The organism is Acetobacter okinawensis, from assembly GCF_002153655.1.
GTDB classification, from domain to species: Bacteria; Pseudomonadota; Alphaproteobacteria; order Acetobacterales; family Acetobacteraceae; genus Acetobacter; species Acetobacter okinawensis_A.
In genome coordinates, this window is the sequence record NZ_JOPJ01000004.1 from 1 (window position 1) to 56,286 (window position 56,286).

General features: G+C 59.4%; 60 protein-coding genes (1 of these 60 only partly in view). 17 read left to right on the plus strand and 43 right to left on the minus strand.

Features of this window, described 5'->3' with window-relative positions:
• Together HK26_RS02195 and HK26_RS02200 are read left to right on the plus strand one after the other, a co-directional pair.
• Window positions 1–720: SDR family NAD(P)-dependent oxidoreductase (locus tag HK26_RS02195; protein WP_143296274.1), on the plus strand; the 720-nt coding region annotated here is incomplete at its 5' end.
• 26 nt (window positions 721–746) lie between these two features.
• Window positions 747–2,093, plus strand: coding sequence for a purine-cytosine permease family protein (locus HK26_RS02200; protein ID WP_086638300.1), 1,347 nt, complete (start codon window positions 747–749; stop codon window positions 2,091–2,093).
• On the opposite strand, the gene rlmB is transcribed toward HK26_RS02200, so the two are convergent.
• Window positions 2,057–2,881: a 23S rRNA (guanosine(2251)-2'-O)-methyltransferase RlmB gene (rlmB, locus tag HK26_RS02205; protein WP_086638301.1), complete on the minus strand. Its 825-nt coding sequence runs from the start codon at window positions 2,879–2,881 to the stop codon at window positions 2,057–2,059. The genes HK26_RS02200 and rlmB overlap by 37 nt on opposite strands.
• Before the next feature lie 204 nt (window positions 2,882–3,085).
• On the opposite strand from rlmB, the gene HK26_RS02210 reads away from it, so the two are divergent.
• The 5 genes from HK26_RS02210 to lptB are packed head-to-tail and all read left to right on the plus strand — an operon-like array spanning window position 3,086 to window position 7,467.
• Entirely contained in the window at window positions 3,086–3,745 is a 660-nt protein-coding gene (locus tag HK26_RS02210; protein ID WP_086638302.1) for a ribonuclease D, read from the plus strand.
• A 46-nt stretch (window positions 3,746–3,791) separates the two neighbouring features.
• Window positions 3,792–4,805 (plus strand): KpsF/GutQ family sugar-phosphate isomerase, encoded by a 1,014-nt coding sequence (locus tag HK26_RS02215; RefSeq protein WP_086638303.1) that lies wholly within the window; start codon window positions 3,792–3,794, stop codon window positions 4,803–4,805.
• Window positions 4,802–5,539: an LPS export ABC transporter periplasmic protein LptC gene (gene lptC, locus HK26_RS02220; RefSeq protein WP_086638304.1), complete on the plus strand. Its 738-nt coding sequence runs from the start codon at window positions 4,802–4,804 to the stop codon at window positions 5,537–5,539. The genes HK26_RS02215 and lptC overlap by 4 nt, the downstream gene beginning before the upstream one ends.
• 3 nt (window positions 5,540–5,542) lie before the next feature.
• Entirely contained in the window at window positions 5,543–6,643 is a 1,101-nt protein-coding gene (locus HK26_RS02225) for an LptA/OstA family protein (protein WP_257640821.1), read from the plus strand.
• A gap of 2 nt (window positions 6,644–6,645) precedes the next feature.
• Entirely contained in the window at window positions 6,646–7,467 is an 822-nt protein-coding gene (gene lptB / locus HK26_RS02230) for an LPS export ABC transporter ATP-binding protein (RefSeq protein WP_143296275.1), read from the plus strand.
• Between the two features lie 92 nt (window positions 7,468–7,559).
• Here lptB and HK26_RS02235 read toward each other — a convergent pair whose 3' ends face one another.
• Both HK26_RS02235 and HK26_RS02240 read right to left on the minus strand, forming a co-directional pair.
• Entirely contained in the window at window positions 7,560–8,429 is an 870-nt protein-coding gene (locus HK26_RS02235) for an MOSC domain-containing protein (RefSeq protein ID WP_086638305.1), read from the minus strand.
• 23 nt (window positions 8,430–8,452) lie between these two features.
• On the minus strand, window positions 8,453–8,746 hold the full coding sequence (locus tag HK26_RS02240; protein ID WP_086638306.1) for a hypothetical protein: 294 nt from the start codon (window positions 8,744–8,746) through the stop codon (window positions 8,453–8,455).
• Between the two features lie 165 nt (window positions 8,747–8,911).
• On the opposite strand from HK26_RS02240, the gene HK26_RS13835 reads away from it, so the two are divergent.
• Together HK26_RS13835 and hpf are read left to right on the plus strand one after the other, a co-directional pair.
• Window positions 8,912–9,034, plus strand: a complete 123-nt coding sequence (locus tag HK26_RS13835) for a hypothetical protein (protein ID WP_257640822.1) — start codon at window positions 8,912–8,914, stop codon at window positions 9,032–9,034.
• A gap of 35 nt (window positions 9,035–9,069) precedes the next feature.
• Window positions 9,070–9,687, plus strand: a complete 618-nt coding sequence (hpf, locus tag HK26_RS02245; RefSeq protein ID WP_086638307.1) for a ribosome hibernation-promoting factor, HPF/YfiA family — start codon at window positions 9,070–9,072, stop codon at window positions 9,685–9,687.
• A 93-nt stretch (window positions 9,688–9,780) separates the two neighbouring features.
• Here hpf and HK26_RS02250 read toward each other — a convergent pair whose 3' ends face one another.
• Together HK26_RS02250 and HK26_RS02255 are read right to left on the minus strand one after the other, a co-directional pair.
• Window positions 9,781–10,047 (minus strand): hypothetical protein, encoded by a 267-nt coding sequence (locus HK26_RS02250; protein ID WP_025826326.1) that lies wholly within the window; start codon window positions 10,045–10,047, stop codon window positions 9,781–9,783.
• A 19-nt stretch (window positions 10,048–10,066) separates the two neighbouring features.
• Complete coding sequence (locus HK26_RS02255) at window positions 10,067–10,567, minus strand: Hsp20 family protein (protein ID WP_025826324.1); 501 nt, start codon at window positions 10,565–10,567, stop codon at window positions 10,067–10,069.
• Window positions 10,568–10,816: 249 nt separating this feature from the next.
• On the opposite strand from HK26_RS02255, the gene def reads away from it, so the two are divergent.
• The 3 genes from def to truA are packed head-to-tail and all read left to right on the plus strand — an operon-like array spanning window position 10,817 to window position 13,197.
• Window positions 10,817–11,377 (plus strand): peptide deformylase, encoded by a 561-nt coding sequence (gene def / locus HK26_RS02260; RefSeq protein WP_086638369.1) that lies wholly within the window; start codon window positions 10,817–10,819, stop codon window positions 11,375–11,377.
• Window positions 11,378–11,395: 18 nt separating this feature from the next.
• Window positions 11,396–12,403, plus strand: coding sequence for a methionyl-tRNA formyltransferase (gene fmt, locus HK26_RS02265; RefSeq protein WP_086638308.1), 1,008 nt, complete (start codon window positions 11,396–11,398; stop codon window positions 12,401–12,403).
• Window positions 12,400–13,197, plus strand: coding sequence for a tRNA pseudouridine(38-40) synthase TruA (gene truA / locus HK26_RS02270; RefSeq protein ID WP_086638309.1), 798 nt, complete (start codon window positions 12,400–12,402; stop codon window positions 13,195–13,197). The genes fmt and truA overlap by 4 nt, the downstream gene beginning before the upstream one ends.
• Window positions 13,198–13,254: 57 nt before the next feature.
• Here truA and HK26_RS02275 read toward each other — a convergent pair whose 3' ends face one another.
• The 8 genes from HK26_RS02275 to rpmH all read right to left on the minus strand — a co-directional run bounded on the left by HK26_RS02275 (window position 13,255) and on the right by rpmH (window position 20,125).
• Window positions 13,255–13,878, minus strand: a complete 624-nt coding sequence (locus HK26_RS02275) for a hypothetical protein (RefSeq protein ID WP_086638310.1) — start codon at window positions 13,876–13,878, stop codon at window positions 13,255–13,257.
• Window positions 13,875–15,050 carry a succinyl-diaminopimelate desuccinylase gene (gene dapE / locus HK26_RS02280; protein ID WP_086638311.1) on the minus strand — a complete coding sequence of 392 codons (1,176 nt, stop codon included), beginning with the start codon at window positions 15,048–15,050 and terminating at the stop codon, window positions 13,875–13,877. The genes HK26_RS02275 and dapE overlap by 4 nt, the downstream gene beginning before the upstream one ends.
• Window positions 15,051–15,082: 32 nt before the next feature.
• On the minus strand, window positions 15,083–15,931 hold the full coding sequence (gene dapD / locus HK26_RS02285) for a 2,3,4,5-tetrahydropyridine-2,6-dicarboxylate N-succinyltransferase (RefSeq protein ID WP_086638312.1): 849 nt from the start codon (window positions 15,929–15,931) through the stop codon (window positions 15,083–15,085).
• A gap of 131 nt (window positions 15,932–16,062) precedes the next feature.
• The gene (gene argB, locus HK26_RS02290; RefSeq protein WP_086638313.1) at window positions 16,063–16,980 is read right to left on the minus strand and encodes an acetylglutamate kinase; all 918 of its coding nucleotides are present in this window, start codon (window positions 16,978–16,980) and stop codon (window positions 16,063–16,065) included.
• A 39-nt stretch (window positions 16,981–17,019) separates the two neighbouring features.
• Window positions 17,020–17,688, minus strand: coding sequence for a ribosome biogenesis GTP-binding protein YihA/YsxC (gene yihA, locus HK26_RS02295; protein WP_456304394.1), 669 nt, complete (start codon window positions 17,686–17,688; stop codon window positions 17,020–17,022).
• Window positions 17,688–19,457: a membrane protein insertase YidC gene (gene yidC / locus HK26_RS02300; RefSeq protein ID WP_086638315.1), complete on the minus strand. Its 1,770-nt coding sequence runs from the start codon at window positions 19,455–19,457 to the stop codon at window positions 17,688–17,690. The genes yihA and yidC overlap by 1 nt, the downstream gene beginning before the upstream one ends.
• A 131-nt stretch (window positions 19,458–19,588) precedes the next feature.
• Window positions 19,589–19,966, minus strand: coding sequence for a ribonuclease P protein component (rnpA, locus tag HK26_RS02305; RefSeq protein WP_025826311.1), 378 nt, complete (start codon window positions 19,964–19,966; stop codon window positions 19,589–19,591).
• 24 nt (window positions 19,967–19,990) lie between these two features.
• A complete protein-coding gene (gene rpmH / locus HK26_RS02310; protein WP_081774758.1) occupies window positions 19,991–20,125 on the minus strand; it encodes a 50S ribosomal protein L34 in 135 nt (44 codons plus the stop codon).
• A gap of 100 nt (window positions 20,126–20,225) precedes the next feature.
• Here rpmH and HK26_RS02315 point away from each other — a divergent pair, with 100 nt between their 5' ends.
• Complete coding sequence (locus HK26_RS02315; protein ID WP_086638316.1) at window positions 20,226–20,669, plus strand: hypothetical protein; 444 nt, start codon at window positions 20,226–20,228, stop codon at window positions 20,667–20,669.
• Window positions 20,670–20,675: 6 nt separating this feature from the next.
• Here HK26_RS02315 and gloA read toward each other — a convergent pair whose 3' ends face one another.
• The 20 genes from gloA to folK form a co-directional block, all read right to left on the minus strand.
• Complete coding sequence (gene gloA, locus HK26_RS02320; RefSeq protein ID WP_086638317.1) at window positions 20,676–21,065, minus strand: lactoylglutathione lyase; 390 nt, start codon at window positions 21,063–21,065, stop codon at window positions 20,676–20,678.
• Window positions 21,066–21,104: 39 nt separating this feature from the next.
• Complete coding sequence (locus tag HK26_RS02325; RefSeq protein ID WP_086638318.1) at window positions 21,105–21,956, minus strand: LpxI family protein; 852 nt, start codon at window positions 21,954–21,956, stop codon at window positions 21,105–21,107.
• The gene (gene lpxA, locus HK26_RS02330) at window positions 21,953–22,810 is read right to left on the minus strand and encodes an acyl-ACP--UDP-N-acetylglucosamine O-acyltransferase (RefSeq protein ID WP_086638370.1); all 858 of its coding nucleotides are present in this window, start codon (window positions 22,808–22,810) and stop codon (window positions 21,953–21,955) included. Before lpxA ends, HK26_RS02325 begins: the two co-directional genes overlap by 4 nt.
• A 129-nt stretch (window positions 22,811–22,939) precedes the next feature.
• Window positions 22,940–23,377, minus strand: a complete 438-nt coding sequence (fabZ, locus tag HK26_RS02335; RefSeq protein ID WP_307772203.1) for a 3-hydroxyacyl-ACP dehydratase FabZ — start codon at window positions 23,375–23,377, stop codon at window positions 22,940–22,942.
• Between the two features lie 79 nt (window positions 23,378–23,456).
• A complete protein-coding gene (gene lpxD / locus HK26_RS02340) occupies window positions 23,457–24,542 on the minus strand; it encodes a UDP-3-O-(3-hydroxymyristoyl)glucosamine N-acyltransferase (RefSeq protein WP_086638320.1) in 1,086 nt (361 codons plus the stop codon).
• A gap of 2 nt (window positions 24,543–24,544) precedes the next feature.
• A complete protein-coding gene (locus HK26_RS02345) occupies window positions 24,545–25,417 on the minus strand; it encodes an OmpH/Skp family outer membrane protein (RefSeq protein ID WP_086638371.1) in 873 nt (290 codons plus the stop codon).
• 4 nt (window positions 25,418–25,421) lie between these two features.
• Window positions 25,422–27,878 (minus strand): outer membrane protein assembly factor BamA, encoded by a 2,457-nt coding sequence (gene bamA, locus HK26_RS02350; RefSeq protein ID WP_086638321.1) that lies wholly within the window; start codon window positions 27,876–27,878, stop codon window positions 25,422–25,424.
• Window positions 27,879–28,005: 127 nt separating this feature from the next.
• The gene (gene rseP, locus HK26_RS02355) at window positions 28,006–29,121 is read right to left on the minus strand and encodes an RIP metalloprotease RseP (RefSeq protein ID WP_086638372.1); all 1,116 of its coding nucleotides are present in this window, start codon (window positions 29,119–29,121) and stop codon (window positions 28,006–28,008) included.
• A 34-nt stretch (window positions 29,122–29,155) separates the two neighbouring features.
• Window positions 29,156–30,313, minus strand: a complete 1,158-nt coding sequence (gene dxr, locus HK26_RS02360) for a 1-deoxy-D-xylulose-5-phosphate reductoisomerase (RefSeq protein ID WP_086638322.1) — start codon at window positions 30,311–30,313, stop codon at window positions 29,156–29,158.
• 66 nt (window positions 30,314–30,379) lie between these two features.
• A complete protein-coding gene (locus tag HK26_RS02365; RefSeq protein ID WP_180539273.1) occupies window positions 30,380–31,210 on the minus strand; it encodes a phosphatidate cytidylyltransferase in 831 nt (276 codons plus the stop codon).
• Window positions 31,207–31,947 (minus strand): polyprenyl diphosphate synthase, encoded by a 741-nt coding sequence (gene uppS / locus HK26_RS02370; RefSeq protein ID WP_086638323.1) that lies wholly within the window; start codon window positions 31,945–31,947, stop codon window positions 31,207–31,209. The genes HK26_RS02365 and uppS overlap by 4 nt, the downstream gene beginning before the upstream one ends.
• Window positions 31,948–32,010: 63 nt before the next feature.
• Window positions 32,011–32,532, minus strand: coding sequence for a ribosome recycling factor (gene frr, locus HK26_RS02375; protein WP_219337078.1), 522 nt, complete (start codon window positions 32,530–32,532; stop codon window positions 32,011–32,013).
• 78 nt (window positions 32,533–32,610) lie between these two features.
• Window positions 32,611–33,348, minus strand: a complete 738-nt coding sequence (gene pyrH, locus HK26_RS02380) for a UMP kinase (RefSeq protein WP_025826290.1) — start codon at window positions 33,346–33,348, stop codon at window positions 32,611–32,613.
• Between the two features lie 119 nt (window positions 33,349–33,467).
• Complete coding sequence (gene era / locus HK26_RS02385) at window positions 33,468–34,367, minus strand: GTPase Era (protein WP_086638374.1); 900 nt, start codon at window positions 34,365–34,367, stop codon at window positions 33,468–33,470.
• Window positions 34,368–34,377: 10 nt separating this feature from the next.
• Window positions 34,378–35,118, minus strand: coding sequence for a ribonuclease III (gene rnc, locus HK26_RS02390; protein WP_025826286.1), 741 nt, complete (start codon window positions 35,116–35,118; stop codon window positions 34,378–34,380).
• A complete protein-coding gene (lepB, locus tag HK26_RS02395; RefSeq protein ID WP_086638375.1) occupies window positions 35,118–35,921 on the minus strand; it encodes a signal peptidase I in 804 nt (267 codons plus the stop codon). The genes rnc and lepB overlap by 1 nt, the downstream gene beginning before the upstream one ends.
• Window positions 35,922–35,996: 75 nt before the next feature.
• A complete protein-coding gene (acpS, locus tag HK26_RS02400) occupies window positions 35,997–36,404 on the minus strand; it encodes a holo-ACP synthase (protein WP_086638325.1) in 408 nt (135 codons plus the stop codon).
• Window positions 36,401–38,734, minus strand: coding sequence for a RelA/SpoT family protein (locus HK26_RS02405; RefSeq protein ID WP_374188204.1), 2,334 nt, complete (start codon window positions 38,732–38,734; stop codon window positions 36,401–36,403). The genes acpS and HK26_RS02405 overlap by 4 nt, the downstream gene beginning before the upstream one ends.
• 7 nt (window positions 38,735–38,741) lie before the next feature.
• Window positions 38,742–39,113, minus strand: coding sequence for a DNA-directed RNA polymerase subunit omega (gene rpoZ, locus HK26_RS02410; RefSeq protein WP_025826282.1), 372 nt, complete (start codon window positions 39,111–39,113; stop codon window positions 38,742–38,744).
• A gap of 90 nt (window positions 39,114–39,203) precedes the next feature.
• Entirely contained in the window at window positions 39,204–39,722 is a 519-nt protein-coding gene (gene folK, locus HK26_RS02415; RefSeq protein WP_086638326.1) for a 2-amino-4-hydroxy-6-hydroxymethyldihydropteridine diphosphokinase, read from the minus strand.
• Between the two features lie 184 nt (window positions 39,723–39,906).
• Here folK and HK26_RS02420 point away from each other — a divergent pair, with 184 nt between their 5' ends.
• From HK26_RS02420 to HK26_RS02430, 3 genes are all read left to right on the plus strand, one after another.
• Window positions 39,907–40,524: a LabA-like NYN domain-containing protein gene (locus HK26_RS02420; protein ID WP_086638327.1), complete on the plus strand. Its 618-nt coding sequence runs from the start codon at window positions 39,907–39,909 to the stop codon at window positions 40,522–40,524.
• A gap of 135 nt (window positions 40,525–40,659) precedes the next feature.
• A complete protein-coding gene (locus HK26_RS02425; protein ID WP_086638328.1) occupies window positions 40,660–41,358 on the plus strand; it encodes a carbonic anhydrase in 699 nt (232 codons plus the stop codon).
• 133 nt (window positions 41,359–41,491) lie between these two features.
• Window positions 41,492–42,274, plus strand: a complete 783-nt coding sequence (locus HK26_RS02430; protein WP_086638377.1) for an endonuclease/exonuclease/phosphatase family protein — start codon at window positions 41,492–41,494, stop codon at window positions 42,272–42,274.
• Between the two features lie 52 nt (window positions 42,275–42,326).
• On the opposite strand, the gene HK26_RS02435 is transcribed toward HK26_RS02430, so the two are convergent.
• The 10 genes from HK26_RS02435 to HK26_RS02480 all read right to left on the minus strand — a co-directional run bounded on the left by HK26_RS02435 (window position 42,327) and on the right by HK26_RS02480 (window position 55,648).
• A complete protein-coding gene (locus HK26_RS02435; protein WP_086638329.1) occupies window positions 42,327–43,625 on the minus strand; it encodes a DEAD/DEAH box helicase in 1,299 nt (432 codons plus the stop codon).
• Between the two features lie 495 nt (window positions 43,626–44,120).
• The gene (gene metW / locus HK26_RS02440; protein ID WP_086638330.1) at window positions 44,121–44,720 is read right to left on the minus strand and encodes a methionine biosynthesis protein MetW; all 600 of its coding nucleotides are present in this window, start codon (window positions 44,718–44,720) and stop codon (window positions 44,121–44,123) included.
• A complete protein-coding gene (gene metX / locus HK26_RS02445; RefSeq protein ID WP_086638331.1) occupies window positions 44,720–45,895 on the minus strand; it encodes a homoserine O-acetyltransferase MetX in 1,176 nt (391 codons plus the stop codon). Before metX ends, metW begins: the two co-directional genes overlap by 1 nt.
• 122 nt (window positions 45,896–46,017) lie before the next feature.
• Window positions 46,018–47,823, minus strand: coding sequence for a translation elongation factor 4 (gene lepA, locus HK26_RS02450; RefSeq protein WP_025826271.1), 1,806 nt, complete (start codon window positions 47,821–47,823; stop codon window positions 46,018–46,020).
• A gap of 75 nt (window positions 47,824–47,898) precedes the next feature.
• Window positions 47,899–49,995 (minus strand): putative bifunctional diguanylate cyclase/phosphodiesterase, encoded by a 2,097-nt coding sequence (locus HK26_RS02455; protein ID WP_086638332.1) that lies wholly within the window; start codon window positions 49,993–49,995, stop codon window positions 47,899–47,901.
• A gap of 175 nt (window positions 49,996–50,170) precedes the next feature.
• On the minus strand, window positions 50,171–50,827 hold the full coding sequence (locus HK26_RS02460) for a helix-turn-helix transcriptional regulator (protein WP_086638333.1): 657 nt from the start codon (window positions 50,825–50,827) through the stop codon (window positions 50,171–50,173).
• The gene (locus HK26_RS02465) at window positions 50,824–51,072 is read right to left on the minus strand and encodes a hypothetical protein (RefSeq protein WP_086638334.1); all 249 of its coding nucleotides are present in this window, start codon (window positions 51,070–51,072) and stop codon (window positions 50,824–50,826) included. Before HK26_RS02465 ends, HK26_RS02460 begins: the two co-directional genes overlap by 4 nt.
• Before the next feature lie 63 nt (window positions 51,073–51,135).
• Complete coding sequence (locus HK26_RS02470; RefSeq protein WP_374188205.1) at window positions 51,136–53,547, minus strand: glucose/quinate/shikimate family membrane-bound PQQ-dependent dehydrogenase; 2,412 nt, start codon at window positions 53,545–53,547, stop codon at window positions 51,136–51,138.
• A 214-nt stretch (window positions 53,548–53,761) separates the two neighbouring features.
• Entirely contained in the window at window positions 53,762–55,207 is a 1,446-nt protein-coding gene (gene glnA / locus HK26_RS02475; protein ID WP_086638378.1) for a type I glutamate--ammonia ligase, read from the minus strand.
• A 102-nt stretch (window positions 55,208–55,309) separates the two neighbouring features.
• The gene (locus tag HK26_RS02480) at window positions 55,310–55,648 is read right to left on the minus strand and encodes a P-II family nitrogen regulator (protein WP_025826259.1); all 339 of its coding nucleotides are present in this window, start codon (window positions 55,646–55,648) and stop codon (window positions 55,310–55,312) included.
• 241 nt (window positions 55,649–55,889) lie between these two features.
• On the opposite strand from HK26_RS02480, the gene HK26_RS02485 reads away from it, so the two are divergent.
• On the plus strand, window positions 55,890–56,286 hold the start of the coding sequence (locus HK26_RS02485; RefSeq protein WP_086638336.1) for an aminotransferase. It continues 764 nt past the right edge of the window; 397 of the gene's 1,161 nt are visible here — the first part of the coding sequence; the start codon lies at window positions 55,890–55,892; its stop codon lies off the right edge, out of view.

A 56,286-nucleotide genomic window follows, 5' to 3' on the forward strand; every position in this document is an offset into this window, starting at 1 on the left:
GGGCGCAATGCCGCCGGGGGGGAGAAACCCGCCCGCCACTGCATTAGCCAAGGAGCAGCGGTGGAACTCAAGCTCTGTGATGTCACGCACACTGCCGCCATGGCAGAATGGGTGCAGGGCACGGGTGGTCTGGACATGGTTCTGGCCTGTGCAGGCATTACCGGCGGCACCCGCAAACCCCTGCACCCCGACCACCCTGCTGCTGAGCCAGAACTCCAGATACGCCGGATTTTTGCAACAGACCTGCACGGTGTGCTCAACACCGTGCTCCCCGCACTGGAGTTGATGGAACGCCAGCCCCGCGCCGCAGATGGCATGCGGGGGCGGATTTGCGCCATTTCCTCCGTAGCGGGGCTTGTCTCCTTCCCCGGCACTCCCTCCTACAGTGCGGCCAAGGCGGCTGTGGACCGCTTTATGGTGGCAACCGGGGGCAACGCTAAAAAAGCGGGTATTCTGCTCAGTTCGGTTGTTTGCGGTTTTATTGATACGCCCATGGTGGCGCGCAACGCCTTCCCCATGCCCGGCCTGACAGACGTGCAGAGCGCCAGCCGCAGGATCCTGCGCGGACTGGCCCGTAATGAGCGGCGCATTACGTTTCCGCTCTGGCTGGCGGCTGGCTCGCGGCTGATGGACATGTTGCCCATCAGACTGGCCGAAGCCTATTATACCCACCAACCCGCCGGAGCTGCTGGCAGTATGCCCGAACCAGACCTGACTTAACCCCCCATTTGCAGAAAGCCCCCGACATGACGCAGGCCCCCGCCCCCCGCGCGCATGCCATGATGGAAGACATGTCCGCCGCAGCCGTACGCGAGCCCGTACCCGCACGGCTGAAAACCATGAAAATGGACCGCGTATTCTGGAGCCATTTTGCCCCCAATCTGGGGCCGGGAGGCTGGGTCACGGGGGCACTTCTGGCCAGCATGGGGCTGGATTTTAAAACAGGGGTCGCGGCTGTTATTCTGGGCAACCTGATTGGAGCACTGCCCGTAGCCCTTGCAGCAGCCATTGGCCCGGCCACCGGGTTGACGCAAATGGAGGCATCGCGCCGCGCGCTGGGGCAAAAGGGACTGCGCCTGCCTGCATTCCTGAACTGGATTTATTGCGTGGGGTGGGATGCGGTGAACAACGTACCCGCTGCCACCGCCCTGATTGCCCTGCTGTTTGCAGGTGGCATACACACCCCGTTCTGGGCGGCACTGGGTGTGCTGGCTGGTGTGCAGATGCTGGCCTCTATCTACGGCCACCATGTGGTGCAGGCCTTGCAGAAATATCTTGGAGCGTTCCTGCTGCTGGCCTTTGCGCTGATCGGCATTGTTTTTGCCATACGCGGTCAGGCCCCCCTTGCCACGCACCACCCCGTGGGGGTGAGCACCTTCTTGCTTGCTGTGGGGGTTCTGGTCAGCTTCAACCTCTCATGGGCGTCGTATTCATCGGATTACACGCGTTACCTGCCTGCCAGTTCCAGCCCCACAAAAGTGGTGCTGCTTGCGCTGGCGGGCCTGCTGGCCTCGGCCATTCCCTTCCAGATTCTGGGGCTGATTTCCGCCGGAAGTGTGGTGGACGCCTCCCCCACAGCGGTTATTGCATCGCTCCAGCAGACACTGGGGCCACTGGGTACATTTGCCCTTGGGGCTATTGCGCTGTCGTCCATTACCGGCAACTCGTTCAATGACAACACGGCAAGCTACAGCCTGATTTCCGCCGGGTTCCATATACCCCGCGTGGCCGCCGCAATCCTGACCGCAACACTTGGCTACGGGCTGGCCGTTGCCGGGGCGGGGCAGTACACCACCTTTTACACAGACTACCTGATGCTCACCATGTACTGGATTGCGCCGTGGACAGGCATTGTGCTGGCGGACTGGTACTGCACCGCGCATACCCCACGCCCCACACCTGCGGGGTGGACACGCGGTGCAAGCATATTCACCATAACCACCGCGCTGACCATTGGCCTGTTCTCCACCAGCAGCGTGTACACCGGCCCCATTGCCCGCTGGCTGGGGGGAGCCGACATTGGCTATTATGTTGGCTTTTTTGTTGCCGCAGGCTGTTACGCTGCGGGCATGCCGCGCCGCACCAGTTCATAAAGCCCCAGAGCCGCCGCTACAGACACATTCAGGCTTTCCATCTCTCCGGGCATGTAAAGACCTGCAATTTCATCACAGCTTTCCCGCGTCAGGCGGCGCAGGCCGCGCCCCTCCGCCCCCAGCACAAGCGCAACACGCCGCCCGTCAAAGCCAGCACCGTTCAGGATTGTCCCCCCGGCATCCAGCCCTACGGTCCAGCACCCGGCCTTCTGAAGCATTTCTATGGCGCGGGAGAGATTGACCTCGCGCACAAAAGGCACTGTCTCCAATGCTCCGGATGCAGCCTTGGCCAGCACGGCGGTTTCTTCCGGCGCGTTGCGGTCCTGCACCACAATGCAGGCCGCCCCAAAGGCTGCGGCAGAACGCAGAATGGCCCCAACATTGCGTGGGTCTGTCACCTGATCCAGCACCAGCACAGGGCCGGGGCGCTCCAGCGCCTCCTCCAGCGAGAGGGAGGGCAGAATATGTGCCAGCATGGCCACGCCCTGATGCACGGCATCCGGGCCAAGCAGGTCATCCAGCCGCGCACGCTGCACCAGCTCGGGGGCAACCCGCAGGCTCTTCCCCCCCGCACGGGCGGCTTCCTCCAGCGCGGGGTGTTCTGCCTCGGTCACCAGCAGGCGTTCATACACGCGGCGTGGGTTGGCCAGCGCCGCCGCCACAGCATGCGTGCCAAACAGCCAGCATTTGCCCGCAGCCGCTGCTGGCGCGCCCTCCCTGCCCGCGCCACCATGGCCGGAGGAGCGGGAACGGCGTGCGGGACGCGCGGCTTTACGGGGATTCTGCATGGACAAACGGTTCCGGGTTGGGGTCTCTCTGCCTCTCCCCTAGCGCAAGAGCGGGGTCCTCGCCTATCCCCAGCATGGTCAGGCTCTTTACTTTAAGCGGCAGAAAGGTGCCTGAGCACGCTGGGGAATGGACATTCCCCCCATGCGGCTGTAATCCGTCTGATGCAAAGCAGCCTAGACGCAACAGCAGAACAGGAGCGCCTCATGTCCGCAGCTCAGGGCCCATGTGCTGGCGCCATTACCCTGTACAGAAATGACCTGCCCGACGGCCTGCGCTTTACCGGCTCCGTTGCTGTAGATACCGAGACCATGGGCCTTAACCCCCACCGGGACCGGCTATGCCTTGTCCAGCTTTCCAGCGGGGATGGCACGGCCCATCTGGTCCAGCTTATCCCCCCCTCGCTTGGCGGCACGGGCTATGCATGCCCCAACCTCAAGCGGGTGCTGGCGGACCCGACGCTTACCAAAATCATGCATTACGCCCGTTTTGACGTGCGCATTTTGCAGCATGCGCTGGGCATTACGGTCAGCCCTGTCGTGTGCACCAAAATTGCTGCCCGCCTTGTCCGGACTTTTACTGACCGCCACGGTCTAGCCGCCCTGTGCCGCGACCTGCTGGGCGTGGACCTGAGCAAGCAGCAACAGAGCTCGGACTGGGGAACGCCAGAACTCAAGCCCGAACAACTGGCCTACGCCGCATCGGACGTGCTTTACCTGCACGCACTCTGGCACCGGCTCTCTGCTCTGCTAGAGCGTGAAAACAGGCGCGATCTGGCACAGGCGTGCTATGAGTTTCTGCCCACACGGGCACGGCTGGACATGATGGGTTACGAAGACCCGGACATTTTCTCCCACCGCGCCTGAGCAACGGCACATCTGGCACGCCTTCGCCATCGGACCTATCTGACGCATGACATCCTCCGCCCTACCCGGCCCAGACGCCCCGACCACCCCCGGCATGGATGCCGCAGCAACCGTGCGCGTGGAACAGGCCGGGCTGGACGCACTGGCCCGCGCGCTGGAAGACCCCGCAGGCCTTGGTGGTGCGTTTGAGCAGGCTGTGGCCATGCTGCTGGGTATTTCCGGTCGGGTAGTTATTACCGGCATTGGCAAGTCCGGCCATGTGGCGCGCAAAATACAGTCCACGCTGGCCTCTACCGGCACACCCTCCCTTTACGTCCACCCTGCCGAGGCCTCTCACGGGGATCTGGGCATGATACTACCCGGAGATGCCATTCTGGCATTTTCCAACTCGGGGGAAACCACGGAACTGGGCGATATTGCAGCCCACGCCCTGCGCACCGGCCAGCCCCTGCTGGCTGTAACCAGCAAAGCCTCCTCCACACTGGCCAGCACGGCAACACTCGCCCTGACCCTGCCTGCCATGCCCGAGGCCTGCCCCATGGGGCTGGCCCCCACCACCAGCACACTCATGCAACTGGCTTTTGGTGATGCACTGGCCGTAGCCCTGCTGCGCCAAAGAGGGTTTACCGCCACGGAGTTTGGTATCTTCCACCCCGGTGGCAGGCTTGGCGCACGCCTGCGCACGGTGGGCGAACTCATGCACACGGGGGCCGCCATGCCCCTGACCCAACCCGACACGCCCATGCGTGACGTGATTATGGAAATGACGCACAAGGCGCTAGGCTGCGTAGGCATTGTGGGGCAGAATGGGGCGCTGGCAGGGCTGATCACCGATGGTGACCTACGGCGCGCGCTGGACCAAGACCTGACAACCACACTGGCTAAAGACATCATGAACCCACGGCCGCTGACCATAAACCCGGACGCGCTTGCCGCCGAGGCGTTGCAGGTCATGAATGCGCGCAAGCGGCCTGTTACGGCTCTTTTTGTGCTTGATCGTGCAGGCATACCCATTGGTGTTGTGCATCTGCATGACCTGATCCGGGCAGGCGTGGGATGACCGACACCTCCGACAAACGCCCCCAGCGCGAAGATTACGCCCGCTCCGGAGTGGATATAAAACAGCAGCGCGAGCGCCTTGTTGCGCCATCCATCAAACGCAAGCTCCCCAACCCCGCCAATCTGGCACGCAGGCGAGCACTCTTGCGCTGGGCCAAATGGCTGCTCCCTGCCACGGCCCTGCTGTTGCTGGCCGCCATAGCCATATGGCCGGAAATGGAACACCTGATCAGTGCCAGCCAGACCACCATACGCGCGCTCAGCAAGGTCAAGATAGAAAGCGGGAACTTGATTGGCGCCACCTATCGCGGCGTGGATGAGCACAACCGCCCGTTCACAATCACGGCGGACACGGTACATCAGGCAACTGACAGCAGGCTGGACCTGAGCCACCCCATAGCCGATATTCTGACACAGGGCGGAGAGTGGCTTATGGTCCGCTCGGAAAAAGGCGTTTACATGCAACACGCACAGATTCTTGACCTGACGGGAGAAGTCACCCTGTACCGTGATGATGGCCTGATGATGCATACGCCCGTTGCCGATATTGATGTCAGAACCAGCATTGTCGCCTCCGACTCATGGGTACGGGCGGAAGGTCCGTTTGGCGTGCTGGATGCACAGGGTTTTGTGCTCAGCCAGCATGACGGCATAACCCAGTTCCGTGGTCCCGGCCGACTGATCCTTAATGATGACCGCCACAGCGATGCCGCAGCCGGCAAAAAGGCGTCCTGAAGCATGATGACACCCTCCCCCACCCTTTCTACACGCATGCGTTCTTTTGTGCGGCGGGCCTGCGCGCTGGCCTGCCTGCCTGCGGCCAGCCTGGCATGGCACCACGCGGCACAGGCGCAGGCCATTGATCTGTCCCATGGCGGGCAGATTACGGTGACAGCTCTGGGCGGGTTTGACTGGGACCAGAACCAGAAAAAGGTGACCGCCTACAATCAGGCCAAAGCCGTGCGCAACAATGTTACGGTCACCGCCGACAAGCTGATTGCCTACTACCGCAAAAAACTGCCGGTCGGTGCCACCACCCCGGCTGCAACACAGCCCGGACAGGCTCCACCTGCTGTCCAACCTGACCAACCACCCGCCGAACCGGCCCTGACCACCGCCTCCCCACCGCACGCCAGCACGGCAGCACCGGGTAGCCCTGCGCCCACCACAACAGAGACCAAGGCAGGCGATGAGCAGGATTCTGGTGCGAACGAAATTTACCGGCTGGAAGCCATAGGCCACGTCCACATCTATACCCAGACCGATCAGGCCTGGGGGGACAAGGCCGTGTACGATATGGATCAGGCCGTTCTGGTCATGACCGGCAAGGCCCTGCGGCTGACCACGCCACAGGATGTGCTGACTGCGCGTGATTCCATGGAATATTATTCGCAGCAGCATATTTCCATCGGGCGGGGCAATGCGACCGTCACCACCAACGACCACCGGCAGATTCGGGCCGATGTTCTTGTGGGCTACAGCGCTCCAACAGCCCCTCCCCCGCAAACCGGAACACCCGCCACCGCCAAAGCGGACGACACGGCAGGCGACCCCTTGACCTCGGGGGGGAACAAGCTGGAAAAGGTCAATGCCTTTGGCCATGTCTGGGTCCGCACCCAGACGGAAATTGTAACAGGCGAACGCGGGGTGTATGTGCCTGATACAGGAATCGCCCGCGTTGTTGGCAATGTGCACATCACACGTGGGCCAAACCAGATTCAGGGGGCTGCGGCCATTATCAACATGCACACAGGTATTGCCACCATGACCGAACGCCCCGGCAGCAGGGTCAGTGGGCTGGTAGTGCCCGGCAATGGCGATACATCGGACAGGAAGTAACAATGAACCGGGAAGTAAACTGGACGTCCGAGGAAATCGTGCAAGAAGAGGTCATTGGTCTTGGCCCGGAACCTGTTGACCTGAACGCCCCGCACCAGCCGGGTCATGGGCTGATCGCCCATAATATTGGCAAAAGCTATAAAAAGCGTCAGGTCGTCAAGGATGTCTCGATCGAGGTGCACCGGGGCGAGGCCGTGGGGCTCCTCGGGCCCAATGGCGCAGGCAAGACCACCAGTTTTTACATGATTGTCGGGCTGGTCCAGCCTGATACCGGCACCATTACGCTTGATGGCGCGGACATTACACAACTCCCCATGTACCGGCGCGCACGCCTTGGCATTGGCTACCTGCCGCAGGAAGCCAGTATTTTTCGGGGCCTGAACGTGGAGCAGAACATTATGGCAGCGCTGGAGGTGGTCGAACCCGACCCCGACCAGCGTCAGGTCATGCTGGATGGACTGCTGAACGAGTTTGGCATTACCCGCCTGCGCCACTCACCCTCGCTCGCCCTGTCCGGCGGGGAGCGCAGACGGCTGGAAATTGCACGCGCACTGGCCAGCCAGCCACACTACGTCCTGCTTGATGAACCACTGGCCGGGATTGACCCCATTGCGGTGGGTGAAATCCGCGACCTTGTTTCCCACCTCAAGGACCGCGGGATCGGGGTGCTGATTACCGACCACAATGTGCGCGAAACGCTTGAAGTGATTGACCGCGCCTACATCATGCACAGTGGGCAGGTGCTGATGCAGGGCGTACCCGAGGAAATTGTGGCGCATGAGGACGTACGCCGCGTTTATCTGGGGGACAGCTTCTCGCTCTGACCCACGCCTGACTGGCGCAGGGCACGGGGGTACGGTGGGGGTAAACAGGCCCGGCACTTCCGCCCCCTTCCGGCAATTGCCCTCCGGGCAACTCAGGCCAGTTTGCCCGGCACCTCCAGCAGGTTGGAAGCTCCTTCTTCCAGCACACTCACCCGGTCGCCCACGCTAATCAGCCCGGCTTTTTCCACAACCGCGTTCTGCGCAAACATCACCCCACCCTGAGCGCGCCGAAAACTGGCCAGCGTGGCCAGAGGCTCCTTGGGGAAAGGCACCTGCGCGCTCTCCTGATCAATGGATGTGACCACGCAGCGCGAGCACGGGGCAAGCACGCGCACAATGGCACCGCCCCCGTTGGCCCCATCGCCAATAGCCAGACGCCGCCACCCATCCTCCGCCCAAGGTATATGCCCACCCAGCACGATATTGGGCCGGAACCGGCTCATGGGAACAGACTGCCCCGTAGGCAGGCGGGCATTCAGATCATCCAGAGAGGCCGTGTTGGCCAGAAGCAGCGGGTATCCATCTGCAAAAGAGACGGGGCGTTCCTGCTCTCCCAGATGGCGGATACGGGCAAACTCCGGCCGGTGCATCCACACCAGACGGCACGGTTGCCCAAGCGCCTGCTCCAGCCAGACCGCCGCCAGATCGCCTGCATCGCGCGCCTGCACCTGATCCTTCCAGACCGTGGTCAGAAGCACAGGGGCCTCCTGATCGGGAAAGCGCACCGGACAGGGCCGCATGCCTGCACGGGTCAGGGTCAGCCCTTCCGCCGTGGGGATGGGGGTTATCAGGGCCATGGAACGGCAGGTGCGCTGGGTTATAAACCGCCCTGTGGTGTCCACCACCATCCACCGGCGGTCTCCCTCCAGCCCCCACGGGCTGACCATGGCTGTGGGAGGGGAGAGAGCATGCAACCCCTTGACCGGGTAAATATGCAGGCTGGTGACACACAGTGCGCTCACGCCATACCTCTGTTCTGTAATTTTCAGGGCCGGTGCCCGGTATTCCCCCGCAATGCAGGAGGAGCAGGCGCAACCAGCGGGGGCGCAGGCTCCATGGCAATGGGGGGAGCTGGCGGCGCAGGTGGCTTGGGGGGCGCGACAACAGTGACGGGAATATCCACCCGCTCCATAACGGGGCGTATCTTCTGGTGGGTCACATGCCACATAAAGCCGCCATACACCCCGGCAAGAGCGAGCAGGCACCCCAGCTTGATCTGCCAACCCCAGCCATTGGGCATTTTAGGCATATCCTTGGGGGGTGCTGAACGTAAAAGCATGGTGGCCGGGTATCCAGATTATAACACGTAGAGGTTTACCGTCCTGTGTAGGCATAGGGTGGGGCGGGCGACAAGCCTGCCATGCGCTTTATATTTCCGTCGTCCTTACTGGCCATGCAACCTCGGGGTAAAGCTCTGCATTATATCTGTAACAAAGGCGTGGACATGAACACCTCACCCATGCCCAAATACACAAAGCGCGTTGCAGGCCTGGCCTGCAACGTAACAAAGGCAAACCCGTTAACCCGCAATGCCGTCCGGACAGGCACGAACGCCATTCGGGTTTGACAGGCCCGCCTGCCAGTCGCAAGGAACGCTGTCCTATGCATATTCAGGTTTCCGGTAAACAGATTGATCTTTCCGACGCCTTGAAACATCGGGTCAACACCCATCTGGGCAATCTTGCAGAACGATATTTTGATACAGGGCTACAGGCACAGGTGACCTTTGGCAAAGCCCGCTCGTTTTTTACGTGCGACATCAACGTCAAGGCTGCCCGTGGCCTGATCCTGCGTGGGGAAGGCGAAGCCGCAGACGCCAACGCCGCCTTTGATGACGCCGCCGAGCATATTGCCAAGCGCCTGCGCCGTTACCACAAACGCGTCACCACCCACGCCCGCTCCACCACAAGGCAGGAGCAGCCAGAACGCGCCCGTTCCTATGTTTTGCAACCCGTAGACGACCACGAACCGGGTGATGCCAGCCCCACTCTCCCCCCCAAAACGGAGGAGGAGGAAACCTTTGCCACCATTATTGCCGAGCAACCCGCTGACATTCCCGTCCTGTCCGTGGGCGAGGCGGTAATGCGGCTGGACCTTGCAGGCCAGAATTTTCTGTTATTCCGCAACACGGCCAGCCGCCACATCAGCCTTGTGTACCGGCGTGATGATGGCAACATCGACTGGCTGGACACCGCCCCGCTGGATACGCCAACCCCATAAGCACCCCGCCCGGCACAGCCCGCAACGGCATGCCCCAACAAAAAAAGGACCGGCACAAACCGGTCCTTTTTCTTTGAGTCAGCAGAACTGCCCCTACTGGAGAGAGGCAGGCACCATGTCATTTTGCACAATGGCACCCCATGCCGTTTCCATATCATCCACTACGGCCAGCAAAGACCCATCGGCGGCGTAAATGGCGCAGCCTTCCTCCCCGTCATCCATGGTGGCGGGGCGGGTGTAGGCAACCTTGCTCAGCCCAAGGGAGCGGAACTGCATATCGGAAAGTTGCCGCACATCTGCCACACGTTCGGCCTGCGGCAGACCAGCTGGCATGTAACCACCCTGCATGCTGCTTTTCATTGCGTCCTCCTTCCGGGTTTTAACGACCATCCACATCCATAACCGGATGCAGCATTCGTGGCGTGGGGCGGGGCTTAACGCCCGATGCCGGGGCAACCTGCCCCTTTTGCCCACCTTGCATGATCTCGATCTGTTTGACCCGAACCTCCGGCTGCGGGCGAAAGAGGTCTATGTGCAAAAGCCCGTTATCCAGCCAGGCTCCGCCTATCTCTATCCCTTCGGCCAGCACAAACGCTTTTTGGAACTGGCGGGAGGCAATGCCACGGTGCAGGTAAACCCGCTCCTCCCCCTCTTCCACCTGACGACCACGGATAACAAGCTGGTTGTCCTCCTGCGTGATCTGGAGGTCTTCCATCCTGAAACCGGCAACGGCAAGAGTAATGCGCAGGCCGTTAGGGGCTATCTGCTCAATGTTGTAGGGTGGGTAACCATCGCCCGAACCCTTGCTGGCACGTTCCAACATCTGTTCCAGATGATCAAAACCCAAAAACATGGGCGAGCCAAAAAGCCTGCCTGACATTGTTCAAGCCTCCTCCTTCCTGAGCGAGACATAAAAACCGGACCCGCCACGGCATCCGGTCTCTTCACGATATGGGATAGAGGCAGGCACACGCAACCCTGTGTCCCGCTTCATTCTGGTCTGGAGGGTGGCTCAGTGTGGTTTGCATGCCATATTGTGGCCCTCGGGAGACAGATTTTTTACGTCACAAACACTTTTCATGCTGTTTTCTTCTGGCATCCGCTACAGCGGGACGCTAAATCGGGCTGTATGACACACCCAGCCCTGACAGACGCCGCATTTTCCGCTGCCTCGGACACTGCCGCCCCCCTTAACATCCTGACGCCACCGCACCCCGTGCTGCGCCAGAAGGCAAGACTGGTCAAACCTGAAGACATGGCCGAAATCCAAAAGATTCTGCCCGGCATGTTTGCCGCCATGTATCAGGCCCCCGGCATTGGGCTTGCCGCCCCGCAGGTTGGTCTGAGCCAGCGCTTTGTCCTGATTGATCTGGGTGAAAAAGACACGCGCGACCCCATGATCCTGATTAACCCCGAGATTGTGGCCGAAACAGAGGAAATGAGCACGCGCGAGGAAGGCTGCCTGTCCCTGCCCAGCCAGTATGCCGAGGTTGTCCGCCCCGAAAAAGTGCGCGTACGCTGGCAGAACATGAGCGGACAGGTGCAGGAGCGTGATGTGGACGGCCTGCTGGCCACCTGCGTACAGCACGAGCTTGACCACCTTGATGGCGTTTTGTTCGTGGACCACCTTTCCGCCCTGCGCCGCAACATGATCCTGCGCCGTCTGGCCAAGGACCTGAAGCGCAACTAAGTGGAAAAACCTCGCCCGATGCGTCTTGTGTTCATGGGTACGCCAGATTTTGCCGTACCGGCCCTTAAGGCCCTCCATGCCGCTGGGCATGAGATTGTTGCCGTATACTCCCAGCCTCCCCGTCCGGCCGGGCGGGGCAAGGCCCTGCGTGCCTCCCCCGTGCAGCAGGCGGCACAGGAACTTGGCCTGCCGGTCCACCACCCGCTGAGCCTGCGCAACAACCCCGAGGCATGGCAGGCGTTTGCCGCGCTCAAGGCCGATGCCGCCATTGTTGCCGCTTACGGGCTGATCCTGCCGCAGGTCATGCTGGATGCACCCCGTCTGGGCTGCCTGAACATCCATGCCAGCCTGCTGCCACGCTGGCGGGGTGCATCGCCCATCCAGAGTGCCATTCTGGCAGGCGATACGCAAAGCGGGGTGACCATTATGCAGATGGAGGCCGGGCTGGACACAGGCCCCATGCTGCTGCGTGAAGCTGTACCCATTACCGCACAGACAACCGCCACCACCCTGCATGATGCCCTGAGTGCGCTGGGCGGGAGTATGGTGCTGCGTGTACTTGCCGACTTCCCCCCCCAAACGCCCGACACGGCAGACCATGAGGCCCGCCTGAATGCCGGACGCCCCGCACGCCAGACCCAGCCAGAGGACGGCGTAACCTACGCGCCACGCCTAACGCGCGAGGATGGGCGGATCGACTGGACGCATGACGCCACCGCCATAGACCGCCAGATCCGCGCCCTAACACCGTGGCCGGGTACATTTACCACGCTGGCAGACGGCACGGTTATCAAGATCGGGGCGGGTGTGATTGCGGCAGATACTCCTCCCTGCCCCCCCAACACTGCCCCCGGCACGGTGCTGGATGAACGCCTGAGTGTCGCGTGTGGCCAAGGGGTTATTCGCCTGACAAGCCTGCAACGCCCTGGTCGTGGCATGATGGAGGCAGACGCCTTCCTGCGCGGGCAGGCCCTGCCCGCAGGCACATGCCTTGGCACCCAGCCCCCCGGCAGCAACACCCCATGACCGAGCCCGCCATTCAGCGCTGGGCCGTTCAACTCGAATATGATGGGCGCGGGCTTGTCGGCTGGCAAAAGCAGGCCTCCGGCCTGTCCGTACAGGCTTTGTTGGAAGAGGCGGCTTTTCGCCTTGCCGGTGGCAGGCCCGTATCCAGCATTACAGCGGGGCGTACGGATTCGGGCGTACATGCTCTGGCACAGGTCGCCCATCTGGACTTCCCCGCAGATGTCCGCTTTTCCAGCTACTCCGTGCGTGAGGGGCTCAGCTACCACCTTAAACCCCACGCTGTCGTGGTGCTGGATGCAGCGCCAGTCAGTCTGGACTGGAGTGCGCGGTTTTCCGCCACATGGCGCTCGTACCGCTACCGCATTCTCAACCGGCGCACGCGGCCTGCTCTGGCCGAAGGCCATGTCTGGCACGTCAAATCTCCGTTGGACGTGCTGCGTATGCAAGAGGCAGCAACGTGCCTGCTTGGTCAGCATGACTTTACATCGTTCCGCGCCGTAGCCTGTCAGGCCAACAGCCCCATTCGTACGCTGGACCAGTTGGACATTACACGTGTGGGGGATGAGGTGCATGTTGTTGCCAAGGCGCGGTCTTTTCTGCACCATCAGGTCCGCAACATGGTCGGCACGCTCAAAAAAGTTGGCACCGGCGCATGGGAGCCAGAACGGGTTGCCCATGCCCTTGCTGCATGTGACCGCAGTGCCGCAGGCCCCACAGCCCCGCCTGACGGATTGTACCTGACCGGGGTCGGGTATGAACCCGATCCGTTTGGCACGCCCACCAGCCTGCCATAACGCCTGAGTGCAAGGGGCCCCCTCTGCCACGGACTGGCATATTCGGGGCTGCTGCGTTCAGTTGCTTTTCACGTTCACCATAGGCTGAAGCAAATCCGTGATAACCATGTAATGCGGGGGCAACAGTGCGGCCAGCCCGTAGAGGGTAATGGACGCAAGCAGAATGGATACATAAAGCAGCGCTGCCCGACCGCCGGACACACCCAGCCCTACCTTGGCCACAAACCACTGCAACCATAGCTCATACGCCGCAGCACACAGGGCCAGAGCCCCAATAAAAGCCTGCTGACGAGCAATGTCTGGCGTAAACACAGCAGCAATAAGCGCACAGGCCAGCGAGATCAGCACCACAACCCAGCCGCACCACGTCGCGGCCGTGATATAGCGCAGCCAGAGCGCGCCACGCCCCCAGCGCTGGGCATAAAAATGGGAGACTACAGCAGGCAGAAACAGCACACACAGGGAAAGCAGTAGCTTTGTGGCGGACATAATCTTGTCCGGCAGCAGAAAAATCTGCATGCCACCCACCAGTATGCAGGCCATCTGCGGGGCAAGTGCCGCACCAAAGGCATCGGGCGTGCCTTCAAAATAAGCCAGCCCTTCCCGCTTACCACCCGCGAGCAGCAGCATACCCTGTATTATGCGCCGCACTGCGCCAAACTTGCCTGTTTGTGGAATCACACCCCTACCCCTTTAAAGAAGGCCTCATAAATCCGGGTCAGTTTTTCCATGTCAGCAACGGCTGCATGTTCATCCACCTTATGAATACTCGCCCCGACCAGACCAAACTCCGCAACCGGGCAGTAACGGGCAATAAAGCGCGCATCCGATGTGCCACCCCCCGTATCCAGTTTGGGGGTCAGCCCCGTTACATCCGTAATGGCCTGTTGCAGCACCGCCATCTCCTGACCCGGAGGGGCAAAAAACGACTCACCGCTAATCCTGCTCTCAACACGCGCGCGCGGCGCATGCTGGGCGCACACAGTCTCGATCCAGCCTTTAAGGGCTGCACCTGTATGTAGGTCGTTAAAACGAATGTTCAGCCGCGCTTCGGCCCGGGCGGGAATAAGATTGGAGGCGGTATTGCCCACATCCAGACTGGTCACCTGCAGGCTGGAAGATTCAAAATATTCCGACCCATGATCCAGCGGTATCGCGCGCAGGGCATCAAGCACGGCAAGCAGACGATGCACCGGATTGTCCGCACGGTGCGGGTAGGCCACATGCCCCTGCGTGCCTTCAACAACAATACGGGCGTTCAGGCTGCCACGGCGGCCGACCTTGACCATCTCGCCCAGTGTCTGGGGGTTTGTTGGCTCCCCTACCAGACAGTAGTCGGGTATCTGGCCCTGCACAGCCATCCACTCCAGCACTTTTTGGGTGCCATAGGTGGCCGGGCCTTCCTCATCACCAGTAATCAGCAGGCTGATGGAGCCATGGCCCAGACCGGTATTCACCCGGCGGGCAATGGCCGCCACACAGGCGGCTATGCCGCCTTTCATATCGCACGCACCCCGACCGTAGAGCACACCATCCACAATCTCGGCGGCAAAGGGTGGGTATGTCCAGTCGGCCTCATGACCAACCGGAACCACATCCGTATGCCCAGCGTAGCAGATATGAGGCCCCCCTGTGCCCAGACGGGCAAACAGGTTGGGCGTACGCTCCGCACCCTCGCCAAAAGGCAGGTGCGTGACCGTAAACCCCATACGCTCCAGCATGGCTCCAAGCAGAAGCTGGGACGCGCCGGGGTCGGGGGTGACCGAAGGCTGACGAATGAGCAACCGGGCCACGGCCACCGGGTCTGTCAGCGCCAGATCAGCGGGGAGTGCTCCGGTGGTGCCTGTTGTCATGCGTCCGCCTCGTCCTTTAACAACCGCTCTGATCAGTCACGCAGCAGTTCGTTGATGGATGTTTTGGAGCGGGTCCGCTCATCCACACGCTTGACGATAACCGCGCAGGCCAGAGCGGGGTTGGGGCGGCCATCGGGGCCAACCGGGTTGGAGGAGGGCATGGTACCCGGCACAACCACGGAATAGGCGGGCACGCGGCCCATGTAGATTTCGCCGGTTGCGCGGTCCACAATCTTGGTGGACGCACCAAGGAACACACCCATGGACAGGACCGAGCCCCGCTCCACAATCACGCCCTCGGCCACTTCCGAGCGGGCACCGATAAAGCAGTTGTCCTCGATAATAACCGGGGCAGCCTGCAACGGCTCCAGCACGCCACCAATACCTGCGCCACCGCTAATGTGGCAGTTTTTGCCAATCTGCGCACAGCTCCCAATGGTGGACCATGTATCCACCATGGTGCCGCTATCAACGCGGGCACCAACATTGACAAAGCTCGGCATCAGCACAGCACCGGGCGCAATAAAGGCCGAACGGCGGACCACAGCACCTGGCACAACCCGGAACCCGGCCTGATCAAACCGTGCCTGATCCCAGCCAGCAAACTTGAGGGGCACCTTGTCATAAGCCGGAGCGCCCGCTGCACCACCGGGAATGACAATGCTGTCATTGAGGCGGAAAGACAGCAGCACCGCTTTTTTCAGCCATTCATGAACAACCCATCCATCTTCCTGCGGGGCGGCCACGCGCAGGCGACCAGAATCCAGCGCTTCGAGCGCGGTCTCAATGGCGTCACGGTCTTTGCCCACGGTTGCGGAAGAAATGCGGTCGCGTTCTTCCCACAGGTTTTCAATATGAGCGCGGAGGGTTTCGTCTGTCATGGCACACCAATCAGCAACAATGATAATACAGACCGGACGACAGGCCCGCCCGGCAACAAAAGAGGAAAAAGACCATGCGGACAGGGGCCTATCCTGTCAACGTGGGTCATTACTCCAGCACGCGCGCGGGGTTATTCCGCGCGGATAAGCGTACCCGACCCGGAGGCCGTAAACAGTTCCAGCAGACAGGCGTGGGGCATGCGGCCATCAATAATAACCGCCCCTCTGGCCCCGCCCTGCACAGCCTCAATGCAGGTTTCCACCTTGGGGATCATACCGCCAGTAATCACACCGTCCTCAATAGCCTGCCGGGCCTGCGCCGCAGTCAGTTCGGGGATGAGCTGCCCCTGCTTATCCAGCACACCAGGTACATCCGTCAGCATCAGCAGGCGGGTGGCGTGTACGGCACCGGCAACGGCACCAGCGGCTGTATCGGCGTTGATGTTATAGGTCTCACCGTCCTCACCAAGGCCCACGGGCGCTATAACCGGAATCAGCCCAGAGCCGGACAGCGCATAGATCACCCGCGGGTCAACCTTGACAGGCTCACCGACAAAACCAAGGTCCAGCACCCGCTCGATCTGGCTGTCCATGTCCCGCACGGTCCGGCGCAGCTTGCGGGCCGTGATCAGCTTGCCATCCTTGCCCGAAATACCAACGGCCAGCGCCCCGGCCTCGCAGATCAGTTCCGCCACCTGCTTGTTGACCGAACCGGCCAGCACCATCTCGATCACATCGACCACATTGGCGTCTGTTACGCGCAGCCCGTCAATGAAGTGGGAGGGGATGTCCAGCCGCTTGAGCATCTGGTTGATCTGCGGCCCCCCGCCATGCACCACAACTGGGTTGATACCAACCTGCTTGAGCAGGGCAATATCGCGCCCGAAGGTTTTGGCCAGACCAGCATCGCCCATGGCGTGTCCGCCATATTTGACCACGATGGTGTCCCCCGCGTAGCGCCGCAGGTATGGCAGGGCGTTCGCCAGCACGGCGGCCTCATGCACGGCGTCATGCGGAGCGCTGGAAGGGGGGAGTCTGGGTTCAGTCATGCTCTGAAAATCCTGCCGTCTTCTGTCCATGTTCCCCGATCACGTCAGGGCAAATTCTGCCAGTTCCGCCCGCAATGCCTCAATGCCCTGCCCGGTCTGGCTACTGGTGAGAGAGAGATGCGGAAAAGCCGCAGCATGGCGTGCGATCTCGGCCTCCACATCGGCCTGTTTGCGTGCCAGTGCCGTGGGTTTGACGTCATCACACTTGGTCAGCACGACCTGAAAGCTGACAGCCGCGCGGTCAAGCAGCTTCATGACCTCCTGATCATGCGCTTTCATTTCCACCCGTGCATCCAGCAGCAGAACAACCCGGCGCAGGCAGGGGCGCCCGCGCAGATAGTCGAACATCATCTCCTGCCAGTCTTCCTTTACGGATTTGGCGGCGCGGGCAAACCCGTAACCGGGCATGTCCACCAGCATCAGGCGCTGGGCGAGATCAAAAAAGTTGAGCTGCTTGGTGCGCCCCGGTTCGGACGAGGCACGCGCCAGCGTCTTGCGCCCCGTCAGCGCGTTAATCAGGCTGGACTTACCCACATTGGAGCGTCCCGCAAAAGCAATTTCGGGCAGCGTCTGGGGGGGGAGCTGGCCCAGCTTCTGGGCACCAAACACAAACTCGCATGAACCGGCAAAAAGCCGCCGCCCTTCCTCCAGAGCGGCGGCAATGTCTGCCTTGTCCTTCAGTTCACGGAAAGAAGGCGCTTGATCCATCATTTTTTAGCAACCAGTTGGGGCTTGGCGTCAGCAGCCTTGAGACGCCCCATAATGATAATCTGCTGGATGGCGGTCAGTACGTTACTCCAGCAATAGTAGATGACCAGACCAACCGGCTGATGCGCCATGAAGAAGGTGAACAGCAGCGGAATGAACATCATCACCTTCTGCTGTGCGGGATCAATGCTGGTGGAGCTTGCACTGATTTTCTGCATGATAAACATGCTGGCACCATACAGGATGGGCCATGCCCCCAGCGTAAGCACCGGCAGGATATGCGTCGGGTCAAAGGGAATAAGGCCGAACAGGTTGAAGATGTTGGTCGGGTCCTGTGCCGACAGATCCTTTACCCAGCCCACAAAAGGCGCATGCCGCATTTCAATTGTGACATACAGGTCCTTGTACAGGCACCAGAAAACCGGGGCCTGAATGAACAGGGGCAGGAAGCCGCCAAACAGACTGACCTTTTCCTTACGGTACAGCATCATGATCTGCTGCTGCATAACCACCGGGTCATCCTTGTGGCGCGCACGGATCAGGTCCACCTGCGGCTTCAGGCGCGATGTCTTCCATGTCATGCGCATCTGTTTGATGGTCAGCGGCAGGAACGCAACCTTGACGATAACCGTAAAGGTCAGCAGAGCCATGCCAAAGCTGCCCAGATGGCTGTTCAGCCAGTCCAGCACAAAAAACACAGGACGGGTCAGGAAGGAAAGCCACCCGAAGTCCACGGCCTTCCAGAACATGGGAATGTGCAGGTCGTGCTCATACTGCTCTAACAGCCGCACTTCCTTGGCACCAGCAAACACATGGGCCTGCGTGGAGGCACTCTGCCCTGCACCAACCTGCACCGGAGCGGTGGCGGTAAAGCCTACCTGATACTGCCCCTGAGCGGCCTGCCACGCATAAGTACCCACAACACTGGCGGTCTGGTCAGGCACAATGGCCATCAGCCAGTATTTATCGGTAATGCCGGCCCAGCCACCTGTACCCTGATGGCTCCATGCCACGTTTTCAGGCGGAACCCCATCATTACGGACAGATTTGTAGGACCCTTCGTTCAGGCGGTCATCAATGACCGCAATCGGGCCTTCATGCACCAGCATGCCGCCGGTTTCTTCCGGCGTGTAACCACGGTTCACACGGTAATAGGGGTAAAGGGCCACACTCTGCCCCGTGGCGTTATGCACGCGCTGGGTCACGGTGAACATGTAGTCCTTGTCCACCCCGAGTGCGACTTCAAACGTCAGCCCCTGACCGTTATCCCAGCTCAGTGTCAGCGGGTGGTCCGCATCCAGTACCGTGCCGGAGGCTTTCCACAATGTACGGGCGTTAGGAAGGGCAAGCGGCACATCCGAGGTTGCAGCGCGCCAGCCAAAGTCCACAAAATCAGCCCGCTTGGTGTCCACGGGGCTGAGCACCCGCACATCCGGGCTGTCAGGCTTTACGGTCTCACGGTACTGCTTGAGCACCAGATCATCCAGCCGTGCGCCGCGCAGGTTGATGCTCCCCTGCACAGAAGGGGCGTTAATGGCAATGCGGGTATCTGGCCCATCAGACGTATCTGCCGGAGTTGCGGACGCGGAATCCCGTGGGACGACCGCCTGCCCTGCACCTGTAGCAGAAGCCGGAGCGCTCTGGCTGGCCGCAGTCTGCGCCACCTGCTGAGAGGGCTGGTGTGCCGGAGCCTGGGGAAAGAAATAATCAAACCCGATAAGAACCAGAGCTGACAGCAATGTTGCCAGTATGAGACGTTTTGAATCCATGAGCTCTGGCCTGCTGGCCCCCTGCACTTAACAAAAATGGAAAACTCAACGACCGCATAAAACGGTGGTCTTGAGCGGCACAACCGTGTTCCAGCGCAGGATCGGCAGAACTACAGAAATCAGGGCATGCCCTAATCCCGTAAACAGAGTTTCAACGCTTTCCGAAAATCGGCCACCAGTGCGTCAAAGGCGCGCTCCCGCGTGGAGCCACGTCCTATAAGCACCAGATCCAGCCCATTCAGCGGTGTATCGGCTTCCACTCTGCGCACAACCTCACGCAGTCTGCGGCGCACCCGGTTACGCACCACGGCATTACCGACTTTTTTGGTCACCGTGAAGCCAACACGCGCGGGGTCCGAATCGGGCCGCCTGAAAAGCTGAAGGACAAGACCAGACACCGGAGCTTTACGCCCCTTGGCTGCCATGAAGAGAAATTCTTTTCTCTTTTTGAGCCGCATGGACGTACCCGCCCCTGCTGCTGGCTGCTCCTGACCTTCAGACCAGTCCATCAAAACCGGACTGCCGGACAACACTTACGCGGAAAGGCGCTTGCGGCCCTTGGAGCGACGGTTTGCCAGGATACGACGGCCGCCAACAGTAGCCGAACGGGTGCGGAACCCGTGACGACGCTTGCGGACCAGCCGGGACGGTTGATAAGTGCGCTTCATGGCTGCACTCCCTTCAGTTTGAATATGCTTCGCCAGTGGCCACGTACGAGCCACTCTCTCTTGAAGTCGCGGCTTATAAAGTTCAGATAGAAGAACGTCAATGTGCAGTGCAGAGTCGCATGACTATTCGCGCACGATCACCCACCTGATGGAAAGCCGCATGCCCTCCTCATTCTCCCGGCTTCGCACCATTCTGGCCGTCACCTGCATGCCTGTTCTGAGCTATCTTCTGGGTATAGGCATTGGAGCATCACACCTGCTTACGGCCCTGCTCATCGGCCTTGGCGCGGCATCTGCGGCGTGGGTCTGTACCCTTAATACCCCGCAGCCCGCCACAGTAGCCCCCCCTGCCAGCCCGACAGCGCCAGCAGCAGACAGTGACCAGAAACTGCGGCATGACATACGGGGCATTGTCTCCCCCGCCATGCTGGCTGCAGAGCAGCTCTCGCTCCACAAGGACCCGGCCATTGAAAAAGCCGCAGCGACAATTAATGATTCGCTCGACAGGCTGACTGCCCGCCTTAAACAGCGCAAGACTGGTTAGCGGGCCTTACGCCTGCTCAATCAACTCGACCCGATAACCATCCGGGTCTTCCACAAAAGCAATAACTGTGGTGCCAAATTTGACTGGCCCAGCCTCGCGCACAATTTTGCCACCACCCGCACGAATACGCTCTACAGCCGCAGCCACATCAGGCACGCCAATGGCAAAATGCCCAAAGCCGGACCCCAGATCGTACCCATTGTCCTGCCCCCAGTTGTAGGTCAGCTCAATTTCCGCCTGCCCGGCAGCGTTGTCCGCAAACCCGATAAAAACAAGCGTGTATTCACCTTCGGGCACATCCTTGCGGCGCAACTCATGCATGCCAAGCAGGGTGTAAAACGCCAGACTGCGCTCAAGATCACGGACGCGGACCATGGTGTGCAAAAAACTGGACACGGCATATTCTCCCTTAAACCAGATGGATGTGGCCTGTTCTTACGGTGTAGAGCCTAGGCAGACCTCTGGGTCTATAGCGATCAGGAACAGGCCCAACCGCTCGGCCTCAGCCTCGCAGGCATCTCTGTCGGTCAGGAGCGTATTCCCCGCCTCAAACGCAATTCCACGCAGGCCTGCGGCATGGGCGTTATGGAGTGTTTGCGGGCCAATGGTTGGCATATCCGCTCTTTTTTCCTGACCGGGCTTGAGCAGCTTGACCAGCACTCCGCCCTCGCCCGGCTGCTGGCAGGTACCTGCACGGGCAAGCATGGCATCCGTGCCCTCCATGGCCTCTACAGCCAGAACAACACCGTTTTGCACCACGCAGCCCTGCCCTATGTCCAGCCTGCCAAGTGCCTGCACAACACGGACACCGTGCCGTATGTCCGCCATGGCCTGCGCATCAGGCGTAAACCGCCCCAGAACCCCGGGCTGTGCAATGGAATGGGACAGAAATTCATGCGCGCCACGCACGCAAAAGCCTTCCTCACCCAGAATACGAACAAGGGCGGCCAGCAGCCCGTCATCCCCGGCAAACAAAGCCTTGCCAAGGCGCGCCAGAATACGCGCTCCCTCAGCATCTGGGCACAGACTGCGCAGGGATGGGCGGCGGATAGGCCCGATCAGCACCAGTTCGGTGCAGCGGTGCTCACGCAGCAGCGCCAGCATGCGCCCGGCGGCACCCAGACGTACATATTCATGCGGCCATGGTGCCAGCACGTCAGGCTCGGCAAAACCTTCAAACCCGATGATAAAAACCGCCAACCCGGCAGCATGTGCTGCTTCGGCCACTCTGGCTGGCAGGGGGCCTCCCCCTGCCAGAATACCAACTGCGGCTGGCGCGGCTGTCACGCGCCGTCTGTTTCTGCCTGATCGGCAGCACCAGCGCGGGCAGGACGTACCAGCCCCCGGTGGCTGGGCGCGTCAATAAAGGTCAGAATTTCCTGAATGCGATCATTCCCGGAAAAGTCCTTGCGCACCTGCTCAAGACGGGCCTGAAAAGACACATCGCCACACACTTTGGGGTAGAGGGTGAGAAAGGCTTTGCGCATCCGGTGAATTTCAGCCGACTGCACACCATTACGGCGCAGCCATATCCAGTGCAGGCCAATCAACCGGGCACGATTACCCAGCACACTACCATAGGGGATAACATCAGCCTCAACCCCGGCCACCCCGCCCACAAGGGCAGCATGACCAATCCTGACAAACTGATGAATGGCAGCCGAGCCCATGACACGCGCATCGTTACCGATGGTCACGTGGCCACCCATGACCACATTATTAACAATGATCACCCGGTCGCCCAAAACGCAGTCATGCGCAACATGGGCATTGGCCATGATCAGCACATCCTGACCAACCTGCGTCAGGCCCGAACCTGTGGCTGTTCCCCTGTGAATGGTTACATGCTCGCGCACAACCGTACGGGCACCGACCTCGCACCGGGTTGGCTCGCCTTTATATTTCAGGTCCTGTGGCGCCATACCCACCGTACAGAACGGAAAATAACGCGAATGCGCCCCCAGATGCGTATGCCCATCCACAACAACGTGGGAGATCAGCTCCACCCCGTCATCAAGAACGACATTCGGCCCCACAGTGCACCATGGGCCAATCACCACGCCACGCCCCAGCACAGCCCCCGGAGCAACCAAAGCCGTTGGGTGAACACGGGTCTGCCCGGCTTCCTCTACTGCGTGCACCACTTCAGTTCCTTATATTCCGCCTGCCTGTAACACAGAGCATGGGCTCCTGCTTCAACGGCATCTGCCAGAAAAAGCAAAGAGAATTGAAGCATATATTGACCCGACCTACGCACCAAGCGCCAAAAATCAGCCCATGATCATGGCGCTAAAGGTCGCTTCCGCCACCACAACGCCATCAACACGCGCCTCACCGCGGAATTTCCACACATTGGAGCGGTGCCGTTCCTTGACAACATGAATACGCAACTGGTCGCCCGGCTCAACCGGACGGCGGAATTTTGCGCCTTCTATGGTCATGAAATAGACAAGCTTGCCTTCAAATGCTTCGCCGAGCGACAGCACAACAAGCGTGGCCGCAGTCTGGGCCATGGCTTCCACAATAAGAACACCGGGCATAACGGGCCGCCCCGGGAAATGACCCGGAAAAAACGGTTCGTTGACCGAGACATTCTTGATACCAGTCGCCTCTTCCCCCAGGACAATATTTTCCATCCTGTCGATAAGAAGGAAAGGATACCTGTGAGGAATCGCCTGCATGATACGGTTGACATCAATACTTGCGATTGTCTGTCCGTCCTGCCGGGATTCTTGTTTTGTCTCCACGTCCCCTAAACCACCCTTTATACCGGACCATAGCCCGCGTTCATACTTTGCCTGAATCGTCCTTGGCCGACCCAGACGCTTTTTTAGCCAGTTTGCGCAGCACCGCCACGTTACGGAAAAACTCCCGGAACGGCATGGCAGGACTACCTATGACATCTGCTCCACGCTCAACATCCGACATAACACCACACTGCGCACCAATGCGCGCCTTGGCGCCAATACGAATATGACCGATCAACCCGGCCTGCGCCGCAACCGTTACATAGTCTTCCAGCACGGTTGAGCCCGAAATCCCGGCCTGAGACACCACAATACAGCAGCGCCCCAGCTGGGCATTATGCCCGATCTGCACCAGATTATCGAGCCGCGAACCCGCACCAATAACCGTATCATTGACCGAACCGCGATCAATGGTCGAGTTGGCACCAATTTCCACGTCATGCTCGATAATGACACGACCAAGCTGTGGTACAGTCTCAAACCCTTCTGGCCCCACGGCAAAACCAAAACCATCCTGCCCGATGCGCGCACCCGGCAGAATAGTCACCCGGTCCCCCACAAGAGCATGGGAGAGTGTGACCATGGCACCAATACGGCAATCCGCCCCAAGGCGCACACCGTCCGCCACAACGGCATGGGAACCGACAATACAGCCCGGCCCCACTTCCACCGCAGCACCAATCACAACAAATGGCCCCACCTCAGCTGTAGGGTCAACCACGGCGGACGGGTCCACCACGGCAGACGGGTGGATACCAGCCTTGCTACGGGATTGTGGGTGAAACAGCCGCGCAATCCGCGACCATGCCAGGTAGGGGGTAGCCGTCACCAGAGCTGCGGAATGAGGAGGCACTTTTTCGGCAAATGCCGGGGCCACAATCACCAGCCCTGCCTCTGTATGCTCCAGCAGATGCGCATACCGGCGGTTATCGAGAAAGCTGACATCGCGCGCACGGGCGGCCTGCAAGGGGGCTATGCCTGCATAGCCCTCCTGCGGGAAGCTCCCCTGCCGGGGAGGACGCAGATCAGCACCGGCGGCTTCGGCCAATGCTGCGGCATCAAATGGCCCGACACGCGCAAAAAAACGCGGATCAGCCGGGCCGGAAGAAGCCCTGCACTCCACCATTCTTATTTTTTCCCGGCGGGAGCCGGAGTAACCGCAGGAGCAGGCCCGGAAGCAACCACGGACTGATCACCATCAGCCGTTGTGGGCATCTTGCCAGACTTGGCAAGTTCTTCAGGGTCCACATTCGCGTCAGGAATAAAGACACTGGGCAGAACCTTGTTCAGGTTTGTCGCCACTTCGTTGGTGATGTCCTGACCATCCACATGCAGGGCCACCTGCTCGCTGTGCAGCACAAGGTTCATACCATGTGCGGAGGCCACTTTCTGGATCACCTGCACCAGTTCACGCTCGATCTGCCCCAGAGAGACCTGCGCGGCTTCCTGAATAATACGGTTGCGGTTACGGAAATCCCGCTGCGCTTTCATCACCTTGGCCTGCAAGCTCCGCTCGCGGGTCTGGATCTGGTCTGATGTCAGGGATTTTGCCTGAGCCTGCAAGGTCTGCTGCTCATCACGCCAGCCAGCCTGTTCGCGCTGCAGGTCCTGAGCCAGAGCATCGCGGCGGCCACCCAGCACACGCTCCACCTGCATGGCAGCGGACGTCTGGCGCATAACGCCCGGCACGCTGATAACACCGATAATGGTTGTCGGCGGAGGCGCTTCCTTGGCAATTTCAGGAGCATTGGGAATGGGGGGGAGCGGCAGAACAGGGGGAGCCTGCTCAGCGGCTTCCTGACTATCCGCCGCAGGAGCAGGGAGCGCTACCGGGGCAGGTGCCGCGTTACGTGCAGCAGGATGCGGAGCCTGTGCCGCAGGCTGGCTTTTGGGCACAAACCAGCCACTCCCGCCTTCTGCCTGAGCAGCAGGAACAAGAGCCACAGAAAAAGAAAGGCAAACAGCCCCAAGAAGGGCGGCTTTGGAACAGAAACGCATCATTACCTCAGAATTGCTGGCCGAAGCCGAAGCGAAGGAGCTGTGTGCGGTCATTATAGCTGCGTCTGATCGGCACACCAAGGTCAATATTCAACAACCCAAACGGACTTTTCCACGAAAAGCCTGCGCCCGCACTAACGCGTGGGCTGACCATATCACCCGAGATTGCCGTGTAGTTCGCGCCATCGGTTGCTGGGTTGGTGTACAAGTGTTTGACACGTACGCCAGCCACACTCCCCATATCCACGAATGTACGACCACCCACCCCCATATCCGTCAGGAAAGGAATGGGGAAGTTCAACTGGGCGGAGGCATTATACATAAACCGCCCACCGATCAGATCTTCGGACTGATGGGCTGCATTCCCAACACTTCGTGGGCCAGCGCCCCCATCAAGGAAGCCGCGCAGACTTGTGCCACCCAGATAGAAGTTATCAATCACGTCACGGCGGCCATGGTTGCCCCAGTCGGCCAGATACCCGGCACCACCACGGAAAGCCAGCGTCCAGTTATGGCTGTTGGTCAGATCATCAAGAGGGATGTAATACCCGCCGTTGATCTTACCACGAACGTAGTTTTCATCCCCGCCGATACCGGCAAAATCCCCACCTACGGACACGAAGTAACCACTATGCGGCTGCATGCGGTTGTCGCGCCTGTCATACATGATGGTTGTCCCGATCTGGGACAGCAGGGACTTGCCAATCTGGTCCTGAATATAGGGCGAGGATTCACTCCACGCGTTGCTCACCCAGCGGCGGATCAGGCTGTAATTCCAGGACTGGGAAAGATAACGGTTATACGAATACCCCATACGCAGGGTAATCCCGTAACGCCCTTCCGAGTAGTTCTGGTACGTCTGATAGTTATTTTCGATGAAGAAAATATCTGCCCCGACAACCATGTTCCGCCCGAGGAAGACCGGATCTGTCACGGAGAGGTCTGCCTGCTTCTGGTAATACGAAACAGTACCCGAGAACCCGGCGTCAATCCCCGTACCCAGCAGGTTGTGCTGCTTGAGCCCGACGTTACCGATAATACCAACGTCGGTTGAGTACCCGCCGCCGAGGGAGAATTCACCCGTTGGTTTTTCTACAACATTGACAGACACGTTTGCGCGGTCAGGGGAGGAGCCGGGCGCATCCTTGACGTCCACCGTTTTGAAGTAGCCCAGATCCTGGACCCCTTCCTTGGCGTATTTTTTGTAGCTGCTCGTATAGGGATCACCCTCTGCAAATGGCAGCTGACGACGGATGACATTGTCCTGCGTAATGGTGTTGCCGTTAATATCGATCCGCTCAATGTAACGGCGCGGGCCTTCACTAACGTCAAAGAGCAGATTGACAATGCGCTTTTCAGGGTTACGCGCAATGGTCGGGCGCACCACCGCAAACGGATGGCCCTGCGACTGGAGCAGTTCCTCTATATCCGTCGCATTATCCTGCACGGCCTTGCCATCATACCACTGGTGCGGAAACAGCTCGACGTATTTACGCAGGGATTTGGCAGGCACGTGCCGCAGGCTGGAGCGGATATCCACCTTACCCAGACGGTAGCGTATGCCCTCGTCCATGGTGATGGTGATGTAGAAGGATTTGCGATCCGGCGACAGCTCACCCTTTACGTCCTTGATCTGGAAATCCACATAACCGTTGTGCAGATAAAAACGCCGCAGCAGTTCCCCGTCATATTTTACGCGTTCGGGATTATATTCATCTGACGAACCGAGAAAGTGATACCAGGCCGTCTCCTTGGAGGACACAACACCAGCAAGTTCGGCTTCGCTGTACGCTTTGTTCCCGACAAACGCGATTTTACGAATTTTTGTGTTCGGGCCTTCATTGATCTGGAAGATCACGTCCACACGGTTGTGGGCCAGACGGACAATCTGAGGCGTGACCACAGCCGCAAAGCGCGACTTCTGGGCATAAACCTCCAGAATATGCTGCCGGTCATCCGCCGTTGTTTCTGCCGAGAACACCGCACGTGGGCGCAGGGAGAGCACCTTGCGCAGGTCCTCATCCTTGGCGGCGTGGTTACCCTCAAACACGATCCGGTTGACGATCGGGTTTTCCTTCAGCTTCACGAGCAGCGTACTGCCCTCGCGCCGCAAGGTCACGTCTTTGAACAGCCCTGTTGCGTACAGGGTCTTCAAAGACCGGTCGAGGTCATCCTGCGTGAAGGGGTCCCCCGGACGGACAACCATGTAGGACAGAACCGTATTGGTCTCGATACGGGTATTGCCTGAGACACGGATCTCATCAATCACGCCAACTGGGGCTGGCTGTGCGGGTGCGGCATCGGGTTGTGGCCCGGCACCTTCGGAATCGCCCTGAGGCGATGCAACAACAGCTGCTGGTGCCTGTGTGTCCGGGTTCTGGGCGGCCATAGCCCCCCGTCCCTCGATCAGGAAAAAAGGCAACATGCAGACAGAAACGAACAGGGCCGAACGTTTACCCGCCAAGATCTGCCTCCCTCCATCCGGGTCGGTTCAGCACGGAAGCCCATCCCCCGTTTCTGTCGCGCCCGCAAGGGACGTATCCGAATTTACCCTTGTCACGCAAGCCTTACCCTTCCAGTCCAGTTCACTATCAACCCGCGAGCGATGCAACCCACCTGAACAGCCCGAAGCTGGACAGATCATTGAACGTCGAAAACAGAAACAGACCCGCCAGCAAGGCAAACCCGGTCTGGAAACTAACCTCTTGCACCCGCTTGGAAACTGGGCGTCCTCTTATTGCCTCTATGGCATAAAAAACCAGACGTCCACCATCAAGAAGTGGAACGGGAAAGAGATTGATAAGACCCAGATTAACCGACAGCAACGCCATGAAGGACAACAGGCTGGCAAAGCCATATTGCGCGACCTGACCCGAGAGCTGGGCGATCTTGAGTGGACCACCCAAATCCCGCGCCGTGTGCTGGCCGCTAAAGATTTGCCACACCCCATTCAGGGTTTGCGTAACCGTCTTCCACGTGGCCTGTGCGCCTGCGCCAATGGCCTGCGGCAAAGGCAGCGCCTTACCCGGCTCCACCGCAAACACCACCCCAAGCAGGCCACGGGCAGCACCACCTGCGTGCGAATCCTGCGTGGTGCCAATGGTAATGGGAATATCCATCTGCTGGCCATTACGCTGCACCAGCAGTGTTGTCTTCTGCCCCGGCTCCTGCGCTACAGTGGCCTGCGCATCCTCCACACTGGAGACATCATGCGTGCCAATGCGCAGGATTACATCGCCCTTCTGCAAGGCCGCACTCTGCGCCGCGCTACCGGGCATGACGGAAGAAACCTCGTTACGCACATGGGGCTGACCGGCTGTCGCAAACAGCAGCACAAACAGCGCAAAAGCCAGAATGAAATTGAAAACAGGCCCAGCCAGAATAACAATGGCCCGTGACCAGACCGACTTATCATGGAAAGTCCGGCCCGGAATCCATGCGGCTTTCTGCTCCGGTGTTGCGTCCTCGGGGTCATCAAACCCGTGCGGGCGCACGTAGCCGCCCAGAGGAATCGGGCAGATGCGCCATTCTGTCCCGCTTCTGTCCTGCCATTTGAACAGGGCGGGGCCGAACCCGAGAGAGAATACCTCCACATGCACACCGCGCCAGCGTGCAGCAAGGTAGTGCCCGAGTTCGTGGAAGGTGACCAGAACGCCCAGCACAAAAACGAAGGAAATCAGGGTGCGTAGATAATCGTGTATCATCATCATTCCTCCGATATCGGGAGTGAAGGCCGCTTTCTCAAGCGACTGCGGGGGAAATCAGGTGCAGGGCAACCCGGCGGGCCTCCGCATCCCAGTGCAGGACCGCATCCAACGTATCGGCCGGAGGAGCGCCCAGAGTGTCCATGGTCTCTTCCACCACACGTGCGATGTCCAGAAAACCGATCCGTTCCGCAAGGAATGCCTCAACCGCAATCTCATTAGCAGCAGACAGGATGGCCGGAACCGCCTTGCCCGCCCGCAAAGCCTGCCGCGCAAGACGGAGAGCAGGAAAGCGCACCTCATCCGGTGCAATAAACTCCAGCGTTCCAAAAGCGGCAAGGTCCAGACGGGAGGATGTGGTGGGCATGCGCTGGGGCCAGGCCAATGCATGAGCAATAGGGATGCGCATATCGGCCGAGCCCATCTGGGCGATCAGGCTGCCATCGGTGTACTGCACCATGCCGTGCACAACAGACTGGGGGTGCACCAGCACGTCAATCCGGTCTTCCGTCAGGTCAAAAATACGGGCAGCCTCAATCACTTCCAGCCCCTTGTTGAACATGGTGGCGGAATCGATGCTGATTTTGGCCCCCATGCTCCATGTCGGGTGTTTGAGCGCCTGAGCAGGTGTTGCAGCCCGCATGACATCAAGCGAAGCATTGCGGAAGGGCCCACCTGAGGCCGTAAGGATGATTTTTTCTACCTGATCAGCCTGCCGGTCCGCCATAGACTGGTAAACGGCGTTATGCTCGGAATCGACCGGGAGCAGCGTGGCCCCGGCATCGCGCACCGCACGGAGCATCACGTCCCCTGCGCAGACCAGCGCCTCCTTGTTAGCCAGCGCTATGCTGTTGCCGTTCTTAACCGCAGCAAGGGTGGGTTCCAGACCGGCTGCCCCCGTAATGGCGGCCATGGTCCAGTCCGCAGGCAGGGCGGCGGCCTCAATAACCGCCTTGCGGCCACAGGCGATCTCCACACCACTCCCGGCCAGAAGGGCCTTGAGTTCGGGGTATGCGCTCTCATCCGCCAGAACTGCCAGTTCCGCCTTCAGACTCCGTGCCTGCTCGGCCAGTTTGGCGGCATTTTTGCCCCCCACAAGCGCACGCACCCGGAACTGCTCCCGCGCCTGCTCCAGCAGATCCACGGTGGAGCAGCCAATGCTGCCGGTAGTCCCCAGAACGGTTACGGTTCTCATGCTTTGTCTTCCACACCCAAAAATAACAGATGCCCTGACAGCCTAGGCCACAGAGCCATAACGCGACTAACCCGGCATGCCAGCAACAAGGGCATGGACAAGGTCATGCAGACCAGCGCTCCAGAATGGTGCTCCCGGCACAGCAAGGGAGATGGCCGCGGCAACAGGTGCTGCAATGACCAGACCATCAAACCGGTCAAGCAGACCACCATGCCCGGGCAGCAGCTTACCGGAGTCCTTGACCCCCAGAGCCCGCTTCATCGCACTTTCCACCAGATCACCGGTCTGGGCGGACAGACCCAGAAGCCCCCCCCAGACCAAGGCGGAGCCAGCCCCACCAAACCCGGACAGGAGCGCAACCGCCCCCCCCATAAGCACGGCCCCCACAAGGCCGCCAAGCGCACCAGATCGGGTTTTGCCGGGGGAGATGCGCGGCGCAAGCTTTGGTCCACCAATCATCCGCCCGGCCATATAGGCCGAGGTATCGCTCGCCACCACAACGGCCACAACAAACAGGACAGGCCACACGCTGTCCTGCCGGAGCCAGAGCAGAGCCGTACCTGCCATGATGATCACACTCATGACCGCGCAAAGCGGTGCGCCAAACACGCAGGCGCTGATACAGAACAGGATAAAATAACCCCAGTGCCCCGCCGCAGCAGACAGGCCGGCACAAACCGCCCACAGCACATACAGCCCGCCACGCAGGCTTTGAACCCGTAGCCTGAAAAGACCCGCAGCTTCTGCCGCCATCCCCCCCATGGCCAGCAGAACCATGAGTGTATAGGCAATGCCACCAAGGCCAATACAGCCCCCGGCGACCACCACCATGACCAGAGCAGAAAGAACACGCGGCCGCAGGTCACGCCATGCGCTGGATTGCCCGCCCCCCGTCATGCGGATGCCGATGGCCGGGCGCCAAAACGCCGCTCGCGGCGCGCATAAAGGTCAAGCACCGTTGCAAAATGCCCTTCGTTAAAATCAGGCCAGAACACGTCAAGAAAAACAAGTTCGGCATATGCACTCTGCCAGAGCAGAAAATTGGAAAGCCGATATTCACCACTCGTGCGCACCATCACATCGGGGTCGGGCACGCCTGCGGTCCACAGGTGGTTGGTAAAAAGGTCTTCGTTAATCTGGTCTGGGGTCAGCCAGCCGTCGCGCACTTCCTGCGCAACACGCCGCACCGCCTGCATAATATCCCCCCGTCCACCGTAGGAAAGGGCGAGCAGCAGAACCAGCCGTTTGTTATTGCGGGTCATGGCCTCAGCCCGCGACAGTTCATCACGCAAGGCAGGCTCAAACCGGCTCAGGTCACCAATAAAGCGCAGACACACGCCTTCTGTATGCAGTTCCTTCACCTTATGGCGCAGGTAGTAGCGCAGGAGGCCGGTCAGGTCCGATACCTCCTTGGGGCCACGCGACCAGTTTTCGGATGAAAACGCATACAGGGTCAGGTAGGGAACACCCCGCTGAATAGCCGCCCTGATGCACCGCCCCACAGCCTCTGCCCCGGCACGGTGCCCCGCCAGACGCGGCAACCCCCGCTCGCACGCCCAGCGGCCATTGCCATCCATGATAATGGCGACATGCGAAGGTACCGACGGCTTTTTGTCGGCTAACTGGAGAGACATAGCAGGAAAAAATCCACCGTTTCAGTTCAGCGGGGCAAGGGGCAGCCCAAGCCGGGCAGGCCCTTAGACCTGTTTAATTTCCTTCTCTTTTTCAGCCAGCATGTCATCCACTTTTTTCACATACTGATCTGTCGTTTTCTGTATGGCGTCAGACCATGCCTTGACGTCATCCTGGCTGATGTCGCCCTTTTTTTCAAAACCCTTGGCTTTGTCCATGCCATCACGGCGCACACCGCGCACGGCAATTTTGGCACCTTCGGCATAGCGGGCTGCGGCTTTTGCCAGCTCGTTACGGCGCTCTTCCGTCAACTGCGGGATCGGCACGCGGATGGTCTGCCCCTCACCCGCCGGGTTCAGCCCCAGACCGGCATCCCGAATGGCACGTTCTACCGCACCCGCCAGAACACGGTCCCAGACCTGCACGGTAATCATCCGCGCTTCCGGCACTGCAATGGAGGCAACCTGCGTTAGCGGCACTTCACCACCATAGGCTTCCACCCGCACGGGTTCGAGCAGCGCGGGGCTAGCGCGCCCAGAGCGCAGGCCCGAAAAATCCCGGCGCAGGCTTTCCAGTGCGCCATCCATGCGGCGCTTGAGGTCATCAAGCAGGTCATTCAAGTCAGACACGGTGGTTTCTCCCGTTTTTTTCTCAGAGGCTGTGCGTCAGGTTGCTTCGATAATGCGCGTAAAAGCGCCCTCGCCACGCATAACGCGGCCGAACGAACCTTCCTCGCCGATATTGAACACAATGATCGGCAACCGATTTTCCCGCGCAAGGCTGATGGCTGCTGCGTCCATAACACTCAACTGGTTGGAAAGAACTGTCATATATGTCAGCTCATCATACCGTGTAGCGCTGGGGTCCTGCTTGGGGTCAGCGGAATAGACACCATCAACCTGTGTGCCTTTAAGCAGAATATCGCATTCCATTTCCGCAGCACGCAGGGCGGCCGCCGTATCCGTGGTAAAGAAGGGGTTGCCGGTCCCGGCGGCAAAAATAACCACCCGCCCCTTTTCCATATGCCGCACGGCCCGCCGCCGGATGTAGGGCTCAGCTACGGATGACATATGGATAGCGGACATAACCCGCGTTGTTATAAGCTCACGCTCAAGCGCGTTCTGGAGCAGCAGCGCGTTAATCACGGTTGCCAGCATGCCCGCGTAGTCACCCTGCGCGCGGTCCATGCCCTTGGCGGCAGCCGCCACCCCACGAAAAATGTTGCCACCGCCCACAACAAGGCACACTTCCGTGCCGCTGCGAACGACCTCGGCAACATCCTTGGCAATACGCTCGACCGTCTTCTGCTCCACTCCAAAGGCGCCATCGCCCATCAGGGCTTCGCCTGACACCTTGAGCAAAACACGTTTACGGTTTGGCGTTTCAGCGACAGAAGCAGTCATAGGCCCTCAATCATGCAAAGTCCGACAAAAAACAGACCTGCGCCACGCAGGTGTCGTGGCGTCTCAGATCGCTCTCTCTTATCCTCCAAGGCGGATGGCCACAAGCGCCAAGCCGTGCTTTATGGCACGTCATCCAACCCGATCGCACGCAGGCGGGCCCGCTCCTCGTCCCACCCGGAACGCTCCTTGACGTTCAAAAACAGGTGGCAGGGCCGTTCCAGCAGACTGGCAAGCTGCTTGCGTGCGCGCTCGCCAATCTGTTTGATTTTCTGCCCGCCATTCCCGATAAGAATGGCTTTATGCCCGGTGCGCCCGACGTAAATGGTCACCTCAATCCGCACGGACCCATCGGGGCGTTCCTGAAAACTCTCCGTTTCCGCCGTGGTGCCATAGGGCACTTCCTCATGCGTCTGCATAAAAATCTGCTCGCGCACCAGCTCTGCGGCCAGCAGGCGGTCAGGCAGGTCGGTCAGGTCATCCTCGGGATACAGATACGGCCCTTCGGGCAGGCTGGAGGCCAGCTTGTCCAGCAGATCCTCTACCCCGCCACCTGTGCGCGCGCTGACCATAAACACATGCTCAACCGGCAGTTTTTCCGTAATTGCTGCGGTCAGGGGCAGTAGTGCGGAGGCAGGCACAAGGTCTGTCTTGTTCAGCACAAGCCATGTGGTGCGGCCAGTCTGGGCCAGACGATCGATGATCTCCTGCACCGCTTCAGTCAGGCCCGAGCGGGAGTCGACCAGCAGCAGGGTAACATCCGCATCATCCGAACCATTCCATGCGGCCGCGACCATGGCCCGGTCCAGCTTGCGCCGGGGTTTGAAAATTCCCGGCGTGTCCACCAGCAGAATCTGGCTGGCCCCGCGCATGAGAATACCCAGCACCCGGAACCGCGTTGTCTGCGCCTTGGGAGAAACAATGGAAAGTTTTGCACCCGCCATACGATTAAGCAGTGTGGACTTGCCAGCGTTTGGTGCACCCACCAGTGCCGCAAAGCCACAGCGTGTTATTTGTGTCATGCCTGTTGCCTCAGCCCTGATGGCTGCCTCCAAGTTTTTCCAGCAGGGTTGCTGCGGCAGAACTTTCTGCTGCCCGCTTGCTACCTGCGCATCCTTGCGCCGAATCCCCACCCGCGCTGACCTGCACCACAAACTGCGGCGCATGCGAGGGGCCGTCGGCTCCTATTGTTTCATAATACGGCAGCCCCTGCCCGCGCCCTAGAACCCACTCCTGCAAGGCCGTTTTGGGGTCTTTGGGGGGGAGCGCCTGCGCGTCCAGTATGCGCTTCCAGCATGCGCGCACAATTTTGCGCGCCGGAGCCAGCCCACCATCCAGAAAGACTGCACCCAACACGGCCTCCAGCCCATCGGCCACCACATTGGCTGCGGTCTGCACGCCTGCGCGGGCCTCATGCTCGGCAACGGACAGGGCATCGGCCAGACCAAGCTGATCGGCAATGTCGGCCAGTGTTGCACGTGAAACCAGATGGGCAAGTCTGGAGCCCAAAGCCCCTTCCTGCTCCCCGGGGAACCGCTCCAGCAGCAGTTCGGCCATAAGCAGCCCCAGAACTCGGTCCCCGATAAACTCCAGCCGCTCGTTGGAGCCTGCCCCCTTGGCCTTGTTCCGCCTGCGCCCACCCGCCTTCTGATGTGCTGCAGAACGGTGAGTCAGCGCCTCCTGCAACAAGGAGGGGTTGGCAAAGCGGTAGCCCAGACGCTCCTGCAACGCCATGGATGCCTGATACTGGGGCGTGGAGGGGTCTGCACTCATTACATCACGCCCTTGAGCAGACGCGCCCAGCGGATTTCCGCCGGCCAGTACCAGACCTGCCAGATGGGGTGTGCCGCTTCCACGGAGAAGAAGATGCGCTGCGCCTTGCCCACAAGGTTTTCCATGGGCACAAATCCCAGATCCTTTGGTCCATCGCCCATAAAGCGGCTGTCTGCGCTGTCATCACGGTTGTCACCCATGGCAAAAAAGTAGCCTGGCGGCACCACATATTCGGGCGTATCATTCTGCGGGCCATCATTGGTCAGCTTGAGAATGTCATGCCGGACCACGCCTTTGTCATCGCGCAATGGCAGCTCTTCCGTGCAGGCCTCGCCCTCCATGGGCATGCGCGTTTCATCCTGAGCCACATACGGGTGCGGCTGCACACAGGGTACCCGCGCGCCGTTAAGGTACAACTGCCCCCCAATGACCTGAATATGGTCCCCCGGCAGGCCGATCACCCGTTTGATGTAATCAATGGACGTGTCCTTGGTAAAGCGGAACACAACCACATCGCCCCGATGCGGCTGCCCCGCCCAGACGCGGCCATTGAACAGGTCAGGCGAGAACGGCAGCGAAAACCGTGAATAGCCGTAACTGTATTTGGAAACCCATATGTAATCCCCCACCTGCAAGGTCGGAATCATGGACCCCGAGGGAATGACAAAGGATTCAAACAGGAACGTACGCACAAAAACAACGACGATCACCACCGTCAGAATTGTGCGCACATACTCCACCACAGCATGTCTGAGAGTAACAGCGTGCTGCGCTCCAGTAGGAGAAGTCTCCGGTTTACTCATGCGCTGCCCATCTGCTCCCATACTCATGTCAGAAAAATAAAATCTGCCGGATCAAGCCGTGCGCTTGGTGTGATGTCAACCCGCGCGGGCCGAGATAAACACCTGTGCAAACGCATAAGGTGGCTCATCGGTCATGCTCAGCATCAGTTCCGGCTCATAGCCCGCAGGCACCAGCTCCGCCAGTCTTTGGGCCGCAGCGCCACTGAGCACCAGCACAGGCTGGCCTGATGGCAGGTTTTCCACCCCGATCTGGCTTTGCGCAACCCCGTGGGCAAAACCCGTACCCAGCGCCTTGGCGCAGGCCTCCTTTGCGGCCCAGCGCTTGGCGTAGGTGCCTATTCTGGCAGCGCCAACCCGGCGCTCCGCCTTGGCACGCTCATAAGGGGTAAACACACGGTCCAGAAAACGCTCACCAAAACGGGCTATGGTCCGTTCAATCCGCCGCATGTCGCACAGGTCCACACCCGTTGCCAGCAGGGTCATGACTTGGCCCGATCTGCCTGCATAATGCCCGAGACGGCGCGCAGGCCCGCAATAACAGAGGAGAGGTGGCGCAGGTCCCGCACCTCCACATCCAGCAGGATTTCCGTAAAGTCGAGCTGGCGATGCACGATCTTGAGGTTGACCATGGCCGCATCACATTTGGAAATCGTGTTGGTAATGGACGCCAGAACCGAGCCTTCGTTCCCCGCCACAATGGTAATCCGGCCAACCCGCATCTGCCCGGCACCACCCGTACGGGCCATGGCATCGTAGTCCCAGTCCACATCCAAAAAGCGCTCGGGCGTTGCGGCAAAGCTCTCCAGCGTCTGGCAGTTGCGCGTATGCACGGTCACGCCCTTGCCGGTTGCCACGACACCCACAATGCGGTCCCCCGGCAGGGGGTGGCAGCAGGCGGCATAATGCACGGCAACACCTGCCCCAAGCCCGACCAGCGGCACAGCCCCGCCTGACGGGCGGCGTGTTGCAGGCGCACCCCGGGGGCGTGGCCCCGCCGTGCCCAGAACACCCGGCAGACCGGCCAGCATACGGGGCACACGCTGCACACGCCGCAGTTCCGGGTAAGCCGCGTGCACCACGTCACGCGCATTCAGGTTGCTGGTGCCAACAGCCACATACAGGTCTGACAAGGAACTCTGCTTGAGCGCCTTGAGTGTGGTCTCCATGATTTTTTCGGAGCCATCCACACCTTCCTGACGGAAAGCCTTGGCCAAAGCCGCACGCCCGTTATCCAACGAGACCTGACGCTGCTGCTGCGCCACATAACGGCGAATACGCGCGCGTGCCTTGCCCGTAACAACAAACCGCTCCCACGAGGGTGAGGGCGCGCCGCCACGGGCAGTCATGATTTCGACCTGATCGCCGTTTTCCAGCTCATGCCTGAGCGGCATAAGGCGACCATTTACCTTGGCCCCTACGCAGGTATCCCCGATCTGGCTATGCACCGCATAGGCAAAATCCACCGGCGTGGCTCCACGCGGGAGCGAGATAAGCTGCCCCTTGGGCGAAAAACAGAAAACCTGATCCTGATAAAGCTCAAGCTTGGTGTTTTCCAAAAACTCATCCGGCGCGGATGACGCTTCCAGAATTTCCAGCAGGTCCTGCACCCAGCGCGGACGGCGCACGCCACCGTAACCGCCTTCTTCGGGGCTGGTGCCCCCTTCCTTGTAAACCCAGTGCGCGGCCACACCGTTTTCGGCCACGTCATGCATGGCCTGCGTGCGGATCTGCACTTCTATCTTCTGGTTACGCGGGGAGCGCAGTGTCACACCCGTATGCAGGCTCTGGTAACCGTTGGCTTTGGGGGTGGAAATATAGTCCTTGAACCGCCCCGCAATCATGGGATAGGCGGCATGCACGGCCCCCAACGCCATGTAGCAGTCCTCGCGCGTGTCCACGATCATCCTGAACGCCATGATGTCGGACAACTGCTCGAACGCCACATTCCGGCGTTGCATTTTTTCCCATATGGAATAGGGCGATTTTTCCCGCCCCGAGACCTGGGCATCCTTCAGCCCGGCTTCATGGCACAGACGCAGCAGTTCACGCCGCACATCCTCGATCACATCCGCCCCCTGACCGCGCAGGTAGTTCAGGCGTGTGCGGATGGTGGTATCAGCCTCAGGCTCAAGCTGGGCAAACGACAGGTTCTGGAGCTCGGTCTTAACCCGGTCCATACCAATACGCTCAGCCAGTGGCGCGTAAATATCGAGGGTCTCACGCGCAATGCGCTGCCTGCGGTCCTGCCGCTCCACAAAATGCAGCGTACGCATGTTGTGCAGGCGATCCGCCAGCTTGACCAGAAGAACACGAATATCCTTGGACATGGCCAGCACAAGCTTGCGAAAATTCTCAGCCTGCTTGGTACGGTCGGACTGGAGTTCCAGCCGTGTCAGCTTGGTAACCCCGTCCACCAGATCGGCCACAACGGGGCCAAAGCCAGCCTTCAGCGTGTCATACGTCACGCCGGTATCTTCAATAGTATCGTGGAGCAGAGCGGTGCAGATGGACTGCACATCCAGCCTGAAGCGCGCCAGAATCATGGCGACAGCCAGAGGGTGGGTTATGTAGGGATCGCCATTATCGCGCATCTGGGTCTGATGGGCCTTGTAGGCCACATCAAACGCCCGACGAATGGCTTGTACATCGGCCTGCGGTGCGTAGCTGAGCACTTTGGCAACCAGCCGCTCGCAGCCAATTTCCCCCATCCGGTCCATGGTGGACACGGGGGTGGCAGATACCTCAACCGGGGCACCCCCCTCTCCTTGCGAGGAGGAGGTGTGAACGGGAATATCGCCGCCCGGTTGGTCCACGCGCGCTTTACCGCCGTGCGCGACCGGTCAGGGCCGCCTCGATGGCGCGCACGTCGTCCGCTGCTTCTTCCTCGGCGGAGACTTCCTGCAGACCGAAAATATTCTGTTCGGTCGGCACCAGATCCTGCACTTCCTCTTCCACGGGCTCGGGCTCGGGCTCGCGGGCCTGCGAGCGGATCAGGTCGCTCCGCAGCGCAGGAAGTTGCACGGTTTCATCCGCAATTTCACGCAATGCAACGACGGGGTTCTTGTCGTTGTCGCGGTCAATGGTCAGCTCCTCGCCACGGGAGATGTTGCGGGCGCGCTGCGCGGCGTACACCACCAGTTCAAAGCGGTTTGGAACCTTTTCAACGCAGTCTTCGACGGTGACGCGGGCCATTACGAAGAGCCTCCAGACAGTTCAGCACAGAAATACAATAAATAAAGACAGAAAGGTCTTATTACCGCATCCACCCACAACAGGAAAGGTTTATTCCCCAATCACCCTGATTTCCTGCCCCTGCACGGCCCTGAGCATCTGCTCCATGGTGTGGTGGGTCAGCGGGTGCACCCAGTCTGGGCACACATCGTGCAAAGGCCGCAGCACAAAAGCGCGCTCATGCGCACGGGGGTGCGGCAGGCTCAGGCGCTGCGTATTAAGATGAACACCCTCCATGGCAATGATATCCAGATCAAGCGTGCGCGCAGCATTAGGCACGGAACGCACACGCCCCTGATGCGTTTCTATGGCCTGAAGCTGATCCAGCAGAGCCAGAGGAGGCAGACTCGTCACACCGCGCACAACACCATTCACATAGACCGGCTGCCCGGAAGGCGGGACAGGTGCGCTCTCATACCAGCGGGAGACAGCCTTTAGTTCCAGCCCCGGCACACAGCGCAGAGCCTGCACGGCCTGCTCGCAGCTTTTTAGGGCGCTGCGCTCCCCCAGAGGCAGATTTGCACCTATTGCTATCAGGACTGTTCTGGTATGATTTTGCTCTTCCGCCATGTGTTGCCTCACACCTGAGTGGACTATCTTGTTTTAGACACAATTGGGGCTTTTCTTATAAGAACGCTCCGCAAACAAACAGTCAGAGGGGCCTTAATATTCCGAACCGTATGAAAAAAATTTCATTCCAAGATAATCGAAACCCAAAAGAAACAACTTTGAATTTATTTAGAGGACTAAATCCATGAACCTTAAAAAAGACGAAAAAACCTGTCTTTTTATTGACGGATCAAGCCTGTATTCAACCTCCCGCAGCTTGGGGTTTGATGTCGATTATAAAAAATTACTCGAATTTTTTGCCGCCAAAACCCATGTGATCCGCGCCTATTACTATGCCGCCATTCTGGATACCGAGGACTACTCCCCCCTCAAGCCCCTGACTGACTGGCTATCGTACAACGGTTATTTTCTGGTGACCAAACCCGCGCGTGAATTTACGGATTCGACAGGAAAACGCCGTGTCAAAGGCAATATGGACATAGAGATTGCCGTGGACATGATGGAAATGGCCCCCCACATCGACCACGCCATCCTGTTCAGTGGTGATTCGGATTTCCGCCGGGTGGTGGAAGCCGTGCAGCGGCAGGGTACGCGCGTATCCGTTGCGTCTTCCATGCGCTCCTCCCCACCGCTGATCGGAGATGACCTGCGCAGGCAGGCCGACCAGTTCCTTGAACTGGCATCCCTTGGCGCCAACTTTACCCGCCGGCAGACCGAACCAAGCCGCCCACGCGCCAACCCGGCCCCTGTCCGCCACCCGGCAGACCAGATGAGCGAACCCGAGGATGACCCGCTAAACTGAGCAAAATGTGACAAAACAGAATTTTGCTCTTTTGCCCCGAACGTATCTGTTCCTCACGCGTTTGGCATAGCACAATCCCCTTGCAGCCCTGGGGTTAGCCTTAGGTCAAACGTCAAGGTTTTCCGGAGTTAACTGATGCCGACATGTTCCGAAGCCAGAAGCAACCTGCTTTCTCTCCTGCGCGGTGTTGAGCACTTCAACACCGAAGTATTCCCCGCAAAGGAAGCCCTGTTTGCCAGTCTGGCCAAAGGGCAGGCTCCCGGCGCGCTGTTCATTGCCTGTGCCGACAGCCGCATCAACCCCAACCTGATTACCCAGACAGAACCGGGTGATCTGTTCATTCTGCGTAACATTGGCAATCTGGTTCCCGCTTATGGGGAAATGCTTGGTGGTGTTTCCTCAGCCATTGAATATGCGGTCATGGGGCTTGGGGTGTCTTCCATTATTGTCTGCGGCCATTCCGACTGCGGCGCCATGAAGGCCCTGCTCGACCCGGAAAAAGCCGGACTGGACAAAATGCCCACAGTGCGTAGCTGGCTGCGTAATGCAGAAGCCGCACGCGCAGCAACACTGAACACATTCCGCTCTGACGATGCAGGACCGGCAACGGTGCGGTGTCTGGCCGAACAGAATGTGCTGCTCCAGCTGGCCCACCTGCGCACCCACCCTGCCGTTGCCGCAGGGCTGGCACGTAATACGCTGTTCCTGCAAGGATGGTTTTACGATATTGGCACGGGTGAAGTCTCTGTGCTGGATGAGCAGACCCGGACCAGTGTTCCAATCAACAGCATTATTGAACAGATGCAAAAGCAGACCGAGCAGGAAACTGCATAACACACTCCGTGTCTGCTTAACGGCGCGCCATCTTGGCCTTGTGGCTATGATGGGCGCCGTTTTTTTTGTGGTTGGCAGCCCCCCATCCCATGCTCTCCCACCTGTGCAGACTTTTAAAATCAGCACATGGAACATGGATTGGCTGCTCAGCAGCCCGGCACAGAATGCACCCGATGTTCCGCCTGACATTCCACACAGATCAGCCAGTGACCTGACCACTCTGGCCACCTATGCCCAACGCCTGCACCCGGACCTGATCGGCTTGCAGGAGGTGGGGGACAGCACAACACTGGGCCGCCTGTTTGCCCCACAGGACTACCAGCTACTCCTCTCCAATGATGCGATTGCCCAGCATACAGCCCTTGCCGTGCGGCGCGGCCTAACCGTGCAACGCAACCCCGATGTTAGCGCACTCGCTACAAACACAGCCGCTGCGCACCACCTGCTACGCAGTGGGCTGGACATTAATGTGCTCATCGGCCGCATGACCCTGCGCGTTTTAGTCGTTCATCTTAAAACTGGCTGCTGGGATAACCCGGTATCGGAAACCCGCTACGCCTGCCCAATTTTGTTCCAGCAGTTCCACGCCCTGCGCGACTGGCTGGCAGAGAGAACAAAAAACGGGGAAGCTTTTGCCATTATAGGCGACTTTAACCGCCGCATGACGCAAACGGACCCTTTGTTCGTTAGCCTGAATCAGGTTACGCCACTGCTCCTGACCACTGCCGGGCGGGCCAGCCCATGCCTGAATGGCAGTTACTTTATTGACCATATTCTACTCGGAGGTGCCGCCCAGAAGTGGGCAGACCCAAACTCCCTGCGGGTAATGACCATTCCACAAAACAGCACACGGGTTCTCAGCGACCACTGCCCCGTATCCATCACACTGCGTGTGCCACAGGACGCACCGCCATAAAAAAAGGACCGCTACGTAACCGCAGCGGCCCTTTTTACCATACTCTGCCCGATCAGGCGTGTGCGCCAGACCTGTGCGAGGCCCCGGAACGCCCACCACCAGAACGGCGCGGCGGGCCACCACGGCCACCACCATTACGCGGCGGACCACCACGGCCCCGACCACCACCGCCACCCAGAACAGGCGGACGCTGGGTCGAAAACTCGGCCTCTTCCGAATGCCAGGGATGATCGCGCACAACCGGAATGGATTTTCCGATTGTTTTTTCAATATCTTTCAGCCACGCCCGCTGTTCCGCATCGCAGAAAGACACAGCCCAGCCATCACGCCCGGCACGGGCGGTACGGCCAATACGGTGCACATAGCTTTCTGGCACATTCGGCAGGTCGTAGTTGAACACGTGGCTGACTTCATCCACGTCAATACCACGCGCGGCAATATCGGTCGCCACCAGAACCTTGACCGATCCGGCACGGAAGCCCTTCATCGCCCGCTCACGCGCGCCCTGAGACTTGTTGCCGTGAATGGCCTCGGCTGTCACGCTGTTCTTGTTAAGGAACTCAGCCACTTTATTGGCTTCATGCTTCATCAGCGTAAACACGACGGCACGGGCCACCTTGTCGGATTCCACCATGGTCAGCAGGGCGTCGCGCTTGTCGCTCGTCCCATTCACAAACATGATGGCCTGCTGAATACGGTCAACCGTGCTGGAGGGCGGAGCCACTTCCACGCGTGCGGGGTTGCTCAACAGGGATGCAGCAAGGTCTTCAATGCTTTTGGGCATTGTCGCCGAGAACAGCAGAGTTTGCCGCTGCGCTGGAACATAGCTCATAATCCGGCGGATATCGCGCACAAACCCCATGTCCAGCATGCGGTCGGCTTCATCAAGCACCAGAACTTCAAGCCCGGACAAGTCAATATAGCCCTGACCAATCAGGTCCAGCAGGCGGCCTGGAGCTGCCACAAGCACGTCCACACCACGGCGCATGGCGTCCACCTGCCTGCCCTGCCCGACACCGCCGAACACAACAGCCTGCGAAAATTTCATGTATTTTGCGTAGGCTTTAAAGCTGTCGCTAATCTGGGCAACCAGCTCACGCGTGGGGGCCAGCACCAGAACGCGCGGCTGCTTGGGGGCCGTGGCCTTGGGGGTGTTGTGCAGGTGCTGCAAAATCGGCAGAGCAAAAGACGCGGTCTTGCCTGTTCCGGTTTGTGCCAGACCCAGCAGGTCCCGCCCTTCCAGCAGATGCGGAATAGACCCCGCCTGAATGGGAGTAGGTATTTCGTACCCTTGGTCGGCCAGTGCCTGCAACAGAGGTGCAGCGAGTTTCAGATCCGAAAAAGTAGTCATTTAGGGGCAACCTCTCCATGCACCTGAAAATGAGTCACATCCACCTTATTTTCAGTCACGCACTACCAAACCTATTATTGAGGACAGAGCAAAACCGTCTCTAAGCCAGACCAGACGGGCAGGTCAGCATGAATTTTATTACATTACAGACAGAATAAGATGTTTTCGGAATCATGCATTCCGCGCATACTGTCTTGGAAGAATTATATAAAAGCAGTCTGAGTGCCCTGCAAGGGTTCCGTACCATATTGGTCCGAAAATAAGCGGCTCGCAGAACTGATGCGACATCTGCAAATCACGATCATCAGACAGGTGATATATACAGGTTTTTTATCATATAACTAGTATTTTTAATATATTTTTTGCACAGGGCCTGTATGCATCCCGCTCTGCCCATACCCAAATGTAGCTTTGAAACCTAACTTATTTTTTAGGCCGCTGTTAATAATCGCCCATAATTCCAGCTGTTTGCACAACGCCCATTCCTCGACTTACCTAGCGCCTGCGTAACAAAAACAGGGCCTGCTCGCCAAACAGATTGGCCAGACGAATGGAGCGCCGCCACGGTGCACGCTCGCCCTCCTCATCCACCGCCATCCATTTTTCCACGATATATCCATCCTGGCGACAGAGTTCGAGAAAGTCCCGAATCGTACAGGGGTGAATATTCGGCGTCTCGTACCACGGTGTGTGCCACACGGCGGTCATGGGCATGCGTCCCCCCAGCAACAGGCGCAACCGAAGCTGCCAGTGGCCGAAGTTGGGAAAAGAGACAATGGCATACCGCCCGATGCGCAACATCTGCCGCAGCACCTCCTGCGGGCGCTCCACAGCCTGCAAGGTGCGCTGGAGCACCACATAATCGAATGAATGATCGGGGTAATAAGCCAGATCGTGGTCCGCATCCCCATGCACCACGGGCAGACCGTGGGCTACGGAGCGGGTCACCAGTTCCATATTCAGTTCAATACCACGGGCATCGCACCCACGCTCGCGGTATAAATGCCCGATCAGCGTGCCATCACCGCTGCCAATATCCAGCACGCGGGTCCGGGGTTCGATCATGTCGGCAATCAGGTGCTGGTCAAGGCGCATCAGGACAATCCCGCATGTTCGGCAACACCGCACAAAAAGCCCCGTACGGTCCGGTCAAAATCCGGCTCGTCGAGCAAAAAGGCATCATGGCCCTTGTCTGTTTCAATCTCAACAAACGAGACATTGGCTGCGGCCCGATTAAGTGCCCGCGCAAGCGTGCGTGCAGCAGACGTGGGGAAAAGCCAGTCCGAGGAAAAAGAAACAACGCAGAACCTGACCGCAGTGTCCGCAAAGGCGGGCGTCAGGTCTCCGTCATGGTCTGCGGCAATATCAAACCAGTCCATGGCCCGCGTAATGCTCAGGTAGGAATTGGCGTCAAACCGTCGGACAAAGCTGGAACCCTGATACCGCAGGTAGGATTCCACCTCAAAAATATCTCCAAAGGTGGAGACCGGCCCTTCCGGCCCCTGCCCGCCCACTGGCCCACGGCGCATCCGCCGCCCAAACTTGCGGGTCAGCGCTTCCTCCGACAGGTAGGTAATATGCGCCATCATACGGGCGACAGCCAGCCCACGCGCGGGAATAACCCCTTCCTCCCAGTACCGTCCGCCACGCCAGTCCGGGTCAGCAATAATGGCCTGACGCCCGACCTCATTAAACGCAATGTTCTGGGCAGAATGGTAGGGGGCTGTGGCAATGGGCATAACAGCCAGCATCATCTGCGGGTAGGTCACAGCCCACTCCAGCACCTGCATGCCGCCCATGGAGCCGCCAACCACGGCAAAAAGCCGCTCTATGCCAAGACTACGCACCAATTTGTGCTGCGCGCGCACCATATCGCGGATGGTAATGGGCGGGAACGCAGTACCCCATAATTCCTGCGGAGCCCCCTGCCCATCGGTCCGTGGGGAACGCGGGCCGGTGCTCCCCATGCACCCACCCAGAACATTGGAGCAGATCACAAAAAAGCGGTTTGTATCAATCGGCTTACCCGGCCCGACCATACGGCCCCACCAGCCCGGCTTGCCTGTAAGGGGGTGCGTTTCCGCCACATACTGGTCGCCCGTAAAGGCATGGCAGATGAGAATGGCATTGTCCCTTTGGGCAGAGAGCTGCCCATAGGTACAATACGCAATATCAACCGGTGCCAAGGTTACCCCGCAGTCCAGTTCCACCCCTTCGGGGAAGCTGGCATGCGGATGTTCACCAACACCAAGGGGCGCTGTGCTGTTCATAAACCCGCTGCATTCTCCAACCCGGACAGGCCGGGCAAAAAACCGTTGAGGTCCCACTTAACACAGGAACTGCCAGACCGGGGCGCTCCGGGTCATGGTCAGGACCAAGCCGGTGTTGAAGACTAGTGCTCCATCTTGAGCGCGGCAAGGAAGGCGCTTTGTGGAATTTCCACCTTACCAAACTGGCGCATGCGCTTTTTACCTTCTTTCTGCTTTTCCAGCAGCTTGCGCTTACGCGAGATGTCGCCACCATAACATTTGGCCGTCACGTCCTTGGACAGGGCACCTATGGTCTCACGCGCAATAACGCGGCTGCCAATGGCCGCCTGAATGGCGATCTTGAACAACTGGCGCGGGATCAGGTCCTTGAGCCGGGCACAAATGGAGCGCCCCCGTGTTTCGGCGGCTGAGCGGTGGGCGATAAAGCACAGCGCATCAACCGGCTCCTGATTGACCAGAATGGAAATACGCACAAGGTCGCTCTCCTCGTACCCATCCATCTGGTAATCAAAGCTGGCGTACCCGCGGGTGAGCGACTTGAGCCGGTCATAGAAGTCGAACACCACCTCATTGAGTGGCAGGCGGTAAACGGCCATGGCTCTGCTGCCAACATAGGTCAGATCGACCTGAATACCGCGCCGCTCCGTGCACAGGGTCAGAACCGCGCCCAGATATTCGTCAGGCACCATAATGTTGGCTTTGATCCATGGTTCCTCGATTTTTTCAATCAGGGAACCATCGGGCATGTCGGCCGGGTTATGGAGTTCTTCCATCTCTCCATTGGTACGATAGATTTTGTACACAACGGAGGGCGCTGTTGCGATCAGGTCCAGATCGAACTCGCGGGAGAGACGTTCCTGAATAATTTCGAGGTGCAACAGACCAAGGAAGCCACACCGGAACCCAAAGCCAAGTGCTGCCGATGTTTCCGCCTCATAATGGAAAGACGCATCATTCAGGCGCAGCTTGGCAAGGCTGTCACGCAGTTTTTCAAAATCATCGGAGACAATGGGGTAAAGCCCGCACCACACAACCGGAATGGACGGCTTAAAGCCCGGCAGGGGCGTAGCTGCTGGGCGGCGGTCATCCGTTATGGTGTCCCCCACATTACAGTCCGCAACGGTTTTGATGGCGGCGTTAATGAACCCCATCTCGCCCGGCCCAAGGCTTTCCACCGGTGTCATGCGCGGGGCAAACACACCCACCTGATCCACCTGATGCACCGCACCAGAGGACATCATGCGGACCTTCATCCCCCGCTTCAGGCGGCCTTCCTTGATCCGCACAAGCACAATCACGCCTAGGTACGGGTCATACCAGCTATCCACCAGCATGGCCTGCAGGGGCTTTTCCGCATCCCCGACCGGTGGAGGCAGACGGGTCACTACGGCTTCAAGCACCCCTTCAATATTCAGCCCTGTCTTGGCCGAAATCTCGACCGCATCATCTGCGGGAATGCCGATGACTTCCTCGATCTGTGCCTTAACACGCTCCGGCTCTGCTGCGGGCAGGTCCACCTTGTTGAGCACGGGCACAATTTCGTGGTTGGCATCTATGGCCTGATACACGTTGGCAAGGGTCTGGGCTTCCACCCCCTGAGAGGCATCCACCACCAGAAGCGAGCCTTCGCACGCGGCAAGGGAGCGGCTGACCTCGTAAGCGAAGTCAACATGTCCGGGCGTGTCCATCAGGTTCAGGACATAGGTCTTGCCATCCTTGGCAGGATAGGTCAGCCGAACGGTCTGCGCCTTGATGGTAATGCCACGCTCGCGCTCCAGGTCCATGTTATCCAGAACCTGATTGGTCATCTCACGCGCAGTCAGGGCGCCACACGCCTGAATCAGGCGGTCTGCCAAAGTGGACTTTCCATGATCGATATGTGCGATGATGGAAAAATTGCGGATGAGCGAAAGGGGTACATCGGTCATGCTGCCCCTTTACGGTAAATCGACAGAAAAGTCAGCCTGTTCCTCTGCTTCGGACACCACTTTCGCGCAATTTTTTCATGCACGGGAGCATTGCTCTGCCAGAACCCCATTGGCAGGGGGCAGAACAGCCCCGTTTACGGCTGTTGCATGCATGCTGATCTGCCCATCCTTGACGATCTCTGCCAACGGAGTAGGCCGCCCCAGCAAAAAGCCCTGTGCCTCATCACATCCAGCGGCGTTGAGCATGCTCAACTGCTCCGAGGTTTCTATCCCCTCAGCCATGACCGGAATATCAAACGCCTTGCCCAGCGCCAGCACGGCACGCACAACTGCCTGCGTGTGCTGGCTGCTCTGCGATGCTCCAAAAAAGGAACGGTCGATTTTTATAAGATCAAAAGGAAAGCGGCGCAGCGTATCAAGCGACGAATAGCCCGTACCAAAATCATCCAGCGCCAGACTGACCCCCATGTCCCTGATCTGGTGCAACACCTGCAGGGTGCGGGTCTGGTCGGCAATAACGGTCGACTCTGTCAGCTCCAGTTCAAGCCGCTTTGGGGGGAGCCCCGTTTCCTCCAGAACATTGGCCACAATCTGGGCAATGTCGGTATGGACAAACTGCATGCCCGACAGGTTGACCGCTACCTTGTAAGGCTGCTGCCACTGCACGGCCTGCATACACACGCTGCGCAGCACCCACTCACCGATCTGGAGAATAAGATCACTCTCCTCCGCTAGCGGAATAAACTCATCGGGCATGATGGTGCCCCGCGTGGGGTGCTGCCACCGCACGAGCGCCTCATAACCCCGGATTTCCCCCGTAGCGATGACCCGTTGCACCTGATAGCAGACACTCAGTTGCCCGGCCTTGAGCGCGCCGCGCAAATCCGCTGCGAGCTTGCGCCGGGTGCGCACCTTTTCATCCATTGCAGGCTCATAAAAGCAGGGCTTGCGGGCCGGGTCGGCCTTGGCGCGGTACATGGCCAGGTCGGCGTTGTTAATCAGTGTCTCCTTATCCGCCGCATGGTCGGGCCAGATGGCCACCCCCAAGCTGGCGCCGGGCAGCACCTCGGAGTCCTCAAAACGGATCGGCTTGAACAGAACCTCCTCCAGCCTGCGCAGGAAGGTCCGGATCTGCTCCCCCGATCCGGCACGGCACAGGGCCAGAAACTCATCCCCACCCGTGCGGGCAATAAATTCGCCGGTGTTGTCCTGTAACAGTCCACGCAGCCTGCGCCCCAGAATACGCAGGACCTCGTCCCCCGCCCTGTGGCCACGCAGATCATTGATTTCCTTGAACCTGTTCAGGTCAATCCCGATCAGGGCCAGCCGCGCGTTGTTCTCCCGCGCCCAGTCCAGCTCCAGATCAAGGCGCTGATGGAAGTTCAGCCGGTTGGGCAGGCCTGTCAGTGTGTCATTCAGGGCCATACGCCGCAGTTTTTCCACCGACTCCGCGCGTGAGCTGTCGTCGATCATGCCGCTGACCAGCCCGCCACTCAAAATCAGGAAGGACATGATGGCAATAGCGACCGCCAGCACAAGGGAATCGTGCGTGCTGGCCACGACCCCTGTCTGCTGCATGCCCTGCACATGGTAGGCGGCCATACCAATAAAATGCACACACAGCACCGCCAGCGCGAGCACTCCCGCCATATAGGAAACCCCATGGCGGCCCGACCGCACACCCGCACGCACTGCCAGCACGCTCAACACAACTGCGGCCACGACTGAGAGCACCAGACAGGGCATGTTCCATGTCGTCTGCCCCTGCACCCGGTAGGCCAGCATGCCGGTGTAATGCATGGCAACAATAGACAGACCGACAATAACGCCGCCTGTTTCTGGCAAAAAACGCACAAAACGGCATGTTGCCAGCATAAACCCGATGGTGCTGCCTAACACCGCAATCAACAGGGATACGCTTGTCAGCAGCGGGTCAAACCGCGCGGGGGTGCCCGCAGCATATCCCAGCATGGCCACAAAATGCGTGCACCAGATTGCAACACCGCTTGAAAGGGCGGTGAGAAAAAGCCACGCATACCATTGGTTGTTTTTAGCGCGAAGAGCATGCCGGAACAGGGACGCCGTAACCCCCGACCCGCAAAAACACAGCAAGGCAGCGACAAAGACCAACCAAAGATTATGCTGGCCAAGAATGCACCTTACAACCATCATTCAATACGCACCCCATTACTCAACCGCTTGAAAAACAAACCATTTTGAAAAAACTACTTCAAAATTCCCCAACCCGGTCCGGCCTGCGCCGCCAGCAGCGCCGGAGTCTGCTCCATTATTCAGAATATTTCCTGTGAAAATCCAGCCCTCTGTTTACCTTTTAATAACGATTTGTCTAAACAGTCATCATGACAATCCTGTGTAACCAGGCTCCGTCCCCCTGTGCGGGCAGCACATGCATGTCCGCCCCCCGAAAAGAACAGATAACGCGCTCCGCCTCTCCGGCCTCAATCAGCAGGCCCATAACAGGTGTACGCGCCGGGGCGTGCAGCAACACCCTATCCCCCTCCCGCAGGGGGAGCGAGGGCGCCACCACAACAGACCCGCCATCCCGCACAACTGGCTCCATGGCGTCAGTATCCACCCTGACCACGTAAGTACCCGGCTCACTCCACCACTGGCCGGGAGAGTTCTCCCACTCCCACACAGGACCACACGGCAACCCGTACTGGTCAAACACCCCCTCCTGACCCAGCATGGAATAGGACAGAGCGCGGAGCTTGCCTGCCTGCTCCGCCAGAGGAGCGTGGCCGACCTCCTCCCCCGCAACATGCCGGGCAAAAACAGCCAGCGGCACCTGCAAAACATCAAGAATGCCCAAAAGGGTTGGCAGGGATGGCCAGCGCATACCACCACCTGCCACAACCCGACGGGACGGGTTGAGCGCCGTTGCATCCAACCCGGCTGCACGTGCCAGAGCGGAAGGCGTAAACCCACGCTCACGCCCCAATGTGTCCAGCACCTGCCAGACCCGTTGTGGCTGCGCGATCATGATCTTGGGGGGGCGGAGTGTGCGGGTGTGCCTTTGAGCTTCAACACCTCAAGCCCATGGCGGGCCTGACCGGCATCCGTTGCCACAAAGCGTCCATCAGGGTTCCGCGCCACCAGCCCCATACGCTCCAGCCGTTCAAGGCAGGGGTCATCCTTCAGCCCGGCCGGGCGTCCGCCCGGGCCAGCAAGGTAGAGCCTGTGCAAGGCGGAGCGGCAGCATGTCTGAAGGTAAGGTTCGTTCCACATTCCATGCACGATCACCGATCCCGCATGGAACTGCAAGGCTTACCCACTCTACCGCACCGGTTGTCAGTGCGTGCCCGGGGGAAGGGCATAAGCAACAATATAATCCCCCTCCCGCGTGCCAAAGGAGCCGTGCCCGCCGTCAACCGTCACTACATACTGGCGGGCATTGGCCTCGTAGGTCATTGGGGTGGACTGTCCCCCTGCGGGCAGGCGGTCCTCCCACAGGACCTTGCCGGTCGTCACATCATACGCACGGATATAATAATCCGATGTGGAGGTCAGAAACGCCACCCCACCTGCGGTCATGATCGGCCCGCCAAGGGAAGGTACTCCGACCTTGAAGCCAAAAGGCAGAGGGGAACTGTCCCGCGTTGTGCCATTGCGGTGCTGCCACGCAATGGTGTTGGTCTTCAGGTCCACCCCGGCCACAAAGCCCCACCCCGGCTGTTTGCACGGAATCCCGAAGGGGGAGAGGAACGGGTGCAGGTCCACCCCAAAAGGCGTGCCATACTGGGGCTGCAAACCGTTCTCCCCACCAGATGCTGCCGTGTCGTGCGTGGTGGGGGGCACCACCTGATTCTCCGTTGGCCGCGGCACAAGGCGGGACACAAAGGGAATCCCTATAGGGTTTGCAAACGCTATCTGCCGCACCGGGTCCACGGCCAGCCCACCCCACTCAAACATGCCCAGATTACCGGGGAAGACCAGCGTCCCCTGCACAGATGGTGGGGTAAACGGCCCTTCGTAACGCAATTGCTTGAACATGACCCGGCAAACCAGCTGGTCCAGCATGGTCGCCCCCCACATATCCTTATCCGTCAGTTTGTTTTTGGGGCGGAAGGTCAGTTGCGAGAACGGCTGGGTGGCCGAGACATGGTCCCCCATGGCCGCGCCCTGCGGCACCGCCTGCTCTGGGGCGGGTACCAGCAACTGCCCGTTCCTGCGGTCGAGCACAAAAATATTGCCGGTTTTGGCGGGCGCGTACAAGGCTGGCACCACCGTGCCATCGGGCTGGGTAAAGTCGATCAAACTCGGCTGGGCAGGCACGTCCATGTCCCACAAGTCGTGGTGAACAGTCTGGTAAAACCAGACTTTGTGGCCCGTATTGGCATCCAGCGCCAGAATGCCCGATGCGTAGCGCTCCTGCACATCCGTGCGCTTACCACCCCATATGTCGGGCGTGGCAACCCCTGTGGGAATATAGATCAGGCCCAACTTTGCATCATAAGCGGAAACAATCCACGAGTTGGGAGAATTGGGGGTGTACTGGTGCGTGCTCGAAGGCAGCATATTGGGGTCCGGGTTGCCCGGGTCAAACGCCCACACCAGTTGGCCACTGTACAGGTCGTATGCCCGCATGACCCCTGATGGTTCATGCGTGGAGTAGTTATCTGTCACAGCGCCTGAAATAATAACCAGCCTGTCTGTCACAACAGGGGGGGAGGTCGGCTCATAAAAGCCGAGAACACGCATGGGCATGCCCTCGGTCAGGTCCACAGTGCCCTTATTCCCAAACGCCGGGCACAACTGGCCTGTCCGGGCATCCAGCGCCATCAGCCGTCCATCATTGGTTGGCAGAAAAATACGCTCCGCACAGGGCTGCGGTGCAACCGGCCCACCAGCTTCCGCCGTGGAGGAGCGCGCTGGTGTGGCGGCATAGGAGACGCCACGGCAGGTCAGGTGCTGAAAAGTCGGGTTTACCAGCAACTGAGGGTCAAACCGCCACACCTGCCTGCCTGTTGCTGCATCCAGAGCAAACACGATCTGATGCGGCGAGCATAGGTACAGCGTGTTGCCGATTTTGATTGGTGTTGCCTCATCCGTAATTTCCACCGGATCATCAGGCCCGCGCATGTCGTGGGTTCTGAACGTCCATGCGACCTGAAGGTGGCTCACATTCCCTGCGTTAATCTGGCTTAAGGGGGAATAACGGTCCCCCGCCTGTGTGCGGCCATATGCGGGCCAGTCCTGCGCAGGCACAGCGGCAGCATCTCCGGGGAGTTGCATGCCGTTATAGGCTGTTTGCACGCGGGGCAGCGCCCCGGCCATATCCTGCGGGTCCTGGGTAAGTGCATAACCATACACCCCAAGCCCGGCCAGAATGACCACCAGCAGGGGAATGCGGTTCCATACCGAGACCGGGTGCAACTCCCGGGCCACAAAAGGCAAAAGCAGCCATACCCCCAGAGGCAGCACAACATCCCCTCTAGGCGCCAGCGCCCAGAAGTCAAACCCCACCTCGGCCATGGACCAGAAGAGCGTAGCCGCAGCCACCGCCGCGTAAAGCCACAAGGCCTCGCGCCGTTGCCGCCAGAGCAGCAGGCCGGTCCCCACAATTCCCAGACCGCAGATTACATAAAAACCGGAACCACCCAGTATGGCCAGCCAGCCACCGCCCCCTACCAGACCGGCACCGAGTATGATGCAGATCAATGCCGTGATTTTTGACAGAATATGGGAACGGCCGCCTTGCATGACCGGCATTCTCCTTACGTTACAAAGAGCACTTCCTTGGACCTGAAATGCTCATTCAGGGTTCATCAATATCATTTCCGTACAAATGTATCATATTATACTTAAAAATCGAATAAGTTTTCCGGCAGGCATATTGTGCATAAAAAAAACGCGGTCCCAACAAAGGGGCCGCGTCTTTTATTATCCGCCGTAACAGCCCCGAAGGGCTGTACAATCAGACAGAGTAGTACATTTCGAACTCAATCGGGTGGGGCGTGTGTTCAAAGCGATACACATCGTTCCACTTCAGCGTGATGTAGCTGTCGATCTGGTCTTTGGTGAACACACCGCCAGCAAGCAGGAACTCATGGTCAGCCGCCAGAGCTTCCAGCGCTTCACGCAGGGAGCCAGCAACCGTGGGGATCTGCTTCAGTTCTTCGGGCGGCAGGTCATACAGATCCTTGTCCATGGCATCGCCCGGATGGATCTTGTTTTTAATGCCGTCCAGACCAGCCATCAGCATTGCGGAGAATGCCAGATAGGGGTTTGCCGTCGGGTCGGGGAAGCGAACTTCAACGCGCTTGGCTTTGGGGCTGGTCGCGTACGGAATACGGCAAGAAGCGGAGCGGTTGCGGGCAGAATAAGCCAGCAGCACCGGAGCTTCAAAACCCGGAATCAGACGCTTGTAGGAGTTGGTGGACGGGTTGGTAAAGGCGTTCAGCGCCTTTGCGTGCTTGATGATACCGCCGATGTAATACAGCGCCGTATCGGACAGGTCAGCATAACCGTTGCCAGCAAAGGTGGACTTGCCGTCTTTCCAGATGGACTGGTGGACATGCATGCCCGAGCCGTTATCGCCAAAGATCGGCTTCGGCATGAACGTGGCGGTCTTGCCATAGGAGTGCGCCACGTTGTGCACACAGTATTTGTAGATCTGCATGAAGTCGGCGGAGCGGACCAGCGTTTCAAACTTGGTGCCAAGTTCATGCTGGGACTGCGCAACCTCATGGTGGTGCTTTTCAATGGCTAGGCCCATTTCGCCCATTGTTGCCAGCATTTCAGCGCGCAGGTCGCTTTCGCTGTCAACTGGAGCAACGGGAAAGTAGCCACCCTTCACGCCCGGACGATGGCCCATGTTGCCTTCGGGGTAGTCCTTGAGGGACGCATCGGGGCCTTCAATGCTGTCAAGCTGGTAGGTGCCGTAATTCGGGCCTGTGCCAAACTGGACGTTGTCGAAGATGAAGAACTCGGCTTCGGGGCCAAAAAAGGCCGTGTCGCCCAGACCGGAGGACTTGAGGTACTGCTCGGCCAGCTTGGCGGTGGAGCGCGGGTCGCGGTTATAGGGCTGCCCGGTGGACGGTTCGATAATATCGCAGAACAGGATCAGCTGCGGACGGGCAGAGAACGGGTCCATAACAGCGGACGTGGCGTCGGGCAGCAGAACCATGTCGCTTTCGTTAATGGCTTTCCACCCTGCGATGGAAGACCCGTCGAACATAAAGCCGTCGGTAAAGCTGTCTTCCTCAATGGTGCTGACGTGCTGGCACGTGTGCTGCCATTTGCCGTGCGTATCCGTAAAACGCAGGTCAACCAGTTCGACCGAATGTTCCTGAATCAGGTCAAAAACCTTGGCAATTGCAGCAGCCTTGCTGTCGCCCGCCGAAGCTGTTTTCTTCACCATGCTCTCTTCACCTAAAAGCCTGTTGTGTTCCGCACCTTGCGGAAACATGCCGTGGAATTATGGAACGCGCCCTGCCAGAACCTGCCGCCACGCGGCAGACCGTCAGATCGCGTCTTCCCCTCGCTCACCCGTGCGGATTCGCACTACATCGTCCACCGGGATCACGAAAATTTTGCCATCACCGATCCGTCCGGTGCGCGCTGCCGTGGAAATGGCTTCCACAGCGCGCTCCACCATGGAAGCGGGACAGACAACCTCGATTTTCATCTTTGGGAGAAAATCAACAATGTATTCAGCGCCGCGATAAAGCTCCGTATGACCTTTCTGGCGCCCGAAACCCTTGGCTTCGATCACGGTAATACCCTGCAACCCGAGCTCATGAAGGGCTTCCTTCACCTCATCGAGTTTGAAGGGCTTTATAATGGCCTCGATCTTTTTCATCACGCGTCGTCAACACACCGTTGCTGGACCCCTACGGGGCCTGTACTCTCTTGCCCTCCTGCCCGAGCTGTTACAAACCTCGGACACCAAGCTGAAACACACTTGCACGGCTTGCCCCTTCGGGCAATCGGGTAGATGTGAATTTGTATCGGTAAAGCATTAAACAGAACTTTCATCACCGGGCGCTGCGGTGGCGCCTTCCTCTTTTTTCCTACGGATCTGCCGGGCAAGGGAATTTGCAATGACAAAAGCATTTAACAGCCAGCTTGCCGACCTGCCTGTGACCATTTTTACGGTCATGTCCGCGCTGGCCCGCCAGCATGACGCTGTAAACCTCGGGCAGGGCTTTCCCGATCAGGAAGGTCCACAGGACATGATTCGCCTTGCAGCCGATGCTCTGCTTGACGGGCAGAACCAGTATGCGCCGCTCACAGGACTGCCCGAACTGCGGACAGCCGTGGCACAGGCCAACCTGCGTTTTCAGGGCATTACGGTCGATGCCGATTCGGAAGTGATCGTCACCTCCGGCGCAACAGAAGCGCTGGCCGCATCCCTTATGGCGTTGATTGAGCCGGGGGATGAGGTGGTGCTGATGGAACCGCTATACGACACCTACCTGCCTGTTATACGCCAGCTCG

Bases quoted from the DNA above. Each gene is read 5' to 3' on its own strand.
- HK26_RS02200 (WP_086638300.1), top strand. From the start codon at position 747: ATGACGCAGGCCCCCGCCCCCCGCGCGCATGCCATGATGGAAGACATG.
- rlmB (WP_086638301.1), bottom strand. From the start codon at position 2,881: ATGCAGAATCCCCGTAAAGCCGCGCGTCCCGCACGCCGTTCCCGCTCC.
- HK26_RS02210 (WP_086638302.1), top strand. From the start codon at position 3,086: ATGTCCGCAGCTCAGGGCCCATGTGCTGGCGCCATTACCCTGTACAGA.
- HK26_RS02215 (WP_086638303.1), top strand. From the start codon at position 3,792: ATGACATCCTCCGCCCTACCCGGCCCAGACGCCCCGACCACCCCCGGC.
- lptC (WP_086638304.1), top strand. From the start codon at position 4,802: ATGACCGACACCTCCGACAAACGCCCCCAGCGCGAAGATTACGCCCGC.
- HK26_RS02225 (WP_257640821.1), top strand. From the start codon at position 5,543: ATGATGACACCCTCCCCCACCCTTTCTACACGCATGCGTTCTTTTGTG.
- lptB (WP_143296275.1), top strand. From the start codon at position 6,646: ATGAACCGGGAAGTAAACTGGACGTCCGAGGAAATCGTGCAAGAAGAG.
- HK26_RS02240 (WP_086638306.1), bottom strand. From the start codon at position 8,746: ATGCTTTTACGTTCAGCACCCCCCAAGGATATGCCTAAAATGCCCAAT.
- HK26_RS13835 (WP_257640822.1), top strand. From the start codon at position 8,912: ATGAACACCTCACCCATGCCCAAATACACAAAGCGCGTTGCAGGCCTG.
- hpf (WP_086638307.1), top strand. From the start codon at position 9,070: ATGCATATTCAGGTTTCCGGTAAACAGATTGATCTTTCCGACGCCTTG.
- HK26_RS02250 (WP_025826326.1), bottom strand. From the start codon at position 10,047: ATGAAAAGCAGCATGCAGGGTGGTTACATGCCAGCTGGTCTGCCGCAG.
- HK26_RS02255 (WP_025826324.1), bottom strand. From the start codon at position 10,567: ATGTCAGGCAGGCTTTTTGGCTCGCCCATGTTTTTGGGTTTTGATCAT.
- def (WP_086638369.1), top strand. From the start codon at position 10,817: ATGACACACCCAGCCCTGACAGACGCCGCATTTTCCGCTGCCTCGGAC.
- fmt (WP_086638308.1), top strand. From the start codon at position 11,396: ATGCGTCTTGTGTTCATGGGTACGCCAGATTTTGCCGTACCGGCCCTT.
- truA (WP_086638309.1), top strand. From the start codon at position 12,400: ATGACCGAGCCCGCCATTCAGCGCTGGGCCGTTCAACTCGAATATGAT.
- dapE (WP_086638311.1), bottom strand. From the start codon at position 15,050: ATGACAACAGGCACCACCGGAGCACTCCCCGCTGATCTGGCGCTGACA.
- dapD (WP_086638312.1), bottom strand. From the start codon at position 15,931: ATGACAGACGAAACCCTCCGCGCTCATATTGAAAACCTGTGGGAAGAA.
- argB (WP_086638313.1), bottom strand. From the start codon at position 16,980: ATGACTGAACCCAGACTCCCCCCTTCCAGCGCTCCGCATGACGCCGTG.
- yihA (WP_456304394.1), bottom strand. From the start codon at position 17,688: ATGGATCAAGCGCCTTCTTTCCGTGAACTGAAGGACAAGGCAGACATT.
- yidC (WP_086638315.1), bottom strand. From the start codon at position 19,457: ATGGATTCAAAACGTCTCATACTGGCAACATTGCTGTCAGCTCTGGTT.
- rnpA (WP_025826311.1), bottom strand. From the start codon at position 19,966: ATGGACTGGTCTGAAGGTCAGGAGCAGCCAGCAGCAGGGGCGGGTACG.
- rpmH (WP_081774758.1), bottom strand. From the start codon at position 20,125: ATGAAGCGCACTTATCAACCGTCCCGGCTGGTCCGCAAGCGTCGTCAC.
- HK26_RS02315 (WP_086638316.1), top strand. From the start codon at position 20,226: ATGTGCAGTGCAGAGTCGCATGACTATTCGCGCACGATCACCCACCTG.
- lpxD (WP_086638320.1), bottom strand. From the start codon at position 24,542: ATGGTGGAGTGCAGGGCTTCTTCCGGCCCGGCTGATCCGCGTTTTTTT.
- HK26_RS02345 (WP_086638371.1), bottom strand. From the start codon at position 25,417: ATGATGCGTTTCTGTTCCAAAGCCGCCCTTCTTGGGGCTGTTTGCCTT.
- rseP (WP_086638372.1), bottom strand. From the start codon at position 29,121: ATGATGATACACGATTATCTACGCACCCTGATTTCCTTCGTTTTTGTG.
- dxr (WP_086638322.1), bottom strand. From the start codon at position 30,313: ATGAGAACCGTAACCGTTCTGGGGACTACCGGCAGCATTGGCTGCTCC.
- HK26_RS02365 (WP_180539273.1), bottom strand. From the start codon at position 31,210: ATGACGGGGGGCGGGCAATCCAGCGCATGGCGTGACCTGCGGCCGCGT.
- uppS (WP_086638323.1), bottom strand. From the start codon at position 31,947: ATGTCTCTCCAGTTAGCCGACAAAAAGCCGTCGGTACCTTCGCATGTC.
- frr (WP_219337078.1), bottom strand. From the start codon at position 32,532: ATGGATGGCGCACTGGAAAGCCTGCGCCGGGATTTTTCGGGCCTGCGC.
- pyrH (WP_025826290.1), bottom strand. From the start codon at position 33,348: ATGACTGCTTCTGTCGCTGAAACGCCAAACCGTAAACGTGTTTTGCTC.
- era (WP_086638374.1), bottom strand. From the start codon at position 34,367: ATGACACAAATAACACGCTGTGGCTTTGCGGCACTGGTGGGTGCACCA.
- rnc (WP_025826286.1), bottom strand. From the start codon at position 35,118: ATGAGTGCAGACCCCTCCACGCCCCAGTATCAGGCATCCATGGCGTTG.
- lepB (WP_086638375.1), bottom strand. From the start codon at position 35,921: ATGAGTAAACCGGAGACTTCTCCTACTGGAGCGCAGCACGCTGTTACT.
- acpS (WP_086638325.1), bottom strand. From the start codon at position 36,404: ATGACCCTGCTGGCAACGGGTGTGGACCTGTGCGACATGCGGCGGATT.
- rpoZ (WP_025826282.1), bottom strand. From the start codon at position 39,113: ATGGCCCGCGTCACCGTCGAAGACTGCGTTGAAAAGGTTCCAAACCGC.
- folK (WP_086638326.1), bottom strand. From the start codon at position 39,722: ATGGCGGAAGAGCAAAATCATACCAGAACAGTCCTGATAGCAATAGGT.
- HK26_RS02420 (WP_086638327.1), top strand. From the start codon at position 39,907: ATGAACCTTAAAAAAGACGAAAAAACCTGTCTTTTTATTGACGGATCA.
- HK26_RS02425 (WP_086638328.1), top strand. From the start codon at position 40,660: ATGCCGACATGTTCCGAAGCCAGAAGCAACCTGCTTTCTCTCCTGCGC.
- HK26_RS02430 (WP_086638377.1), top strand. From the start codon at position 41,492: ATGGATTGGCTGCTCAGCAGCCCGGCACAGAATGCACCCGATGTTCCG.
- HK26_RS02435 (WP_086638329.1), bottom strand. From the start codon at position 43,625: ATGACTACTTTTTCGGATCTGAAACTCGCTGCACCTCTGTTGCAGGCA.
- metW (WP_086638330.1), bottom strand. From the start codon at position 44,720: ATGCGCCTTGACCAGCACCTGATTGCCGACATGATCGAACCCCGGACC.
- metX (WP_086638331.1), bottom strand. From the start codon at position 45,895: ATGAACAGCACAGCGCCCCTTGGTGTTGGTGAACATCCGCATGCCAGC.
- lepA (WP_025826271.1), bottom strand. From the start codon at position 47,823: ATGACCGATGTACCCCTTTCGCTCATCCGCAATTTTTCCATCATCGCA.
- HK26_RS02455 (WP_086638332.1), bottom strand. From the start codon at position 49,995: ATGATGGTTGTAAGGTGCATTCTTGGCCAGCATAATCTTTGGTTGGTC.
- HK26_RS02460 (WP_086638333.1), bottom strand. From the start codon at position 50,827: ATGATCGCGCAGCCACAACGGGTCTGGCAGGTGCTGGACACATTGGGG.
- HK26_RS02465 (WP_086638334.1), bottom strand. From the start codon at position 51,072: ATGTGGAACGAACCTTACCTTCAGACATGCTGCCGCTCCGCCTTGCAC.
- HK26_RS02470 (WP_374188205.1), bottom strand. From the start codon at position 53,547: ATGCAAGGCGGCCGTTCCCATATTCTGTCAAAAATCACGGCATTGATC.
- glnA (WP_086638378.1), bottom strand. From the start codon at position 55,207: ATGGTGAAGAAAACAGCTTCGGCGGGCGACAGCAAGGCTGCTGCAATT.
- HK26_RS02480 (WP_025826259.1), bottom strand. From the start codon at position 55,648: ATGAAAAAGATCGAGGCCATTATAAAGCCCTTCAAACTCGATGAGGTG.